This window comes from Acidovorax cavernicola (assembly GCF_003581445.1).
On sequence record NZ_QXMN01000007.1, the window covers coordinates 1 to 57,038 of the forward strand.

Annotated in this window: 50 protein-coding genes (1 of these 50 running past the window's edge); 23 read left to right on the forward strand and 27 right to left on the reverse strand. The window is 69.0% G+C overall.

Features of this window, described 5'->3' with window-relative positions; genetic code table 11:
- Window positions 1–1,688 (forward strand): long-chain-fatty-acid--CoA ligase (locus D3H34_RS08445; protein ID WP_205736695.1); only part of this gene is annotated, 1,688 nt, incomplete at its 5' end.
- Window positions 1,689–1,691: 3 nt separating this feature from the next.
- On the opposite strand, the gene D3H34_RS08450 is transcribed toward D3H34_RS08445, so the two are convergent.
- From D3H34_RS08450 to ssb, 7 genes are all read right to left on the reverse strand, one after another.
- On the reverse strand, window positions 1,692–2,684 hold the full coding sequence (locus D3H34_RS08450) for an LLM class flavin-dependent oxidoreductase (RefSeq protein ID WP_119553006.1): 993 nt from the start codon (window positions 2,682–2,684) through the stop codon (window positions 1,692–1,694).
- A gap of 44 nt (window positions 2,685–2,728) precedes the next feature.
- The gene (locus tag D3H34_RS08455) at window positions 2,729–4,393 is read right to left on the reverse strand and encodes an FxLYD domain-containing protein (RefSeq protein WP_119553007.1); all 1,665 of its coding nucleotides are present in this window, start codon (window positions 4,391–4,393) and stop codon (window positions 2,729–2,731) included.
- Window positions 4,394–4,412: 19 nt separating this feature from the next.
- On the reverse strand, window positions 4,413–5,018 hold the full coding sequence (locus D3H34_RS08460; protein WP_119553008.1) for a hypothetical protein: 606 nt from the start codon (window positions 5,016–5,018) through the stop codon (window positions 4,413–4,415).
- A gap of 17 nt (window positions 5,019–5,035) precedes the next feature.
- Window positions 5,036–6,871 (reverse strand): VanW family protein, encoded by a 1,836-nt coding sequence (locus D3H34_RS08465; RefSeq protein ID WP_119553009.1) that lies wholly within the window; start codon window positions 6,869–6,871, stop codon window positions 5,036–5,038.
- Window positions 6,844–7,449, reverse strand: coding sequence for a DUF6891 domain-containing protein (locus D3H34_RS08470; RefSeq protein WP_119553010.1), 606 nt, complete (start codon window positions 7,447–7,449; stop codon window positions 6,844–6,846). The genes D3H34_RS08465 and D3H34_RS08470 overlap by 28 nt, the downstream gene beginning before the upstream one ends.
- Before the next feature lie 297 nt (window positions 7,450–7,746).
- Entirely contained in the window at window positions 7,747–8,127 is a 381-nt protein-coding gene (locus tag D3H34_RS08475) for a helicase SNF2 (RefSeq protein ID WP_119553143.1), read from the reverse strand.
- Window positions 8,128–8,420: 293 nt separating this feature from the next.
- Window positions 8,421–8,966 carry a single-stranded DNA-binding protein gene (gene ssb, locus D3H34_RS08480; protein WP_119553011.1) on the reverse strand — a complete coding sequence of 182 codons (546 nt, stop codon included), beginning with the start codon at window positions 8,964–8,966 and terminating at the stop codon, window positions 8,421–8,423.
- A 108-nt stretch (window positions 8,967–9,074) separates the two neighbouring features.
- On the opposite strand from ssb, the gene D3H34_RS08485 reads away from it, so the two are divergent.
- The 3 genes from D3H34_RS08485 to D3H34_RS08495 all read left to right on the forward strand — a co-directional run bounded on the left by D3H34_RS08485 (window position 9,075) and on the right by D3H34_RS08495 (window position 14,513).
- Entirely contained in the window at window positions 9,075–10,430 is a 1,356-nt protein-coding gene (locus tag D3H34_RS08485) for a chloride channel protein (RefSeq protein ID WP_119553012.1), read from the forward strand.
- Window positions 10,431–10,569: 139 nt separating this feature from the next.
- Entirely contained in the window at window positions 10,570–13,572 is a 3,003-nt protein-coding gene (gene uvrA / locus D3H34_RS08490) for an excinuclease ABC subunit UvrA (RefSeq protein ID WP_286185565.1), read from the forward strand.
- A 47-nt stretch (window positions 13,573–13,619) separates the two neighbouring features.
- Entirely contained in the window at window positions 13,620–14,513 is an 894-nt protein-coding gene (locus D3H34_RS08495; protein ID WP_119553014.1) for a DMT family transporter, read from the forward strand.
- 2 nt (window positions 14,514–14,515) lie between these two features.
- Here D3H34_RS08495 and D3H34_RS08500 read toward each other — a convergent pair whose 3' ends face one another.
- From D3H34_RS08500 to D3H34_RS08510, 3 genes are read right to left on the reverse strand one after another with little or no spacing between them, the layout of a single operon-like run.
- Entirely contained in the window at window positions 14,516–15,286 is a 771-nt protein-coding gene (locus D3H34_RS08500; RefSeq protein ID WP_119553015.1) for a GntR family transcriptional regulator, read from the reverse strand.
- Between the two features lies 1 nt (window position 15,287).
- Complete coding sequence (locus tag D3H34_RS08505) at window positions 15,288–17,057, reverse strand: glycerol-3-phosphate dehydrogenase/oxidase (RefSeq protein WP_119553016.1); 1,770 nt, start codon at window positions 17,055–17,057, stop codon at window positions 15,288–15,290.
- Window positions 17,054–18,541 (reverse strand): FGGY family carbohydrate kinase, encoded by a 1,488-nt coding sequence (locus D3H34_RS08510; RefSeq protein ID WP_119553017.1) that lies wholly within the window; start codon window positions 18,539–18,541, stop codon window positions 17,054–17,056. The genes D3H34_RS08505 and D3H34_RS08510 overlap by 4 nt, the downstream gene beginning before the upstream one ends.
- A 180-nt stretch (window positions 18,542–18,721) precedes the next feature.
- Between D3H34_RS08510 and D3H34_RS08515 the strand changes: the two genes are divergently transcribed.
- From D3H34_RS08515 to D3H34_RS08570, 12 genes are all read left to right on the forward strand, one after another.
- Window positions 18,722–19,768: a substrate-binding domain-containing protein gene (locus D3H34_RS08515; protein ID WP_119553018.1), complete on the forward strand. Its 1,047-nt coding sequence runs from the start codon at window positions 18,722–18,724 to the stop codon at window positions 19,766–19,768.
- Complete coding sequence (locus D3H34_RS08520) at window positions 19,765–21,300, forward strand: sugar ABC transporter ATP-binding protein (RefSeq protein ID WP_119553019.1); 1,536 nt, start codon at window positions 19,765–19,767, stop codon at window positions 21,298–21,300. The genes D3H34_RS08515 and D3H34_RS08520 overlap by 4 nt, the downstream gene beginning before the upstream one ends.
- Window positions 21,297–22,340 (forward strand): ABC transporter permease, encoded by a 1,044-nt coding sequence (locus tag D3H34_RS08525; protein ID WP_119553020.1) that lies wholly within the window; start codon window positions 21,297–21,299, stop codon window positions 22,338–22,340. Before D3H34_RS08520 ends, D3H34_RS08525 begins: the two co-directional genes overlap by 4 nt.
- A 14-nt stretch (window positions 22,341–22,354) precedes the next feature.
- On the forward strand, window positions 22,355–23,335 hold the full coding sequence (locus D3H34_RS08530; protein WP_119553021.1) for an aldo/keto reductase: 981 nt from the start codon (window positions 22,355–22,357) through the stop codon (window positions 23,333–23,335).
- A gap of 49 nt (window positions 23,336–23,384) precedes the next feature.
- Entirely contained in the window at window positions 23,385–24,236 is an 852-nt protein-coding gene (locus D3H34_RS08535; protein WP_119553022.1) for a class I fructose-bisphosphate aldolase, read from the forward strand.
- A gap of 192 nt (window positions 24,237–24,428) precedes the next feature.
- Complete coding sequence (locus tag D3H34_RS08540) at window positions 24,429–29,138, forward strand: Ig-like domain-containing protein (RefSeq protein ID WP_119553023.1); 4,710 nt, start codon at window positions 24,429–24,431, stop codon at window positions 29,136–29,138.
- A 162-nt stretch (window positions 29,139–29,300) separates the two neighbouring features.
- On the forward strand, window positions 29,301–29,540 hold the full coding sequence (gene atpE, locus D3H34_RS08545; protein ID WP_119553024.1) for a F0F1 ATP synthase subunit C: 240 nt from the start codon (window positions 29,301–29,303) through the stop codon (window positions 29,538–29,540).
- A gap of 123 nt (window positions 29,541–29,663) precedes the next feature.
- Window positions 29,664–30,857 (forward strand): ABC transporter substrate-binding protein, encoded by a 1,194-nt coding sequence (locus D3H34_RS08550; protein ID WP_119553025.1) that lies wholly within the window; start codon window positions 29,664–29,666, stop codon window positions 30,855–30,857.
- 16 nt (window positions 30,858–30,873) lie between these two features.
- Window positions 30,874–31,794, forward strand: a complete 921-nt coding sequence (locus D3H34_RS08555) for a branched-chain amino acid ABC transporter permease (protein ID WP_119553026.1) — start codon at window positions 30,874–30,876, stop codon at window positions 31,792–31,794.
- The gene (locus tag D3H34_RS08560) at window positions 31,791–32,780 is read left to right on the forward strand and encodes a branched-chain amino acid ABC transporter permease (protein WP_119553027.1); all 990 of its coding nucleotides are present in this window, start codon (window positions 31,791–31,793) and stop codon (window positions 32,778–32,780) included. The genes D3H34_RS08555 and D3H34_RS08560 overlap by 4 nt, the downstream gene beginning before the upstream one ends.
- A complete protein-coding gene (locus D3H34_RS08565; RefSeq protein ID WP_119553028.1) occupies window positions 32,777–33,532 on the forward strand; it encodes an ABC transporter ATP-binding protein in 756 nt (251 codons plus the stop codon). The genes D3H34_RS08560 and D3H34_RS08565 overlap by 4 nt, the downstream gene beginning before the upstream one ends.
- Complete coding sequence (locus D3H34_RS08570) at window positions 33,529–34,257, forward strand: ABC transporter ATP-binding protein (protein WP_119553029.1); 729 nt, start codon at window positions 33,529–33,531, stop codon at window positions 34,255–34,257. The genes D3H34_RS08565 and D3H34_RS08570 overlap by 4 nt, the downstream gene beginning before the upstream one ends.
- Here the strand turns inward: D3H34_RS08570 and D3H34_RS08575 are convergent.
- From D3H34_RS08575 to gtdA, 12 genes are all read right to left on the reverse strand, one after another.
- Entirely contained in the window at window positions 34,242–34,850 is a 609-nt protein-coding gene (locus D3H34_RS08575) for a class I SAM-dependent methyltransferase (protein WP_286185538.1), read from the reverse strand. The genes D3H34_RS08570 and D3H34_RS08575 overlap by 16 nt on opposite strands.
- 136 nt (window positions 34,851–34,986) lie before the next feature.
- Complete coding sequence (locus D3H34_RS08580) at window positions 34,987–36,444, reverse strand: SulP family inorganic anion transporter (RefSeq protein ID WP_119553031.1); 1,458 nt, start codon at window positions 36,442–36,444, stop codon at window positions 34,987–34,989.
- 234 nt (window positions 36,445–36,678) lie between these two features.
- Entirely contained in the window at window positions 36,679–37,383 is a 705-nt protein-coding gene (locus tag D3H34_RS08590) for an SDR family oxidoreductase (RefSeq protein WP_119553033.1), read from the reverse strand.
- 71 nt (window positions 37,384–37,454) lie between these two features.
- Entirely contained in the window at window positions 37,455–38,063 is a 609-nt protein-coding gene (locus tag D3H34_RS08595; RefSeq protein ID WP_119553034.1) for a glutathione S-transferase, read from the reverse strand.
- A 40-nt stretch (window positions 38,064–38,103) separates the two neighbouring features.
- A complete protein-coding gene (locus D3H34_RS08600) occupies window positions 38,104–39,018 on the reverse strand; it encodes an acyl-CoA thioesterase (protein ID WP_119553035.1) in 915 nt (304 codons plus the stop codon).
- Between the two features lie 95 nt (window positions 39,019–39,113).
- Window positions 39,114–39,806 (reverse strand): hypothetical protein, encoded by a 693-nt coding sequence (locus D3H34_RS08605; RefSeq protein WP_119553036.1) that lies wholly within the window; start codon window positions 39,804–39,806, stop codon window positions 39,114–39,116.
- 61 nt (window positions 39,807–39,867) lie between these two features.
- Window positions 39,868–41,223 (reverse strand): FAD-dependent oxidoreductase, encoded by a 1,356-nt coding sequence (locus D3H34_RS08610; RefSeq protein WP_119553037.1) that lies wholly within the window; start codon window positions 41,221–41,223, stop codon window positions 39,868–39,870.
- Window positions 41,223–42,203 carry a Bug family tripartite tricarboxylate transporter substrate binding protein gene (locus tag D3H34_RS08615; RefSeq protein ID WP_119553144.1) on the reverse strand — a complete coding sequence of 327 codons (981 nt, stop codon included), beginning with the start codon at window positions 42,201–42,203 and terminating at the stop codon, window positions 41,223–41,225. Before D3H34_RS08615 ends, D3H34_RS08610 begins: the two co-directional genes overlap by 1 nt.
- Window positions 42,204–42,376: 173 nt before the next feature.
- Window positions 42,377–43,354 carry a Bug family tripartite tricarboxylate transporter substrate binding protein gene (locus D3H34_RS08625; RefSeq protein ID WP_119553038.1) on the reverse strand — a complete coding sequence of 326 codons (978 nt, stop codon included), beginning with the start codon at window positions 43,352–43,354 and terminating at the stop codon, window positions 42,377–42,379.
- A gap of 59 nt (window positions 43,355–43,413) precedes the next feature.
- Complete coding sequence (locus D3H34_RS08630) at window positions 43,414–44,628, reverse strand: 3-hydroxybenzoate 6-monooxygenase (RefSeq protein ID WP_119553039.1); 1,215 nt, start codon at window positions 44,626–44,628, stop codon at window positions 43,414–43,416.
- 25 nt (window positions 44,629–44,653) lie between these two features.
- A complete protein-coding gene (locus D3H34_RS08635; RefSeq protein WP_119553040.1) occupies window positions 44,654–45,358 on the reverse strand; it encodes a fumarylacetoacetate hydrolase family protein in 705 nt (234 codons plus the stop codon).
- A 69-nt stretch (window positions 45,359–45,427) separates the two neighbouring features.
- Window positions 45,428–46,510, reverse strand: coding sequence for a gentisate 1,2-dioxygenase (gene gtdA / locus D3H34_RS08640; protein ID WP_119553041.1), 1,083 nt, complete (start codon window positions 46,508–46,510; stop codon window positions 45,428–45,430).
- 121 nt (window positions 46,511–46,631) lie between these two features.
- Here gtdA and D3H34_RS08645 point away from each other — a divergent pair, with 121 nt between their 5' ends.
- From D3H34_RS08645 to D3H34_RS08670, 6 genes are all read left to right on the forward strand, one after another.
- Window positions 46,632–47,528: a LysR family transcriptional regulator gene (locus tag D3H34_RS08645; RefSeq protein WP_119553042.1), complete on the forward strand. Its 897-nt coding sequence runs from the start codon at window positions 46,632–46,634 to the stop codon at window positions 47,526–47,528.
- 83 nt (window positions 47,529–47,611) lie between these two features.
- On the forward strand, window positions 47,612–48,061 hold the full coding sequence (locus tag D3H34_RS08650) for an acyl-CoA thioesterase (RefSeq protein ID WP_119553043.1): 450 nt from the start codon (window positions 47,612–47,614) through the stop codon (window positions 48,059–48,061).
- Between the two features lie 87 nt (window positions 48,062–48,148).
- Window positions 48,149–48,625 (forward strand): phasin family protein, encoded by a 477-nt coding sequence (locus tag D3H34_RS08655; protein WP_119553044.1) that lies wholly within the window; start codon window positions 48,149–48,151, stop codon window positions 48,623–48,625.
- Window positions 48,626–48,752: 127 nt separating this feature from the next.
- A complete protein-coding gene (locus D3H34_RS08660; protein WP_119553045.1) occupies window positions 48,753–49,460 on the forward strand; it encodes a TetR/AcrR family transcriptional regulator in 708 nt (235 codons plus the stop codon).
- Window positions 49,461–49,467: 7 nt separating this feature from the next.
- Window positions 49,468–50,313 (forward strand): tetratricopeptide repeat protein, encoded by an 846-nt coding sequence (locus tag D3H34_RS08665; RefSeq protein ID WP_205736696.1) that lies wholly within the window; start codon window positions 49,468–49,470, stop codon window positions 50,311–50,313.
- A gap of 78 nt (window positions 50,314–50,391) precedes the next feature.
- On the forward strand, window positions 50,392–50,649 hold the full coding sequence (locus tag D3H34_RS08670) for an acyl-CoA-binding protein (RefSeq protein WP_119553046.1): 258 nt from the start codon (window positions 50,392–50,394) through the stop codon (window positions 50,647–50,649).
- A gap of 13 nt (window positions 50,650–50,662) precedes the next feature.
- Here the strand turns inward: D3H34_RS08670 and D3H34_RS08675 are convergent, their stop codons facing one another.
- Genes D3H34_RS08675 through D3H34_RS08690 form a run of 4 tightly spaced genes read right to left on the reverse strand, consistent with a single transcriptional unit; the run spans window position 50,663 to window position 55,432 of the window.
- On the reverse strand, window positions 50,663–51,904 hold the full coding sequence (locus D3H34_RS08675; protein WP_119553047.1) for a CaiB/BaiF CoA transferase family protein: 1,242 nt from the start codon (window positions 51,902–51,904) through the stop codon (window positions 50,663–50,665).
- A gap of 30 nt (window positions 51,905–51,934) precedes the next feature.
- Window positions 51,935–52,249: a polyhydroxyalkanoic acid system family protein gene (locus tag D3H34_RS08680; protein ID WP_119553048.1), complete on the reverse strand. Its 315-nt coding sequence runs from the start codon at window positions 52,247–52,249 to the stop codon at window positions 51,935–51,937.
- On the reverse strand, window positions 52,242–53,375 hold the full coding sequence (locus D3H34_RS08685) for an aminopeptidase (protein WP_119553049.1): 1,134 nt from the start codon (window positions 53,373–53,375) through the stop codon (window positions 52,242–52,244). Before D3H34_RS08685 ends, D3H34_RS08680 begins: the two co-directional genes overlap by 8 nt.
- Window positions 53,372–55,432, reverse strand: coding sequence for a molybdopterin-containing oxidoreductase family protein (locus D3H34_RS08690; RefSeq protein ID WP_119553050.1), 2,061 nt, complete (start codon window positions 55,430–55,432; stop codon window positions 53,372–53,374). The genes D3H34_RS08685 and D3H34_RS08690 overlap by 4 nt, the downstream gene beginning before the upstream one ends.
- A 58-nt stretch (window positions 55,433–55,490) precedes the next feature.
- On the opposite strand from D3H34_RS08690, the gene D3H34_RS08695 reads away from it, so the two are divergent.
- The gene (locus D3H34_RS08695; RefSeq protein ID WP_119553146.1) at window positions 55,491–56,624 is read left to right on the forward strand and encodes an ABC transporter substrate-binding protein; all 1,134 of its coding nucleotides are present in this window, start codon (window positions 55,491–55,493) and stop codon (window positions 56,622–56,624) included.
- Window positions 56,625–56,729: 105 nt separating this feature from the next.
- Here the strand turns inward: D3H34_RS08695 and D3H34_RS08700 are convergent, their stop codons facing one another.
- Window positions 56,730–57,038, reverse strand: the final stretch of a protein-coding gene (locus tag D3H34_RS08700) for a M14 family metallopeptidase (RefSeq protein WP_119553051.1). The gene runs 786 nt beyond the window's last position; 309 of the gene's 1,095 nt are visible here — the last part of the coding sequence; its start codon lies beyond the right edge, outside the window — the gene reads right to left on this strand; it ends in the stop codon at window positions 56,730–56,732.

The following is a 57,038-nucleotide window of genomic DNA, read 5'->3' on the forward strand; positions in this document are numbered from 1 at the left end:
CCCCCTGGACGCGCAACTACCCGCCCGGCATGCGCTGGGACGCTGAACTGCCGGTCAAGCCCGTGCAGCAGATGCTCGACGAGGCGGTCGCGCGCTGGCCCGATCACTCGGCCGTCGAGTTCATGGGCCAGTCCCTGAGCTACCGCCAGCTCGGCGAGGCGGTCGACCGCGCCGCCAAGGGCCTGCAGGACCTGGGCGTGAAGCCGGGCGTGCACGTCGGCCTCTACCTGCCGAACACGCCGCACTACCCGATCGCCTTCTTCGCCGTGCTCAAGGCCGGCGGCACGGTGGTGAACTATTCGCCGCTGGACGCCGAGCGCGTGCTGGCCCACAAGATCGAGGACAGCCGCACCGACATCCTCGTCACGCTCGACCTCGTGAACCTCTACCCGCTGATGGCGCGCCTGCTCGACAGCTCGCGCCTGAAGACGCTGGTGGTCGGCAGCCTCGGCGACTACGGCGCGGCAGGCGACAAGGTGCAGGCGCAACTGCAGGCCGCGGGCCAGGTCGCACCCGTGCCCACCGATGCGCGCCATGTGCGCTTCACCGACCTGCTCAAGAGCGAAGGCACGCACCAGACCTACCCGCTGGGCGACCTCGCCGAAGAGATCGTGGTGCTGCAGTACACGGGCGGCACCACAGGCCTACCCAAGGGCGCGATGCTCACGCACGCCAACCTCACATCGGCTTCGGCGCAGTACTACGAATCGACGCGCGGCGAGCCGCCGATCCTCGACGAAGGCAAGGAGCGCTTCCTGGTCGTGCTGCCGCTGTTCCACATCTTCGCGCTGAGCGCCGCGATGCTGCTGGGCGTGCGCCTGGGCGCGGCGCTGGTGCTGCACACGCGCTTCGATGTCGACGCGGTGATGAACGAACTCGCGGCCAGCAGGATCAGCGTGTTCCCCGGCGTGCCGACCATGTACACCGCCATCCTTTCGCACCCCAAGGCCAAGGAGATGGACCTGCGCTCGCTGAAGTTCTGCGGCTCGGGCGGCGCGCCGCTGCCCGTGGAAGTCGAGCAGCGCTTCTTCGAGCTCACCGGCTGCCACCTCAACGAAGGCTGGGGCATGACCGAGACCTCGCCCGTGGGCACCTTCACGCCCGCGCGCGGCGTGCGCAAGGCGGGCTCGTGCGGCATGCCGCTGCCGCGCGTGCACATCAAGCTCGTGAACCTCGACGACCCGACGAAGGACGTGACCGCGTTCGGTGAACCGGGCGAGCTGTGCGTCAAGGGACCGAACGTGATGAAGGGCTACTGGAACAACCCCAAGGCCACCGCCGAGTCGATGACGGCCGATGGCTACTTCCGCAGCGGCGACGTCGCGAAGATGGACGCCGACGGCTACCTCTACATCGTCGATCGCACCAAGGACATGCTGCTGTGCGGCGGCTACAACGTCTATCCGCGCGTGCTCGAAGAGGCGGTGTACGAACACCCGTCGGTGGCCGAGGTCTGCGTGATCGGCGTGCCCGACGAGTACCGCGGCCAGTCGCCCAAGGCCTTCGTGAAGCTCAAGGACGGCGCGGACGAACTCACGCTCGACACGCTCAAGAGCTTCCTGAAGAACCGCCTGGGCAAGCACGAGATGATCGGCGCGCTCGAAATCCGCGCCGAGCTGCCCAAGACCGCCGTGGGCAAGCTCTCGAAGAAGGACCTCGTGGACGAGGAAGCCCGCAAGCGGGCGTGATCCTCAGGCCTTCTTCTGACCGAAGGCTTCGGCCAGCAGTTCGTACGAGCGCAGCCGGGCGGCGTGGTCGAACACCTGCGAAGTGATCATGAGTTCGTCGGCGCCGGTGCGCGCCACGAATGCTTCCACGCCCTGTTTCACCGTCTCGACCGAGCCCACGGCCGAGCACGACAGCACCGAGTCGAGCAGCGCGTTCTCCGCCGGCCCGACCTTCTGGCGATAGCCTTCCACCGGCGGTGGCAGGCGCCCGGGACGGCCGCTGCGCAGGTTCACGAAGGCCTGCTGCCACGAGGTGGCGCGGAACTCGGCCTCGGCGTCGGTGTCAGCCGCGAACACGTTGAAGCCCAGCATCACGTAGGGCTTGCTCAACTGGGCCGAGGGCTTGAAGGTCTCGCGGTAGATCTGGATGGCCTGCATGATCTGCTGCGGCGCGAAGTGCGAGGCGAAGGCGTACGGCAGCCCCAGGTGCGCCGCGAGCTGCGCGCCGAAGGTGCTCGACCCGAGGATCCACACCGGCACCTCGAGCCCCGCGCCCGGCACGGCGCGCACCGCCTGCTGCGGGCTCTTCGACATGAAGTCCATCAGCTCCATCACGTCCTGCGGGAACTGGTCGGCGTCCGACTCCAGGTTGCGACGCAGGGCGCGCGCGGTGCGCTGGTCGGAGCCGGGCGCGCGGCCCAGACCGAGGTCGACACGCCCCGGGTACAGCGACTCCAGCGTGCCGAACTGTTCGGCGATCACCAGCGGCGAGTGGTTGGGCAGCATCACGCCGCCGGCGCCGATGCGGATGGCGGACGTGCCCGCGCCCACGTACGACAGCAGCACCGCCGTGGCCGCGCTCGCAATGCCCGGCATGCCATGGTGCTCGGCCAGCCAGTAACGCGTGTAGCCCAACTTCTCGCCGTGCTGCGCCAGCGACAGCGAGTTGCGGAACGACTGCGCGGCATCGCTGCCTTCGGTGATCGGGGAGAGGTCGAGGATCGAAAGCGGAATCATGGCGCGATCATGGCGCGAACCGCCCCATGCCGTCACGCACGGGGCTATTCGGTTTGGTATAGCGTCCCGACGCTCGCGAAATCGCGGCCATGCTGCGTCACGTGGACCTGGAAGGGCACGCTCTCGCCCGGTGCGATGGCCGGCAGGTTGTCGATCATCTTGAAGCCGGTCAACTGGTCGTTGCGGTCGCGCAGGCTGACCCACAGGCGCACCTTGGCCGCGATGGCCGTGCCGGGGTTCTTCACCGTGCCCGTGACCTCCACGCTCTTGTAGCTGAAGCGCTGGCTGAAGTTGAGCAGCACGCTGCCGGTGCCAGCCTTCGTGCCCGTCACCTGCACCTCCAGCGGCTTGCGCGGACCGGGCAACGCGGCGCGGCGCATCGGCTTCCATTCGACACGGGTCTGCGTGATGCGGTCCACGGCCCTCGGCTCGAGCAGGATCGGAAAACGCTCGCCCGGGTACAGGTAGGCCAGCTCGTCGATGCGCGTGGAGCCGTCGGCCGTGCTGCCGTTGAAGCGCGAGATCACGGCGCCGGGCGTGATCGCCACGGCGTCGGAGCTGCGGTTCACCAGCTCGGTCATGAAGAGCGGCCGCTGGATCGTGCTGCGCCCTGCCACCAGCGGCAGAAGCTCGAGCTGCCGCAGGTCGAAGCGCTCGCTGTCGTCGGCCAGCAGGTCTTCGGTGCTCAGCCGCAGGTCGGTGTGGAAGACCTCCGGCGCACCGGTCGTGCGGATCACGCGGTCGGCGCTCAGTACCGCCGTGCGCGACCCCGAAGGCGTGACGGTGCGATAGCCGATGCGGTAGTCCCAGGCCGCGATGGCGGCGCCGCGGCCGAAGCGGTCGATGTTGAAGTCCACCGCGGTGCGCCCGCCCGGCTCCAGCGTCGAGCCCGTCGCATGGCCCCGGCCAGCACCGATCACCTGGCCGGCGTCGTCGTACAGCGTGACCAGCGCCTCGATGCTGCCCAGCGCCGGCGCACCAGCGGCGCCCGCATGCACGAGGCGGCCGGCCAGGCGCACGCGCTCGCCCTGCTGCACCAGCCGCACGCGCGAGAACGCAAGGCGCGGCCCCTCGGCGGCGCTGCGCGGCTCGGACAGTTTCTCGACCGTCACGTCCTGCCGCGTCACGTTCTTGCCCGAGGGCAGGTCGACCAGCACGGGCGCAGATTCGCCCGGCATCAGCACGTCGATCGGCAGGGACTCGCTGCGTTCATTCAGCCGCGTGTCGCCGTCGTGGAACACCACCTGCAGGCTCGCCCGTTCGAGCGGCCGGCCGGTCTCGTTGCGCGCCAGCACCAGCAACTTCGGCCGCTCGCCGACCAGCACCTGGCGCGGCTCGGAGAGCTTCAGGCCGTCCGTGGGGATGGTGCGATCGACGATCGCGCGTGCCACCGTGGGCGCGTTGTTCCGCTTGCCCGACCCGAACAGCAGCATCGCGACCTGGATGGCCAGTGCCACGCCGACGAAGCCGATCACGACGAAGCCGATCGTGCGCAGCATCTGCTTCTGGCGCAGCGCCTGTTCAGCCGCGATCTGCTGGCCGGCGTGGTGCTTGACCTGCTGCAGCACGCGCTCGAGGCGGTCGGACACGTCGTCTTCCACCAGCGACATCGAGCCGCAGTGCGAGCAGGTGTATTCATTCAGGCCGGTGCGGCGCAGCGAACTGCTGCCGCACTCGCCGCATTTGAGGGTCTGCAGGTCGATGCTCATATCTCTTTTCTCTTGTCCCTTACCAGCCGAACACGTCGACGATGCTTTCGGCCGCCGAGGCGCTGCCCAGCAACGGCACGAGGCGTTCGACCAGGCGCGCGCGATGCAGCGGATCGACCTCGCAGTCGTCCTCGTTGGTGAAGATGGCGTCGCCTGCTTCGTCCCACACCTGGCCGATGGTGCCCAGGCAGGCGGCCATTTCGAAGATGTCGGCGAAGAGCGGCTCGTCTTCCTCCCATGTGCCCGTGCCGTGCATCGCGAACTGGATCGCGCCGGTGCGCAGGTCGAAGATGAACGGGTCGGCGCCCTGGTCGGCCACCACGAGCCAATGGTCAGGCCAGTCGGCGATGCGCTCGCCCGTGATGCCGTGCCAGCGGTAGCCGGCCTGCAACTGCCACAGGCGCGAAAGCGCAGGAATGCTGAACGGGTTGCCGGTGGTCGGCACGGTGAGCCCCGCGTAGCCCACGCGTTCGTTGACCCATTCGCCGAGCGGCCCGACCTGTTCATAGAAGGTGGCGATGGCGGCGGGCAACGCCAGTTCGCCGTGCCAGTGCTCCGCGGCGGATTGCGGCGCCAGCGCGCCATGGGAAGCCAGGGCCGCGCGGGCCTGTTCGATCGATGCCACGTGTGTTCTCTCTCTGTTCAGGCGGTGCGCACGGCCTGCTGCAATGCGGTGCGCAGCGCGTCGATGTCGCCAGGCGCGATCTCGCACACGCCCGGCAAACCGCCAAGGCCGCACGCCGTCGACGCCACGACGGGCACGCCGGCCGCCACGGCGCGCAGCACCGCGCGCGGCGCATGCTCGACGTGCGCGGGCAGCACGACGACTGCGGCACGGGCCAGCCAGTCGCCTTGCCAGTTCATGTGTTGCATGTGTTCGATGCCCTGCCAGAGCCGCGCGTCGTCCGACGGCGAACCCAGCACGCACAGGCGGCACGGCCAGCCTTGCAGTGCGGCCGCCAGTTCGCGCGCGCCCTTGCGCGCCAGCGCGCTCGCGGCGAAGACGACGAGCGGCGGTTGATCGTGCTCGCTGTGCGTGGCCTTCGCTGCCTTCATCTGAGGCAGCGTCCAATCGAGCCGCTGCAGCGTGGCCTGCGGCGCGCACATCGCCATCGCGCGCGCCACCTCGGCATGCGGCGTCACGACGACCGCCGCGCGCGCGAGCGCCAGCGCTTCGTCGCGCACCAGCGACGTATCGGCACGGAAGTCGCACAAGGAGGCATCGCCGGGCCAGCGCTGCGATGCGGCATCGAGCCGCTGTTCGATGTCGGTCATTGGCAGCGCACCGGCCAGCACGGTGATGCGGCGCCCGTCGAGCGCACCGATGCGCTGCAGGTGCGGCAACAGCGATTGCTCGACCACCAGCTGCGTGTGTGCGGGTTCCAGCCGCGCGGCAAGGGCCTGCGCAAGCCAGCGCTGACCGTCGATCAGGCTGGCCTGCCGCCGGCCCGCGTGCCGTGCCCAGAGCCGCTGCCACACGGCACGCCGCAGGCTGGCGGTCCACGCGGTGGTCACCGCCCCCTTCGTCGCGGGCTCGCGATGCCACCCCGCCGCAGGCACGCGCCAGAACGCGAGCCGCAGCGGCGCGGGCTGCATGCGTTGCGCCTGCGGATGCATTTCGCGCAGGTAGCGCGCGAACTCCGGCGTCCAGCCATCGACGAACACGGCCGTGCGTCCCTCGGCGCCGACGTCGATCGACGGGCGATGGCGAAAGCACGTGGTCTCTTCGCAGCTCAGGCAGCCGCGCGCCAGCGGCAACGCGGGCGCGGCGTCGTCGTTCGTGCGCCGTAACGTGAGGGGTGCGGCCAGCACCGCAACCGCCCGCGGAGCGCGCGCGCGAATGCGCACCACGAGTTCCGAGTCAGTCACCGCTACCTCGAGCCGCCATGCATGAGAAGCGCGCAGCTTCACGTCGACGTAGTTCCAGAACACTGTCGCATCGACGGCGTCGCTGTCCGGTGTGTCCGCCTGCTCGATGCGCGCCGTGTGCCCGTGGCGCTCGACCAGCTCGAACCCCGCGCGGACGGCCACGGTGGCGAGCGCATTCGACAGCTGGCACAGCCCGCCGGCCAGCGTCGGCACCACGCAACCGCCGCGCACCTCGCGTCCGAGCACGAAGCCGCGCCCCGCGCCCGGTCGGCCCAGCTGGCGCCAGAAGCTCATCACCTCGCCGCCCGGCACCTCGATGGCGTCGAAGGCAGGTCGTGCCACGCGCAGGTTCTGCACCTTGCCGGCCACCAGCGGAAATTCATCGGCCCGGCCGTCGGACCACAAGGGGGTGCGGTACTGCGCGAGCACCGGCGCATCGGCCAGTGCGTGAGCGCCGCCTGGCCAGCGCCGGGCCGTCGGCCGCAGGGTTTCGCGCAGGGCGTGGGCCGTGGCGAGCAGCCGCGAGCGCAGCCAGAAGTCGATCGCGTCGATGCGGCGCGGCGGCTGCCAGGCCTGCACGCTCACGCGGCCGGGCCTCGCTTGCGCCACTGCCCGAGGTCGGCCTCGATGCGTTCGTTGATGTTGCCGCTCCATTGCGCACCGAAGCCGGCGTCGCGCAGCAGCTCGACGATGCGGCGGCCCACCGTGACGGTGTTGGCCTCGCGCTGTGCGATCTCGGGGATCATGCCGCCGCTGAACGCAAGGTACAGGCGCCCGGTGCGCACCGCGCCGTCGAGGTCCTGCGAGTGATAGAAGCAGCAGCCGCGGATGCCGGACTCGAGCCGCCCGGCCGCGCGCCATTGTTCGCGCACGTCGTCATGCCCGTCGGACAGCGTGTTGCCGGCGCGGTGCAGGGCAATGATCTTTTCGCCGCGCAGTTGCGCGAACACGGCTTCGAGCCGGTCGTACTCGGTCTGCGCGGGCCACTGCGCTTCGGCGGCGCGCTTGGCGGCGCAGGCCCGCGCAGTCTCGGCCTTGATCCAGGCGCGGTCCTCGGCGGTGAGCTCGTCCGGATCGAGGTACTCGTCGGTGATCATCCAGCCGATGTCGGCATCGGGATGGAAGCCGCTCCACACCAGATCGTGGATGCGTCCGCGCGTGTCTTCGGGGTCGAGAGTGAGGGCCATGCGTAGTGGGTCGTCGCTTGGTCGGCGACGGATCGTGCTTTCGTTTTGTGCGGTCGGAACGACGCTCGATTCTCGCGTGTCCGCACCACCGCGATGCGTTAATGCGAAAGCATGCGCTTGGCGGCCATCCCTTCCGCGCCCAAATCATGAGGGATGCGCAAGGCCAAGGCAATGTGACTTTCGGCCAAGATTTCACGGTCATCGCCCATTAAAAAAGCCGACCCTGCGTTGGCAGGGCCGGCTTTTCATGAAGACCTGGAACGTTCGCCGATCCCATCGGCGAAGCATTCGGACCGCTTACAGCGGCAGGGCGTCGCCGTGGGCGGCAGCGCGGGCTGCAGCACGAACCGCAGCGCGGTCGACGGTGCTGGCGACGATCGGAGCCACGCCCGACGAAGCGCCTTCGGCATACGGGTCGGCGCTGTGCGCGGCGGCCACGGCTTCAGCGCGGACGGTAGCGCGGCTGGTGTTCGAGACGATCACCTGCGCGGGGCCTGCGTTGGCACCGGTGGCGTAGGGGTTGGCGCTGTGCGCGGCCACGACGGCTTGGGCGGCGACATCGGCGCGGCTGGCGGCCGAGGTCAGGCGATGTACGCCTTCGTAGGTTTCAGCGTGGGCGGCGCCGGCAACGGCCATCAGGGCAACAGCAACGGCGGAGAGGAGCTTCGAGGCGGTCATCTGGATTTCTTCCTTCTTCAATTCAAGTTCTTGCTTGGGTTGTCGAACCGGTCTTGGGTTGAAGGCTGGTCCGTGAGATGAATTGTGCGCCTCGATCTAGGTAAAAACCCGTAGCAAAACGAACCACGGTGTTCACAGATTCGAAACAATTGAAGGAAAGCGGGTGCGCAGGGGCGCTCTGCATGAGGGGACAAAAACAAAACGCGCGCCCCCTGGTCGGGAACGCGCGTTTCTGTTGAATCGCACGACGGGCCGCGCGTCCGCCCCGAAGGAGGCGGCTGCGGCTCGCTGGATCAGAACGGAATGTCGTCGTCCATGTCGTCGAAGCCCGACGACGACTTGGCTGGTGCCTGACGCGGCGCCGGTGCCGGAGCACGCGGTGCTGCAGCCGGGGCACGCGGGGCGTAGCCGCCACCGCCGCCGCCGCCACCTTGCGAGTAGCTACCACCACCGCCGCCGTAGCCGCCGTCGTCGTCGCTCGGACCCGACGGGCCACCCTGGCCCTGGCGGCTGCCCAGCATCTGCATCTGGTCGGCGCGGATTTCGGTGGTGTATTTTTCGATGCCGTCCTTGTCGGTCCACTTGCGCGTGCGCAGCGAGCCTTCGACATACACCTGCGAGCCCTTGCGCAGGTACTGGCCGGCGATTTCTGCCAGGCGGCCGTTGAACACGATGCGGTGCCACTCGGTGGCTTCGCGCATTTCGCCGCTTTGCTTGTCTTTCCAGCGATCGGTGGTGGCCACGGTGACGTTCGCGACCTGATCGCCGCTCGGGAAGGTCCGCATTTCGGGGTCGCGCCCCAGGTTGCCGACGACGATGACTTTATTGACCGATGCCATATGCACTGCCCCTGATAAGTAGATGAAGGAGGAGGTTGAGAGGAACCCTCCATTGTGCCCCAAGGCGGTCGGCCGGATGCCCCGCGGATGCCAGAATGGGCCTTGCCGATGAACCGCGAACCTGACTTTTTCGAGCATCTGCGCGCCGAGCTGCGCGGCGGTCGCGCCTGGCTCGACCGCGCCGTCGTGCTGGGCTATGCCATCGCGGCCGGCCTCTTCGTGGTGGGGTTCACCTTCGCCAGCGACTGGGTCTTCGGCCAATTCCACCGCTTCTACAGTGCCTGGCCCTGGGCCGTGTTGCTGACCACGCCGCTTCTCGCGGCCGGCATCGTCTGGGTCACGCTGCGCTTCTTCCCCGGCGCGGGCGGCTCGGGCATTCCGCAGATCAAGGCGGCGCTGCACCCGGCCCTGCCGCCGGAGCGCCGCTTCGCCTTCGCCTCGCTGCGGCTGACGGTCGCAAAGATCGGACTGGGCGTTGCCGGCTTCGCGGCCGGGCTGTCGATCGGGCGCGAGGGCCCTTCGGTGCAGGTGGCGGCCGGGGTCATGCAGCATGCGCGGCGCTGGCTCTCGCCCGGCACCACCATCGATGGCCGTGCGCTCCTGGTGGCCGGCGGGGCCGCCGGCATCGCCGCCGCCTTCAACGCACCGCTGGCGGGTGTGGTGTTCGCCATCGAAGAGCTGTCGGGCCGGCTCGAGGCACGCGCCAGCGGGTTGATCATCACGGCCATCGTGCTGGCCGGCCTGGTGGCGGTCTCGGCCTTCGGCAACACCAGCTATTTCGGAGTGATCCGCGTGCCGCGCCTGGGCTGGGACGCCCTCTGGCCCGGCCTGCTGGTCACGCTGCTGAGCGGCGCGGCCGGCGGACTGTTCGCGCGGCTGCTGATCGCCTCGCTGACCGGTGCCCCGGGACGCTTCAATCGCTGGCGGGCGCGCTATCCGGTGCGGTTCGCGGCCTGCGGCGGGCTGGCCGTGGCCGTCATCGGGCTGGTGACGGGCGGCGTCACCTTCGGTGCGGGCTCCGAGGCGGTCAAGCAGATGCTGCAGGGCCACGACCAGCTCACGCCGCTGTACACCGTGCTCAAGTTCGTGGCCACCTGGCTCACGGCCTGGTGCGGCGTGCCGGGCGGCATCTTCGCGCCCTCGCTGTCGATCGGCGCGGGCATCGGCGACGCGGTCGCCCAATTGGCCAGCAGCGACCTCGGGCCGGCGCTCATCGCGATGGGCATGGCGGGCTTCCTGGCCGCGGTGACGCAGGCGCCGCTCACCGCCTTCATCATCGTCATGGAAATGGTCGACGGCCATTCGATGGTGCTCAGCCTGATGGCTGCGGCCCTGCTGGCCAGCCTGATCTCGCGGATGATCAGCCGCCCGCTGTACGACACGCTGGCCGAGCACATGGTCGGGCGGGCCATCGGCGCCGACAAGCCGGTACAGCCACCGCCGGTGACCTCCGCCTCGCCATGAAATCCGCGGCGATCTATCATGTCCGGTTGCCCTCGGACGATCGCCCCCTTTGAACTCCAAAGCCATTGAACAAGCCGCCGCCGCAGCCCGCGAGGACGCAGCGGACCGGGACCGCGAACGCGACGCCTACCTGGGCGCGGTGCTCGCCCAGCAGCGCATCAGCATCCGCGGCGCGCGCACCCACAACCTGAAGAACGTCGACCTCGACATTCCGCGCAACAAGCTGGTGGTGATCACCGGTTTGTCGGGCTCGGGCAAGTCGAGCCTGGCGTTCGACACGCTGTATGCCGAGGGCCAGCGGCGCTACGTGGAAAGCCTCTCGGCCTATGCGCGGCAGTTCCTGCAGCTCATGGACAAACCCGATGTCGACGTGATCGAGGGCCTGTCGCCCGCGATCAGCATCGAGCAGAAGGCCACCAGCCACAACCCGCGCTCCACCGTGGGCACGGTGACCGAGATCCACGACTACCTGCGCCTGCTGTACGCGCGCGCCGGCACGCCCTTCTGCCCCGACCACCACCTGCCGCTGCAGGCACAGACGGTCTCGCAGATGGTCGATGCCACGCTGGCCCTGCCCGACGAGCCGCGCCTGATGATCCTGGCGCCCGTGGCGCGCGAGAAGAAGGGCGAGTTCGTCGAGCTGTTCACCGAGATGCAGGCCGCCGGCTACGTGCGCTTCCGCGTCGACGGGCAAACGTACGAATACAACGACCTGCCCAAGCTCAAGAAGACCGAGAAGCACGACATCGACGTCGTCATCGACCGCCTGCGCGCGCGCCCCGACATGCAGCAGCGCCTGGCCGAGAGCTTCGAGGCCGCGCTGCGACTGGCCGAAGGCCGCGCCATCGCGCTGGAGCTGGGCGCCGAGGGTGCACCCGACAAGGAACACCTGTTCAACGCCAAATTCGCCTGTCCGATCTGCCACTACTCGCTGTCGGAACTCGAACCTCGCCTGTTCTCGTTCAACTCCCCCGTGGGCGCCTGCCCGAGCTGCGACGGCCTGGGCCACCGCGAAGTGTTCGACCCGGTGCGCGTGGTGGCGTTTCCGTCGCTGTCGATCGCCAGCGGCGCGATCAAGGGCTGGGACCGCCGCAACGGCTACTACTTCAGCATGGTCGAGAGCGTCGCCAAGCACTACAAGTTCGACGTCGACGCGCCCTTCGAATCGCTGCCGGCCTCGGTGCAGCAGACGCTGCTGCACGGCTCTGGCGGCGAAGAGATCAAGTTCAACTACACCATGGAATCGGGCAACTTCGCGGGCAAGAAGCTCACGAAGAAGCACCCCTTCGAGGGGATCATCCCGAACATGACGCGGCGCTACCGCGAGACCGATTCGGTGATGGTGCGCGAAGACCTCGCGCGCTTTCGCAACCAGCAGCCCTGCCCCGATTGCGGCGGCTCGCGGCTGCGGCGCGAGGCGCGCAACGTGTTCCTGGTGGACGACGCGGGCCACGTCGGCGCCGATGGCGGCGAGCCCCCGCGCATGGCGATCTTCGAACTGAGCCGCCTCACGCTGCGCGATGCCTTCGCGTGGTTCAACACGCTGAAGCTGCGCGGCGCCAAGGCCGACATTGCCGACAAGGTGGTGCGCGAGATCGGCCTGCGCCTGAAATTCCTCAACGACGTGGGCCTGAACTACCTGAGCCTGGACCGCAGCGCCGAGACGCTCTCGGGCGGCGAGGCGCAGCGCATCCGGCTGGCGTCGCAGATCGGCTCGGGTCTCACGGGTGTGATGTACGTGCTCGACGAGCCCAGCATCGGCCTGCACCAGCGCGACAACGACCGGCTCATCGGCACGCTGAAGCATCTGCGCGACATCGGCAACAGCGTGATCGTGGTCGAGCACGACGAGGACATGATCCACGCCGCCGACCACGTGATCGACATGGGCCCCGGCGCCGGCGTGCACGGCGGGCGCGTGATGGCGCAGGGCAGCTACGCCGAGGTGTCGGCCAACCCCGAGTCGCTCACCGGCCAGTACCTCTCGGGCGTGAAGAAGATCGAGGTGCCGAAGCATCGCACCGCGTGGCTGCCGGCCGTGAAGAAGCCGGCCTTCAACGAAGGCAAGAAGCCCTCGCGCTTCCCACAGAGCCCCGCGGCCGAACGCCGCGCGGCGCGCGAGGCGGCGCACCTGGCCACCCAGACCGACCTGCAGGAAATCCGCGTCGTCGGCGCCACCGGCAACAACCTGAAGAACGTGAGCGTGGCCTTCCCCGTCGGCCTGCTGACCTGCGTGACGGGCGTCTCGGGCTCGGGCAAGTCGACGCTGGTGAACGACACGCTCTACACCGCCGTGGCACGCACGCTGTACCGCGCGCACGAAGAGCCGGCCGCGCACGAATCGGTGGAAGGCATCGAGTACTTCGACAAGGTCATCAACGTCGACCAGAGCCCCATCGGCCGCACGCCGCGCAGCAACCCGGCCACCTACACCGGCCTGTTCACGCCCATCCGCGAGCTGATGGCCGAGACCAACACCGCGCGCGAGCGCGGCTACGGCCCGGGCCGCTTCAGCTTCAACGTGGCCGGTGGCCGCTGCGAGGCCTGCCAGGGCGACGGCGTGGTGAAGGTCGAGATGCACTTCCTGCCCGACGTGTACGTGCCCTGCGAGGTCTGCCACGGCCAGCGCTACAACCGCGAGACGCTCGAGGTCCAGTACAAGGGCAAGAACATCGCGCAGATCCTCGAGATGACGGTCGAGGTCGCGCACGAGTTCCTGAAGGCCGTGCCGACCATCGAGCGCAAGCTGCGCACGCTGCTGGACGTGGGCCTCTCCTACATCAAGCTCGGCCAGTCGGCCACCACGCTGTCGGGCGGCGAGGCGCAGCGCGTGAAGCTCGCGCTGGAGCTGAGCAAGCGCGACACCGGCCGCACGCTGTACATCCTCGACGAGCCGACCACCGGCCTGCACTTCGCCGACATCGAACTGCTGCTGAAGGTGCTGCACCAGCTGCGCGATGCGGGCAACACCATCGTCGTGATCGAGCACAACCTGGACGTCATCAAGACGGCCGACTGGCTCATCGACATGGGCCCCGAAGGCGGCGCCGGCGGCGGCACGGTGGTGGGCGCAGGCACGCCGGAAGACATCGCGGCGAACGAGACGAGCCACACGGGCCGCTACCTCAAGCGCCTGCTGTAGCAGGCACCGCCTGCACGAATGCCCGGGCCACGCCACAATCGCGGCCCATGCCTTCCTTCACCCCGCGCCAGTTCGTTCTTCTCGTGCTCCTGACCCTCGCGTGGGGTTTCAACTGGCCGGTGATGAAGCTCGGCGTGGCCGACTACCCGCCGCTGGCCTTTCGCGCGATCTCGATCTGGCTGGGCGTGCCCGTGCTGGCGCTGGCACTGGTGGTGATGAAGGTGCCGTTCCGCGTGCCGCGCGCGGCCTGGCCCGAGCTGGTGTGGCTGGGCGCGACCAACATGTTCGTCTGGCACGCCTGCATCATCCTGGCGGTGAAGGCGCTGTCGGGCGGACGCGCCGCGATCCTGGGCTACACGATGCCGGTGTTTTCGGCGGTGATCGGCGCGATGCTGTTCTCGGCCGTGCTCACGCGCCGCGCGTGGACCGGCGTGGGTGCCTGCGCCATCGGCGTCGGACTGCTGCTGTGGCACGAGCTCACCGACTTCGCGGGCCGCCCCGGTTACGTGGCGCTCGCGCTCGTGGCCGCCGCCACCTGGGCGCTGGGCACGCAGCTGCTGCGCCATACGCGCATCGGCCTGCCGACGCTCACGCTCTCGTTCTGGATGACGCTCATGACGGCCGTGGTGATGACGGTGCTGTCGTTCCTGTTCGAGCGCGACCAGTGGCGCTCGCCGGGCGCCGTGACCTGGGGGTCGATCGCCTACAACGCGGTGCTGATCTTCGGCTTCGCGCACGCGGCATGGTTCTACCTGGCGCGCGGCCTGCCGCCGGTGGCTTCGACCCTGAGCGTAATGTTCATCCCCGTGCTCGGCGTGTTCAGCGGCGCCGTGTGGCTCGGCGAGGTCGTGCACTGGCAGGACTGGGTGGCGGTGGCGCTGATGATGGTCGCCATCGCCTCGGTGCTGCTGCCTTCACGCAGCAGCAGCGCGAAGGCCTGAACTCAGGTCGTCGTCTGCACGTGCAGGCGACTGGTCTTGCAGCGGTGCAGCGCGCGGTAGTGCTCCAGCGGCCGGCCGTTGGCGCCGTAGGCGATCGACTCGATGCGCAGCAGTGGCTCGGGCTGCGGCAGGTCGAGCAGGCGGCAGGTTTCGGCGTCGGGCAGCACGGCGTCGATCCAGCGTTCGGCGCGCACCAAGCGCACGCCGTACTGGCGGCGCAGCACGTCGTACAGCGACCGGTCGTCCAGCCGCGTGCGGTGCAGGCCCGGCGCCAGGTCGGCGGGCACGGCCGTTTCGACCAGCAGGCGCAGCTCGCCATCGACGCTGCGCAGGCGCTTGAGGCCGACCACCTGCGCGTCTTCGGCCAGGCCGAGCGCGGCGGCTTCCTGCGCGGTGGCGGTGCGCAGTTCCTGCACGAGGATCTGCGTGCGCACCGAGCGGCCCTTGCGTTCCATCTCGTCGGAGAAGCCCAGCACGGTGGAGACGAAGTCTTCGTCGCGCTCACGCGCCGACACGAAGGCGCCGCGCCCCTTGATCTTGTAGATGAGGTTGTTGCGCACCAGGTCGGCCAGCGCCTCGCGCACCACGATGCGCGAGATGCCGAACTGATCGCCCAGCTCGGCCTCGGACGGCAGCTTGGCGCCGATGGGCAGCACGCCCTGCAGGATCTGCAGGCGGATGGCGTCGCGGAACTGCGCCCACAGCGGCGCGTCGGAGTTGCGGTCGAGCGAGGTCGACGCGGTGTCGGTAGCGGTGGGGGTGGTGAGGGTCACGTTAGGTCGGGCCGAGGACGGGGCTGGCCATCAATGATGCATCGAAAGCGGAAGGCGACGGCTCGTTGGCCGCCACCGGCTGCAGGCGCACGCCGTGGCGCTCGCGCAGCGCGGCGGCGCAGGCGCTGAGTTCCTGGTGGGCGCGGACCGCATCCCAGCCGAGGGCTTCGGCGGCCACGGCGGCGATCTCGGCGAGCGCCTCGTCGGTGACCAGCCCGCGGATGGCCAGCAGCGTGCGGCGGATCACGAGGTCGTCCAGGTGCACCACGCCGGTCTCCATGCACAGGTAGGAGAGTTCGGCCGCCGAGTACTCGGGCGCGTGCTGCAGTGGCGTGTCGCCCGAGGCCGCGAGGCGCTGCGCCAGCGGCAGCGCCTTCGAGCCGTAGCGGCGCAGCAGACCCAGCGCGCGCGCGCGGCCCAAACCCGAGGTCGCCGTCATCTTGTCGACGAAGCGCTCGGTGGTGGCCGCGTCGGCGGGCAGCTCGGCGCCGCCGCCGATGGGCAGCGACTCGGTCGAGGCAGTGCGCGAGCGGCCCAGGTGGCGCAGCACGTGGTCGGTGGCCTCCTCGGCCAAGGCACGGAAGGTGGTCCACTTGCCGCCGACGAGGCCGACGATGGGCACGTCGCGCGTCGCGCTCGGCGGGTCGACCACCACCGAGTGGTCCCGCGAGATCTGCCCCGGCTTGTCGGCATCGGAACGCGCGAGCGGGCGCACGCCGACGTAGGTGTAGATCACATGGTCGCGGTCGAAGGCCATGTTCGGGAACACCTCGCGCAGCACGTCGATCAGGTAGTCGATCTCGGCCGGCTCGGTGACGATCTGGTCGGGGTCTTCCACCGGGATGTCGGTGGAGCCCACCAGCACGCGGTCGAGGAAGGGATAGACGATGCACACGCGCCCGTCCACCGCCTCGAAATAGGCCATGCGGCCTTCGAGCGCATCGCGCAGCGCCGGGTGGTCGAGCACGAGGTGCGAGCCCTTGGTGCCCATCACGCGCGGGCCGGCGCCGCCGAGCACGGCATTGCTGCGGTCCAGCCAGGCGCCGGTGGCGTTCACCACGGTGTCGGCCGTGACGCGCACCAGCGCGCCGGTGATCTCGTCGCGCAGCGTGAGGATGTTGCCCGCGCAGCCCGTCACGCGGCAGTAGTTGGCCGCGGCTGAGCGCGGCTGGTCGCGGCAGGCGTCGCCGATGAGTTCGAGGATCAGCCATTCGGGATGGCTGATCCAGGCGTCGAAGAAAGTGGCGGTCCAGCGGATGGCGGCGCGGAACAGGCGGCGGTCGTTGGTGGGCACGCGGCTGATGCGGTGGCCCGGCATCACGCGCTGGCGACGGCCCAGCAGGTCGTACAGGCGCAGGCCCGCGGCCACGGCCAGCAGGCCGCGCGTGCGTTGCGGCGGCGTGCGACCGAAGAACTTGAGCGCGCTGCTCAGCAAGCCACCGAAGAAGCTCGACAGCGGCACCACGGTCTTCAGCGGCTGCACCAGGTGCGGCGCGTTGCGCAGCAGCAGGTTGCGCTCGCGCGTGGCTTCGGCCACCAGCGAGAAGCTGCCGTTCTCCAGGTAGCGCAAGCCGCCGTGGATCATGCGCGAGGGCGCGCTGCTGGCACCGGCACCGAAGTCGCCCTTGTCGACGATGAGGCAATCGACGCGCTGCAGCGAGAGGTCGCGGAACACGCCCACGCCGTTGATGCCGGCGCCGACGATCACCGTCGAAAAATGACGCCCCTCAAGAGAGGCCGGGCGGACGAAAGGCAGTTGCCAGGCGCTCATGACGCACCGCCCGCGAGATGGTTGAAGACTGGAGACATGCGATCGATCAGTTCGTTGAATTCGGCGTTGAAATCGGCATGGGCCCGCGCGTCGCGCGCGTCGGGCTCAATGAGTTCGCAAGGCGCGCGCAGCGGGCTGGCGGGGCCGGCGTCGTCGAGGTCCTGCGACATCGCGGCATAAAGCGCGGCGCCGCGCGCGCCGGTTTCGTCGTCGGCGCAGCGCTCGACCGGGTGGCCCAGCAGCGCCGCGAGCAGACGCACGAGGCGCGCGTCGCTGGCACCGCCGCCCAGCACGCTGGAGGCCGACACGGGCAGGCCCTGCGACGCGAGGCGCGCCGTGTGACGCGCATGCAGCGCGGCCACGGCATCGACGACGGCACGCGCCATGTCGGCCGGTGTGTGGTGGCTCTTCAGCCCGACGAAGCCGGCCGTGATGCCGCCCCCGCCGTTGATGAAGGGCAGAAAGCGCAGCCCGTTCGCGCCCAGCGGCACGCCCATGGCCAGGTCGACCACGGCGCGCGCATCGGGCAGCCCGAGCGCGCCGGCCAGCCACGCGATGTTGGCCATCGACGAGGGGCTGTTCTCCATGTACAGGCGCTCGCGCGTGCGACCGAAGTTCACGAGCGCGGCGACCTCGGGCTGGGGTTCGATCACCGGGCCGATGACGGCGTTGACGCACCACGTGCCCAGCACCGACACGGCGCGGCCGCGGTCTTCGGCGCCGATGGCGGTCATCGAGGCGAGCAGGTCGATGGCCCCCATCGCCACCGGAATGCCGGCGGGCAGGCCGCACAGCGCCGCCTCTGCAGCGCGCAGCCGGCCCATGGTCTGACCGCTGGGCACCAGCGGGCCGAAAGCGCGCGGGCCGAGGCCGGCGATGCCTGCCGCCTCGAAGGCGAAGCTCGACCAGTCGCCGGTGGCCAGCGTGAGCAGGCCGGCGGTGCTGGCGTCGCTCGCGTCGGTGGCGATCTCGCCGGTCAGCAGGAAGCCGAGGTAGTCCTTGGCGAACAGCAGGCGGTGCAATTCGCCGCGCTGCACGGCGTCGGCGCCCAGCAGTTCGGCCGCGATCACCGTGGGCTGGCCGGGCCAGGGGCGGCAGCCCACGTCCGCGAACAGCCGGTCGCCATGGCGCACCGACAGCGCGAGCGCGCGGGCATCGGCGCGCTGGTCGGTGGAGGCCACGGCGCGGCCGCCCACGAGTTCGTGCTGTGCATCGAGGGCGTACAGGCCCGCGCCGTGGCCGGTGCAGCCGATGGCACACACATCGGCCGCGCGCGGGCCGAGCTGGCGTGCCACATCGCCGAGCACCTGGGTCAGCCCGGCGCGGATCGCCGCCGCATCCACCTCGCATCCGCCGCCGGGCAGCCGCGCATGCCGCAGGGGCAGGCGCGACACGGCCAGGCTGCGCCCGCTCCCCGCGTCCAGGGCCAACGACTTCAGGCTGCTCGAGCCCATGTCGATGCCGATCAGTATTTTGGTCTTCATGTCATAACAGCTTCGGCGGAAAAAAAGACTGTCACCAGTAGCGTTTCCCCTAGTTATCTAGTGAAACGGCCCGCCATTACATTCTATCCTGTCATAACAACTGTCGTGACACCACGGTCCACAGGTCCGCCATGAAACGGCGGGCCGAAAGCTCTGCCAGTCAACGTGAGGAGACAAAGAATGAGGCGTAATTTCCTGAAGTCCGCAGCCGCTGCCGGGATCGGTCTGGCCGGTGCGAGCGCGTTCGCGCAACAGCAATCCGCAGCCCCCGCAGCCGGTGCCGGCCTGCGCGGCAATGCCAGCGACGTCTACGTGATGAACGTGATGGTCTCGGGCGTCGAGTACTGGTTCCCGGTCTACGAAATGATGAAGCAGCTCGGCCGCACGCTGGGCGTTCGCACCCGCTACACCGGCACGCCGGAGTACGACGTGAACAAGCAGCTCGCATCGTTCGAGCAGGAACTGGCGCGCAAGCCCGCCGGCATCCTGCTGCACCCGATGAACCCCGATCCGTTCATCGAACCCATCAACCGCGCTGCGGCGATGGGCATCCCGGTCGTGACCTTCGCGGCCGACTCGCCGAATTCGAAGCGCACCTCGTTCATCACCTCCGACAACGACCGCGAAGGCAACCAGGCCGCCGACGCCATCGCCGCGTCGCTCAACGGCAAGGGCGAGTACGCCGTGCTCGAGAACCCGGGCCAGGACAACCACGACCGCCGCATCGCCGCGTTCGTCAATCGCATGAAGACCAAGCACCCGGGCATGAAGCTGGTCGGCCGCGCCGCCAGCAACCAGGACCCGAACAAGGCCTACCAGGCGGTGCTGAGCCTGGCGCAGGCCAACCCGAACCTGGGCGCCCTCTTCATGCCCGAGGCCAATTCGGCGCTCGGCGCGGCGCAGGCCAAGGTTGAGACCAAGAAGAACATCAAGGTGATGTGCTGCGACGTGAACGCCAAGATCCTGGACATGATCAAGTCCGGCGACGTGTTCGGTGCCATCAACCCGAACCAGGGCATGCAGGGCTACATGGGCATGATGATGCTGTTCCTGGCGAAGAACCCGGGCCTCATCGACCCCATGAACGACGCCAAGCGCAACGGCACCAACCCGATGGCCGTGCCCTTCCTGGACAACGGCCTGGCCGTGGTGAGCAAGGCCAACGCCGACGACTTCTACTGGGACAAGTACCTCGCCCGCCGTGGCACCAAGGGAATCGGCGAGTGAGCACCCCTGCCGCATTGCTTGAACTGCGCGGCATCGCGAAGCGCTTCGGCGCTTCGCGTGCGCTCTCGGGCGTGGACTTCTCGCTGCAGGCCGGCGAGATCCACGCCCTGTGCGGCGAGAACGGCGCGGGGAAGTCGACGTTGATGAACATCATCGACGGCATCCACCAGCCCGACGAAGGCACCATCGTGCTGCGCGGCGACACCGTGGTCATCGACGGCCCCGCGCACGCGATGCGCCTGGGCATCGGCCTGGTGCACCAGGAGATCGCGCTGTGCGCCGACGCCACCGTGGCCGAGAACATCTTCATGCCGGAGATCAACACCGGCAAGCAGGCGTGGATGAACTTCTCCGCGCTGAACACGCGCGCCGCCAAGGTGCTGGCGCGCCTGGGCCAGGACATCGACCCGGCCGCGTTCGTGCGCGACCTCAGCATTTCGAACCAGCAGCTGGTGGAGATCGCCAAGGCGCTCACGCTGGACTGCAAGGTGCTCATCCTCGACGAGCCCACCGCCGCCCTCACCGACAACGAATCGGCCGCGCTCTTCAAGGTGCTGCACGACCTGAAGGCACAGGGCATCGGCATCATCTACATCAGCCATCGCATGGCCGAGATCTTCACGCACTGCGACCGCGCCACCGTGCTGCGCGACGGGCGCAATGTGCACAGCGGCCCGCTGGCCGAGCTGACGCCCGACGAGCTGGTGCGCCGCATGGTCGGGCGCGACCTGGGCAACTACTACCCGCCCAAGCAATCCACGAATGCCGCTGACACCAACGCGGGCCCCGTGCTCGAAGTCGACGGCATCGCCGACGACGATCGCGTGCACGGCATTTCCTTCACGCTGAAGCGCGGCGAGATCCTCGGCATCGCCGGGCTCATGGGCGCCGGGCGCAGCGAGCTGGCCGAAACCATCTGCGGCCTGCGCCCCGCGCGGCGTGGCCAGGTGCGGCTCAACGGCAAGACGCTGGCCATCCGCAAGTACAGCGACGCGGTGCGCGAGGGCATCGCCTACCTCAGCGAAGACCGCAAGGCGGCCGGCGTGTTCCTCGATCTGCCGATCGCGCAGAACATCTCGTCGATGGCACTGCGCCGCGTCAGCTCGGCCATGGGCCTGCTGCAGCGCGCCACCGAGCACCGGCTCGCGGTGCAGCTGGGCGCCAAGCTCAACCTGAAGTCGGACGGCGTGGCGATCGAGGTGTCCAGCCTGTCGGGCGGCAACCAGCAGAAGGTGGCGATCGCCAAGCTGCTGGCCACGCAACCGGCGGTGCTGCTGATGGACGAGCCCACGCGCGGCGTGGACGTGGGCGCGAAATCCGAGATCCACCACATCCTGCGCGACCTGGCCGACCAGGGCGTGGGCGTGGTGGTGATCTCTTCCGAACTTCCCGAGATCATCGGCCTGTGCGACCGCGCACTGGTGATCCGCGAAGGGCGGCTGGCGGGCGAACTGGCCCATGACGAGATGACGGAGGAAGCCCTGCTGCGGCTGGCCTCCGGACTTTGCGAACCCGAAGAGGCAATGGCATGAACTTTCCGACCAGAATCGACGCAGGCGCTGCGGCCACGGCCACAGCCGGCTCCCTGCAACCCCGCCGAACAGGAGACGACCCCGTGAAGCAGGCCAACAAGCTCACGAGCATGCGCGAAGCCGGGCTGGTGATCATCATCCTGGCGCTGTGCGTGGCGATGAGCTTCGCATCGCCCTACTTCCTCACCTGGGACAACGTGCGCGCGATGCTGCTGTCGTTTTCCATCGAGGGCATCGTGGTGGTGGGCATGACCATCCTGCTCATCGTCGGCGGCATCGACCTGTCGGTGGGCTCGGTGGTGTGCTTCGCGATGGTGGTGACCGGCAAGCTCTTCCTCATGGGCATGGACCCATGGCTCGCGAGCCTGGTGGCCATCGGCATGTGCGGCCTCATCGGCGCGATGATCGGCGGCTGCGTCACGCGCATCGGGCTGAACCACTTCATCGCATCGCTGGCCTTCATGGTGATCGTGCGCGGCCTGTGCCTGGCGCTCACGCAGGGCACGCCGCAGTCGCTGTTCTCGTTGCCGGCCGAGTTCAAGTTCATCGGCCAGGGCACGCTGTTCGGCGTGCCGGCCGTGATCCTGATCTTCCTGGCGATCGTGATCGTGAGCGACTTCGTGTTGCGCCGCTCCACCCTGCTGCGCCGCGTGTTCTACACCGGCAGCAACGAGAAGGCCGCGCTGTACGCCGGCATCCGCGTGGGCCGCGTGAAGTTCTGGGTCACGGTGCTGTGCTCGGCTTCGGCGGGCCTGGCCGGCGTGATCTACACGGCGCGCTTCGGCGCCGCCACGCCCACCTTCGGCATGGGCATGGAACTCAACGTGATCGCGGCCGCCGTGATCGGCGGGGCCAGCCTCAAGGGCGGCTCGGGCACCGTGCTCGGCGCGGTGCTGGGCCTGGCGCTGCTGTCGGTGGTGACCAGCTCGCTGATCCTGCTGGACGTCTCGCCCTACTGGCAGGACGTGATCAAGGGCCTGATCCTGCTGGCGGCCGTGACCATCGACCACATCCTGAACACGAGAAAGACCAAGCGATGAGCAGTGCAAAGCCAATGAAGAAGACCACCCTCGGCCCCTCGGGCATCGAATGCTCGGCCATCGGCCTGGGCACCTGGGCCATGGGCGGATGGATGTGGGGCGGCGGTGACAACGCCGCCGCCGTGATCGCCATCCAGGCCTCGCTCGATGCGGGCGTGAACCTGATCGACACCGCGCCGGCCTACGGCCTGGGCCGCTCCGAGAGCATCGTCGGCACCGCGCTCAAGGGCCGCCGGCAGGACGCCGTGATCGCCACCAAGTGCGGCCTAGTGTGGCACACGCAGCAGGGCACGCACTTCTTCGACGAAGACGGCCACCCGGTGTACCGCTACCTCGGGCGCGACTCGATCTTCCACGAATGCGAAGAGAGCCTGAAGCGCCTGCAGACCGACTACATCGACCTGTACATCACGCACTGGCAGGACCACACCACGCCCGTGGCCGAGACCATGGACGCGCTGCTCGCGCTCAAGAAGCAGGGAAAGATCCGCGCCATCGGCGTGAGCAACGTGACGCCCGAGATCCTTTCCGAGTACCTGAAGCACGGCCCGGTCGATGCGGCGCAGGAGCGCTACAGCCTGATCGACCGCGAGATCGAGACCGCGCTGGCGCCGCTGTGCAGCGAGCACAACGTGGCGGTGCTGGGCTACTCGTCGCTGGCGCTGGGCCTGCTGGCCGGCCCGATCGATCCCGCGCGCGAATTCAAGGGCGACGACCAGCGCGCCACCAACCCGCGCTTCAGCGAAGCCAACCGCGCCAAGCTCAAGGCCTTCTTCGACGCGCTCGAGCCGCTGCGCACGCACCTGGGCTGCTCCTTCGGCCAGATGATGATCGCGTGGACCGTCGCGCGCGGCACCGTCTCGGTGGCGCTGTGCGGCGCGCGCGTGCGCCAGCAGGCCATTGAAAACGCGGGCGCCGGTTCGGTCGTGCTCGACGGCGAAGCCCTGCAGCTGATCGATGCCGCGGCCAAGCGCCACCTGGATGCGCTCGCCTGAGCGCGCCCGCCTTTCTTCCCATCCTTCCTCAACACGGAGTTCTTCCTTCATGTCGAAAGACAAGACCGCGCGGCTCAACCGCCTGCTGCACAACGGCCGCTGCCTGGACATCGCGCTCGACCACGGCGTGTGCAACGAGCCCACCTTCCTCGACGGCCTGGAGGACATGCCCGGCGTGATCGACAAACTCGTGGCCGCCAAGCCCGATGCGATCCAGCTGAACTACGGGCAGTCCGACCTGCTGCAGAACCGCCCCGGCCGCGAGCGCCCCGCGCTGGTGATGCGCCTGGACATGGGCAACCCCTACAACGCCACCCGCCACCGCGTGATGTGGGCGCTGCTGCAGAACCAGGACGACCCGGTGCTGCCCGCGGTGCAGATGGATGCGGCCTGCGTGGTGGTCAACCTCTTCATGCTGCCCGACGAGCCCGACCTGTTCCGCCAGTGCGTGCAGAACATCGCGCGCGTGCGCGCCGACTGCGACCGCTACGGCATGCCGCTGATGATCGAGCCGCTGGTGATGCAGGCGCCCACCGCCAACAGCCGCTACTCGGTGGACGGTGACGCCGAGAAGATCGTCACGCTCACGCGCTTGGCGCGCGAGATGGGCGCCGACATCGTCAAGGCCGACCCCACCACCGACCCCACCGACTTCCACCGCGTGGTGCAGGCCGCGCGCTGCCCCGTGCTCGTGCGCGGCGGCGGACGCGAAGACCTGCAGCAGGTGTTCGCGCGCTCGCGCGTGCTGATGGACCAGGGCGCCGTCGGCATGGTGTACGGACGCAACGTGTACCAGCACGCCAACCCCTCGGCGGTGGTGAGCGCGCTGATGGCCATGATCCACAACGATGCGAGCGCCGAAGCGGCCTGGAGCATCTACGAATCGGGTGGCGTGAAGTAACCACGCCGCACTGACGCCTCCGCGAGGAGGACCGAGAGAGCAAGAGAGAAAGAAGCTGTACGGCGGGCAACGCACGCGTTGCCCGCCGGGGGTGCGCCTGCGCGCGCACTTTGCATTCAGAGCGACCGAGCGAATCGAGTGAACCGAAGGACAAGAGGGTTCCTGCGAACTTCAAACAACCTGGAGGCGACGATGAAGATCCGGTATTTCCTGATGGCGTTGATGGTGCCGTGCGTCACATTGCTGACGCATGCGGCGATCACGGGGGTCAGTCCGATGACGACCCTCAACAACATGGCTTCAGCGGTCTCGGCGGCGGTCGCCGATCCGCTGCCCCTGCAGGGGCCGGGCCTGGGCAACCTCACCTACACCTCGGCGGAACTGTTCAAGCCGGTGTCGATGATCACCAGCCCCAACCACCCGCTCGATCCGGCGCACAGCAGCGCCTACGAGTCGCGCGAGGTGCCCGCTACGTACCCGGGCCGCAAGGACTACGGCATGAACGCCGGCATCATGGTCAACGGCTACTTTCTCACCTCCTTCGCACCCGACAGCGGCCTCGGCCCGGGCGGCTTCCTGCTGTACGACGTGTCGAACCCGCGCCAGATCAAGCTGGTCAAGAAGATCTACGAGCCTGAAGCGCGCACCAAGGAGTTCCGCGAGACGCACTCCTTCGGCACCGCGACGATCGCCGGCAAGACCTACGTGGTGCTGCCCAGCATCAACGGCGTGGAGTTCTGGGACTTCACCGACGTCAACGACATCAAGCAGGTGAAGAAGCTGGCGCTGCCCGGCGTCAACGCCGGCGACTACGAGAACGTGGCCTGGCAGCTCTGGTGGCAGGCGCCCTACCTGTACGTGGCCTCGGCGGGCCGGGGCGTGTTCATCGTCGACGCGCGCGATCCGGCCAACGCAGTCGTCGCCAACCGCGGCGCCGGCAAGCCCAACCCGGTGCCCACGGGCGAGCTGGGCAACTTCCGCGTCGGCCCGATCTTCACCATGGGCAACACCATGGTGCTGACCGCGATGGAAAGCAACGGCGGCTTCTCCAGCCTGGACATCTCGGACCCGCTCAACCCCAAGGTGCTCGACGCCATCGTCGGCACCACGCCGTTCTATTACGCCACCTGCTTCGACGGCCGCAACCTGCACGTCTCCGCCCGCAACAGCGGCGCCAAGATGTACAGCTACGACCTGAGCGACCGCACGCACTTCGTGGCGGAAGACAACCGGCTGGTCATCGACGAGCAGCTGTACTGCGCCACGCAGGACAACTACGTCATCCAGGGCGCGCAGACCCGCATCCACAAGGTCGATGTGAGCAACCCGCTGAACCACGTCGAGGTGGGCCGCGGCGGCATCCTCAGCGAGACCGATCCGAACTTCTCGCACTCCGACAACGGCCAGGTCGCGATGTTCGGCAACCTGGTGTTCGTGGGCAACGATCACGGCTCGGGCAGCGGCTTCGTCGTGCATTCGGTGGACCCCGACATCACCAAGCCCGAAGTGAAGCAGGTCTCGCCCGCCAACGGCGCGAAGCAGCAGGCGCTGACCTCGCGCATCGGCATTGGCATGACGGACAACATCCGCCCCGAGAGCGTGAATTCCAACACCTTCATCGTGCGCCCGGTGGGCGGCAACACGCTGGCGGGCACCTACAGCGTGCAGCTGGGCATCATCAACTTCTCGCCCGACGTGCCGCTGTCTCCGGGCACCAGCTATGAAGTGTTCCTGCCGGCCAACGGCGTGAAGGACTATGCGGGCAACGCGATTGCCGCCGACTACCGCTCGACCTTCAACACCGGCAACGCGACCGACATCAACCTGATGCACTACTGGCCGCTCGCGGGCAACCTCGGCGACCAGATCGGCGCCAACAACGGCACCCCGGGTTCGGACGCCTTCGAGAGCATCGGCCTGAACTTCGCCAACCGCACCGCGGGCGTGCCGCTGAAGAACGACACGGTCGCCACCGTGCTCGGCGGCACCGCATCGCTGAGCTTCTACATGAAGACCACGCAGGCCGGCGGCGCCAATTCGTGGACCGCGCCCGGCATCTTCGGGCGCGACCAGTCGGGCGGCGCGGACGACGTGTTCTGGGGCTGGCTCGACACCGCCGGGCGCATCAAGCTGTCGGTGGCCAACGACGCCGGCACCGCCTCCACCGCGGCGGTGAACGACGGCAACTGGCACCACGTGGTGCTGACGCGCGACGCGGCCTCGGGCGCGCAGGCCGTGTACGTCGACGGCGTGAAGACCACGTCGACCGGCTCCACCGGCACCAAAGGCCTGTCGAACAAGTTCAACCTGCTGGGCCAGATCCAGGGCAACACCGCACTCTTCAAGGGCTCGCTGGCGGAAGTGCGCGTCTACGGCCGCGTGCTCACCGACACCGAGGTGAACACGCTGCGCGGACAGGCCGTCATCGGCGACCCCGGCCTCGGCGGCGGACCGAAGATCGTCAACGGCCAGGTGGTGTTCAACCCCGCCACGCTGGGCAGCGCGGGCGCGCAGTTCCGCTGGAACTTCGGCAACGGCGTGCAGACGGCCTACTCGAGCCAGGCCAACTACACCTACACCTACAGCAGCCCCGGCCACTACACCGTGACGCTGACGGTGAAGGACGCCAGCGGCCGCGAGACTTTCTACACCTACAACCTCACCGTGATCGTGCCGGTCACGGCGCAGGCGCCGACGCACACCACCAACATCGCGGGCGACGCCAACTCGGTGTACTCGGTGAACCCCGACAGCGGCACGGTCGCCGCTATCGATGCACAGACCCTGGCCAAGCGCTGGGAGACGCGCGTGGGCGACGAGCCCAAGACGCTGGCCGTGGGCCCCGACGGACGCATCTGGGTCACGGTGCAGGGCGAGGACAAGCTGGTGGCGCTCAACGCGGCCGACGGTGCCGTCTCGGCCACCGTGCCGCTGGCGTACGGCAGCGGCCCGTACGGCGTGGCCTTCACGCCCAACGGCACGAAGGGCCTGCTGACGCTGGAGAGCAAATCGGTGCTGATGAGCTTCGACCCCAGCAGCGGCGCCACCACCGGCGCGGTCGCGCTGGACGGCAACCTGCGCGGCATTGCCGTCAACGCCGACTCGCAGGTGGCCTACGTCACGCGCTTCAAGTCGAAGATGACGGGCGGCCAGCTGCACAAGGTGAACCTGCAAAGCATGAGCGCCATGACGACCATCGCGCTGCCGGTGGACACCACCACGGTGGACACCGAGAGCCGCGCGCGCGGCGTGGCCAACTACCTGAGCCAGGTGGTGATCTCGCCGGACGGCACGCGGGCGGTGCTGCCTTCGAAGAAGGACAACATCGTGCGCGGCAAGTTCAGGGACGGCAACAACCTGGTGCACGACCAGACCATCCGCTCCATCCTGTCGCAGGTCAACCTGCAGACGGGCGCCGAGGTGTTCTCCGAGCAGATCGACTTCGACGACCGCGCACCGGCGCGCGCCGCGCTGTTCACGCCGGCCGGCGACTACATCTTCGTGGCGCAGATGGAAGGCAACCGCGTGGCCATCGTCGATCCGTACAGCCGCACGGTGCGCGGCGAAATCAACGCCAGCAGCGCGCCGCACGGCCTGTACCTGGACGCGACGCGCAAGCGCCTGTTCGTCAACAACTTCCTGGCGCGCTCGGTGTCGGTGCACGACGTGGCGCAGGTGCTGACGTCCGAGTCGGCGGCCCCGACCTTCCTGCAGAACGTCATGACGGTGGCGCAGGAGCCCATGTCGCCGGCCGCGCTGCGCGGCAAGCAGGTGTTCTACAACGCGTCCGACCGTCGCATGAGCAAGGACAACTACATCTCCTGCGCGAGCTGCCACGCGGACGCCGGCGACGACGGCATGGTGTGGGACTTCACCCAGCGCGGCGAAGGCCTGCGCCGCACCATCAGCCTCATGGGACGGCGCGGCATGGGCCACGGCAACGTGCACTGGACGGCCAACTTCAACGAGCTGCAGGACTTCGAGAACGACATCCGCAACGAGTTCGGCGGCACCGGCTTCCTGACGAACGCGGACTTCGCGGCCACCTCCGACCCGCTGGGCGCGCCCAAGGCCGGCAAGAGCGCGCAGCTCGACGACCTCGCGGCCTACCTGACGTCGTTGAACAAGTACATGCGCAGCCCGGCGCGCGCCGCCGACGGCAGCCTCAGCGTCGACGCGGCGCGGGGCCAGGCGCTGTTCACCTCGGCGCAGTGCGTGAGCTGCCACACCGGCGCGACCTTCCGCGACGGGCAGCGGCACGACGTGGGCACCATCCAGCTCTCGTCGGGCAAGGGCATCAACCAGCCGCTGGCGGGCGTGGGCTTCGATACCCCGACGCTGCTGGGCACCTGGAACACCGCGGCCTTCTTCCACAACGGCCAGGCGGCCACGCTGCAGGACGTGCTCGCCGGCGGCCACGGCAACGCCAGCAGCCTGCCGGCGGCCGACGTGGTGGCGATCCGCGAGTACGTGCGCTCGCTCGACAACGACCCGACGCCCACCATCACCCGCATCCGCTCGAACCTCAACCCGACGATGTGCGTGAACATCAAGGGCGTGTCGACCGCGAGCGGCGCGCTGGCGGTGCAGTGGCCCTGCGGCAATGCGAACAACGAGAAGTTCACCGTGACCAGCCTGCCCGGCGGCTACCTGCAGTTCAAGGCCGAGCACAGCGGCCTGTGCCTGGCGCAGAACGGCACCGCGACGACGAACGCGGCGGTGGTGCAGGTCGCCTGCTCGGCCGGCGACACCACGCAGTGGAGCCAGATGGGCAGCGCCCTCAAGAACCGCGCCTCGGGTTCGTGCCTGGACGTGCCGAACAGCTCGACGACGCAGGACACCGCGCTCATCACCTGGACCTGCAACGGGGGCACCAACCAGAGCTGGACGCAGATGCCGTAACCCCCTCGTCCCCGGTCGCGGGGCGCTGAAAGCCGGCCGTTTCGACGGCCGGTTTTTTTTCGTCTGGACGCTTCTGAAACATGACCTCTCGCGTCATGGATCGCACGCACCCGTTCTGGAACAGTGGGTGCATCGATTCATCAACCACCAGGAGAAAAAACCATGACCGGCTTCAACATCCTCCCGCTCGCCGTTGCCCTGCTGATCGGCATCGCCGCACTGGGTTCGTGCCTCGGCATCGCGCTGGTCGGCCAGAAGTTCCTCGAAGGCGCGACGCGCCAACCCGAGCTGGTCGACACGCTGCAGACCAAGTTCTTCCTGGTCGCGGGCGTGACCGACGGGGCCTTCATCATCGCGACCGGCATCGGCCTGTGGTTTGCAACAGCAAGTCCCTTTGGCTGAGCGCCATGAGGGGCGCGATTGGCACCATTCGTGCTAGTACCGTTGACACCAAATTGTTTATGGCTAAAGTATTTAACTATCAACAGTTCAGTTGCTTCAACCCTTCCCTAGCCGGAGAACCCGATGCGTCCCTCGTTCCTGAAATCGCCCGCGCTGCCGCGCACCCTGCTCTCGCTGCTGCTGTGCGGCGCCGCCCTCGGTGCCACGGCCGCACCGGTCAAGGTCGGGCTGGCCCTCGACATTTCGGGGCCTTTCGCGGCACTGGGCGCCGAGGCGCGTGACGGTTTCGCGCTCGGCATCAAGCAGCTGGGCGGCAAGCTCGGCGGGCAGGACGTGGAATTCGTGCAGGCCGACATGGCCGGCAGCCCCGACCAGGCCAAACAGCTGGTCGACCGCATGATCCAGCGCGACAAGATCGACATCTTCAGCGGCCCCATCGGCTCCAATGTGGCGCTGGCCGTCGGCCCGACGCTGTTCAACGCCAAGGTGCCCTACCTCTCGGCCAACGCCGGCCCGAGCCAGTTCGCGGGCGCGCAGTGCAGCCCCTATTTCTTCGGCACCGCCTACCAGAACGACCAGTTCCACGAGGCCGCCGGCAAGTTCGCGCAGGACCGCGCGTTCAAGAAGATCGTGCTGATCGCCCCCAACTACCCGGCCGGCAAGGATGCACTGGGCGGCTTCAAGCGCCAGTTCAAGGGCCAGGTGGCCGACGAGCTGTACACCAAGCTGGGCCAGATCGACTACGCCGCCGAACTCGCGCAGCTGCGCGCGGCCAAGCCCGACTCGATCTACTTCTTCCTGCCCGGCGCGATGGGCATCAACTTCATCAAGCAGTTCGTGGGCGCAGGCCTGTCGAAGGACATCACGCTCGTCACCAGCGGCTTCTCGGCCGACGAGGACGTGATCGGCGCCGTGGGCGAACCCATGCTCGGCCTGTTCAACACCTCGCACTGGGCGCACGACCTGGACAACGCCGCCAACAAGGCCTTCGTGGCTGCGTTCCGCAAGGAGTACAACGGCCGCTACCCGTCGGTGTACGCCGCGCAGGCCTACGACGCGATCCTCGCAATGGACGCCGCCGTGAAGCAGGCGGGCGGCAACGCGCAGAACCGCGAAGCCGTGGTCGCCGCACTGAAGAAAGCCAACTACGCCTCGACGCGCGGCACCTTCAAGTACGCGAACAACCACTTCCCCATCGAGAACTTCTACCTGCGCGTGATCGGCAAGGACGCGCAAGGCAAGGTGACGAACAAGCTGATCAACACCGTGCTGACGAATTACGGCGACAGCTACGCCAGCAAGTGCGCGATGAAGTGATTTCCCGCGTCTTTTCATGAGCGGAATTCTTGTCCTCGAGCAATTGCTCAACGGCATCGGCTACGGCCTGATGCTCTTTCTTCTGGCGGCGGGCCTCACGCTGGTGTTCGGCATCATGGATGTGCTGAACCTCGCGCATGGTTCGCTGTTCATGGCCGGCGCCTACGTGGCGGCCGAGGCGCACACGCGCACCGGCTCGTTCGCCGCCGCCATCGTGGTCGCGGTGCTCGTCACCGTGGTGGTGGCGCTGCTGATCGAGGTGCTGCTGATGCGCCGCCTCTACAAGCGCGACCACCTGGCGCAGGTGCTCGCCACCTTCGGCGTGATCCTGGTGGCCGACGACATCGTCAAGATGATCTGGGGCCCCTCGCCCGTGATGGCACCGACACCGGCCGCGCTCTCGGGGCCGGTCGAGCTGATGGACGGCCTGCCCTATCCCTCGTACCGGCTGGTGGTGCTCGCGGGCGGCCTGCTGATGGCGCTGGCGCTGTACGTGCTGGTGAACCACACGCGCATCGGCATGCGGGTGCGCGCGGGCGCGTCCGACCGGCCGATGGCCGAGCTGATGGGCGTGCGCGTGGGCCGCATCTTCAACGGCGTGTTCCTGCTCGGCGCGGCGCTGGCCGCCCTCGCGGGTGCGCTCATGGGCCCGATCGTCGCGGTGCAGGTGGGCATGGGCGAAGCCATCCTGATCCCGGCGCTCGTGGTGCTGGTGATCGGCGGCATCGGCTCGGTGCGCGGCGCCTTCGTGGCCGCGCTGCTGGTCGGCGTGGTCGACACCATCGGCCGCGCCTTCGTGCCGATGCTGCTGCGCGCCACGCTGCCGCCCGCCACCGCGGCCGACCTGGGACCGCTGTTCGCCGAGGTCGCGATGTACGCGCTCATGGTCATCGTTCTGATCTTCCGGCCCTCGGGCCTCTTCTCGGCCCGCGCATGAAACCCTCGTCACGCACCTTCGGCCTCGGGCTGCTTCTCGTGGCGCTCGCGGCCTTTCCGCTGGTCGCGCCGCTGTTCGGGCTCGAGTTCTACATCGGCTTCGTGCGGCGCGTGCTCATCGTCGCGCTGGCCGCCGCGAGCCTGAACTTCATCCTCGGCTTCGGCGGCATGGTGGCGCTCGGGCACGCAGGCTTCATCGGCATGGGCGCCTACACCGTGGTCGCGCTCAGCGACGCGGGCGTGATGTCGGCCTGGGTGATGTGGCCCCTGGCCGCGCTGGTGGCCGGCGTGGTCGCCGCGCTGATCGGCACGGTGGCGCTGCGCACGCGCGGCGTGTACTTCATCATGACCACGCTGGCCTTCGCGCAGATGCTGTACTTCGTCGTCGTGTCGCTGCGCAAGTACGGCGGCGACGACGGCTACACGCTGATGTCGCGTCCCACGCTGCTGCCGGGCCTGGACCTCGGCAACGAATCGACCTTCTACTGGGTGGTGCTCGTGGTGGTGGCGCTCGCGCTGTGGTGGCTGCACCGCGCCACGCAAGCGCGCTTCGGCCATGCGCTCATGGGCATCCGCGACAACGAGACGCGCATGCGCGCGCTGGGCTATCCGGTGTTCCGGCTGCAGCTCGTGGCCTTCACCGTCGCCGGCGCGATCGCCGGGCTGGCCGGGGCGCTGCTGGCCGGCGGCAACGGCTTCGTGAGCCCGGCGACCATGCACTGGACGCAGTCGGCCACGCTGGTGGTGATGGTCGTCATCGGCGGCCTCGGCCGCAGCTGGGGCGGGCCGGTGGGCGCGATCGTCTGGCTGGTGCTCGAAGAAGTGTTGAAGCAGCACACCGAGCACTGGCACATGCCGCTGGGCCTGTTGCTGATCGCCGTTGCTCTCTGGGCCCCGCGCGGCCTTGCCGCGTTGTCGACGAAACGCAGAACGGTCGCAGCAGCAGCGGCCTCCGCGGCGACTGCCGCAGGGAGCGCCAAGCCATGAGCCTTTTCAGAATCGAAGGGTTGGTCAAGCGCTTCGGCGGCCTGCTGGCGACCGACCATGTGAACCTCACAGTGGAGCGCGGTGAAGTGCATGCGCTCATCGGGCCCAACGGCGCGGGCAAGACCACGCTGGTGAACCTCATCACCGGCCTGCTGCAGGCCGATGCGGGCCGGCTGCTGCTCGACGAGCAGGACATCACCGCCTACAAGGACCACCAGCGCGTGGCCGCCGGCATGTCGCGTTGCTTCCAGGTGACGCGCGTGTTCGCGAAGGAAACGGTGCACGACAACCTGATGCTCGCGGCGCAGGCCCATGCGGGCAGCAGCCTGCGCTTCCTGGCGCCGCGCACGAACGAACGCGACCTGGTCGACCGCGCCGTCGCGCTGGCCGACCGCGTGGGCCTGGGCAGCGAGCGCCACCGCATCGCGGGCACGCTGCCGCACGGCGCGCAGCGCGCGCTCGACGTGGCGCTGGCGCTGGCCGCCGAGCCCAAGCTGCTGCTGCTCGACGAGCCGATGGCAGGCATGGGCCCCGACGAATCGGCGCGCATGGTCGACCTCATCGAATCGCTGCGCGAGTCGATGGCCATCCTGCTGATCGAGCACGACATGGACGCCGTGTTCCGCCTGGCCAACCGGCTCACGGTGCTGGTGCAGGGCAAGGTGCTGATGAGCGGCACGGCCGACGAAGTGCGGGGCCACCCCGATGTGCAAGCCGTGTACCTCGGCACCGAAGCGGAAGGACACGCATGAGCACCACGACCACTTCGACCGCGCTGCTCGAAGCCACATCCATCGAAGCCGGCTACGGCGCCAGCCAGGTGCTGTTCGGCATCGACCTGCGCGTGGGCCCCGGCGAGGTCATGGCGCTGCTGGGCCGCAACGGCATGGGCAAGAGCACGCTGCTGAAGGTGCTGACCGGCACGATCGCGCCGATGCGCGGCGGCGTGCAGTTCTGCGGCACGGCCATCGGCGGCCACCGGCCCGACGCCATCGCGCGGCGCGGCATGGCCATCGTGCCCGAGGGACGCCATGTGTTCCCCAACCTCAGCGTGGACGAGCACCTGCGCGCCTTCGCGCGGCCCCGCCCCGGCAGCGCGCCGCGCTGGACCGTGGAAGCGCTCTACAAGCTCTTTCCGCGGCTGTCGGAACGCAAGGCCAACGCGGGCAACCAGCTCTCGGGCGGCGAGCAGCAGATGCTGGCCATTGCGCGGGCGCTGTCGACGCACCCGCGCCTGCTGATCCTCGACGAAGCCACCGAAGGCCTCGCGCCGGTGATCCGCGAGGAGATCTGGCATTGCATCGCCACGCTGAAGTCCGAGGGCGAAGCGATCCTCGTGGTCGACAAGTACGTGCAGCGCCTGCTGCCGCTGGCCGACCGCCACGTGATCCTCGAACGCGGGCGCGTGGTGTGGCAGGGCGACTCGGCCGCGCTCGACGCCGACCGCTCGCTGTGGGCGCGCTACCTGGGCGTCTGAGTCGGCTGCGTTCGCTGCCGCGGACGGCACGCCAGGAAGTTGGCCCACGTCACGCGGTCGCGGCCGATCCACTGGCTGTCCCACTGCATCTGAAGGCCCGCCGTCGCCAGCGCTTCGGCGAAGCTGTCTTTCGCCCAATACACGGTCTGGTAGTCGCCCTGGGTCTCGCCTTCGCCGATGCGCATGGCCGCGAGGAAGACCCCGCCGGGCGTGAGTGCGTCGAACACCTTGCACAGCACCGGCGCGATCTGCGCGCGGTCGACATGGATCAGCACGCACATCGCCAGGATCGCGCTGTAAGGGCCGCCCAGCGCATCCGTGACGACGTTGAGCAACTCACCTTCCTTGCCGCGCTCGGCCTGCAGGTCGAGAAACGCCTGGACCGCATCGGTGCGCCTCACGACCCCGCCCAGGGATTCGACGAGATCGGCGTCCTGCCCCGTCCCGGAACCGATCTCCAGCACGGTGCCGCCGGCGGGCACGCACTGCATCATCCGGCGCAACGCATCTTCGATCTCGGGCGGCCGGTGGCCCGCCACGATCGCGTTGTAGTCGCGGGCGGAGGCTTCGTAGGACGCAATGGTGCGGTCCATGTGCCTCTGCACCGAAGCAGGAATTGTCATGCACGCCTTTCCGCTGCGTCGGGCAGCCGACGAGCGCAAAGACTAGGCCCGGGACATCGCCGGGCGCACGGGACAACTACCTAGGACCCAAGCACTACACCCCGCACTACTCGGGCGCGGCGTCGAGCCGCAGGATGAGGTCGCGGCTCGCCTGGTTGAGACCGACCACCTCCACCACGCTGCCGTGCTTGCGCAGCCGCTCGACCGCCTTGGTCAGCGCGGCCACGGCGGTGACGTCCCAGAAATGCGCCTGCGCCACGTTGATGCGCACCGGTGCGCCGTCGATCTCGCGCACGTCGAAGGCGTCGACCAGCATGTCGGCCGAGGCGAAGAACACCTGGCCCGTCACGCGGTACACGCGCGCGTCACCCTCGCCCACCTCGGCATGCACCTGCAGCAGCCGCGCCACCTTGAAGGTGAAGAACACGCCGCTGAGCATCACGCCGGTGGCCACGCCCGCGGCGAGGTTGTCGGTGGCGACGGTGACCGCCACGGTCGCGAGCATCACGGCGCTCGACATGCGCGGATGCCGCACCAGCGTGCGCAGCGAGCCCCAGTCGAAAGTCGAGGCCGACACCATCACCATGATCGCAACCAATGCCGCCACCGGCACCTGCGACACCCAGGGCTTGAGCAGCACCATGAGGATCAGCAGGAAGGCGCCGGCGAACAGTGTCGACAGCCGGCCGCGCCCGCCGTAGCGCACGTTGCTTACCGTCTGGCCGATCATTCCGCAGCCCGCGATGCCGCCGAAGCAGCTGGCCGCGACGTTGGCGATGCCCAGCCCGCTGCACTCGCGGTTCTTCGAGCTGGGCGTGTCGGTGAGGTCGTCCACCACGCTCGCGGTCATCATCGATTCGAGCAGGCCCACCATCGCGATCGCGAAGGCCGGCAGCGCGATGATGCGCAGCGTCTCTAGCGTGAGCGGCACCGACGGCAGCGCGAACGCCGGCAGGGCGTCGGGCAGCTGACCGAGGTCGGCCACGGTCTTCAGCGGCAGGCCGAGCCACTGGCCGGCCAGTGTCACCACCACGATGCACACCAGCGGCGACGGCACCGCCGTCGTCAGGCGCGGCAGCAGGTAGATCACGGCCAGCCCGAGCCCGACCATGGCCCAGGTCGCGGCGTTGGCGCCGATGAAGTGCGGCATCTGCGCCGCGAAGATCAGGATGGCCAGCGCGTTGACGAAGCCGGTGCGCACCGACGAAGACACGAAGCGCATCAACACCCCGAGCCGCAGCAGGCCGAACACGATCTGCATCGCGCCCGCGAGCACGCCCGCGGCCAGCAGGTACGGCAGGCCGTGCGCATGCACCAGCGGCGCGGCCACCAGCGCGACCGAGCCGGCCGCGGCCGACACCATCGCCGGCCGGCCACCGGTGAAGGCAATCACGAGGCCGATGACGAACGATGCGAAGAGGCCGACCGCCGGGTCCACGCCGGCCACGAAAGAAAAGGCGATGACTTCGGGAATGAGCGCGAAGGTGGCGACGGCGCCGGCCATCAGCTCGCGGGGAATGCTCGGGCACCACTCGGTGCGCAGGCGACTGTGGGAAGAAGACATGGAAAGCGGCAACGGTCCGCGGGCGCCGCAAGGGCGCCGCGATGCGGAACAGGAAAGAGAAGAAGGAGGCCGGCGTGCGACCCCCGTGCGGATGGCGACGGCCGACCACAGCCGCCGCGCTTCACGCCGTCCGCGTCAGGGAGGCGTCGGCCGCGAGCAGCCCGACTGCCGGCGGCGGATGGGGAAGCGGGGCATCCGGGAACACATGGGCGCCGATTGTAGGGAGCGGCAGGTTCAGACCGAGCGCGTGATGCCGCCGTCCACGCGCAGATTCTGCCCCGTGATGTAGCCCGCGCCTTCGGAGGCGAGAAAGCCGATGGTCGCGGCGATCTCGGCGCTGCGGCCGTAGCGGCCCATCGGGATGCGTTCGCGGAACACTTCTTTCTCGGGCAAGCTGTCGATGAAGCCGGGCAGCACGTTGTTCATGCGCACGTTGTGCTTGGCGTACTGGTCGGCGAAGAGCTTGGTGAAGGCCGCGAGCCCGGCGCGGAACACGCCCGAAGTCGGGAACACCGGGTCGGGCTCGAAGGCCGCGAAGGTCGAGATGTTGATGATCGCGCCGCCGCCCTGCTTCACCATGTGCGGCGCCACGAGGCGCGCGGGGCGCACGGCGCTCAGGAAGTAGACGTCCATGCCGCGGTGCCAGTCGTCGTCGCTGATCTCCAGGATCGGCGCGCGCGGGCCGTGGCCGGCGCTGTTCACGAGCACGTCGATACGGCCCCATTGAGAGATGACCTGGTCCACGAGACGTTGGATATCGTCGTTCGACTGGTTGGAGCCCGTGACGCCGATGCCGCCAAGTTCCTTTGCCAGCGCCTCGCCCTTGCCCGACGAGGACAGGATGGCGACGCGAAAGCCGTCGTCCGCGAGCTTGCGGGCCGCGGCGGCGCCCATGCCGCTGCCACCTGCCGTGACGATGGCGACTTTCTGTTCAGACATGCGAGGTTCCTTCCTTCGGATGAAACCCCGTAGCCTACCCCTCGATGCGCCGGTGCGCTGGATGTCGTGGTTCAGGCCACCGGCACCGTGGCCTGCATCGACGGCCGCTGGTTGAACGCCGCGAACCACTTCGCGCTGTTCGGCGCCTGGGCGCGCCAGTCCACCGAGGGAAAGCGGAAGTCCATGTAGCCCAGCGCGCAGCCGAAGGCGATGGTGCCGATGTCGACGCGCGCGCCGAACGACGGTGCCGCCGCCTCGAGCCATTCGAGGCCGGTGCGCACCTTGTCGAGCTGGCCGTCGGTCCAGTCGCTCCAGCGCAGCGCCTCGGGGCGCAGCATGGTCTCGTAGCGCGCGAGCAGCGCCGCGCCGGTCATGCCGTCGGCCAGCGAGAGCTCCGTCAGCCGCGCCCAGCGCTCGGCACCGGCGGCAGGGAACAGCTGGCCGCCGTGCATCGTGTCGAGGTACTCGCAGATCACGCGGCTGTCGAACAGCACCTGGCCGTCGTCGGTGAGGAAGGTCGGCACCTGGCCCAGCGGGTTGTTCGGGAGGATGCGGGCGTCGCGCTTCACCGGGCCGGCCGCGCTGGGCAGCTTCTCGATGCGGTCGGCCACGCCCAGTTCGTGGGCCACGACCATGCACTTGCGCACGAAGGGGGATGCGGGAGAGAAGAAGATCTTCATGGCCGGAGCGAGCGGGTGGGTTTTGAATAAAGCAGGGCGGTCAGCCCGTGATCGGCGTGCGCGCCGTGCCCGGCTTGCGGATGCGCAGCATGCCCTCTTGCGCCGTCGAGGCCACGAGGCGGCCGTCGCGCGTGTAGATGCTGCCGCGGCACAGGCCGCGCGCGCCGCCCGCGCTGGGCGAGTCGACCACGTAGAGCAGCCAGTCGTCGAAGCGGAAGTCGCGGTGGAACCACATCGCGTGGTCCAGGCTCGCGGGGCGCACCTGGCCGCTCATGAAGCTCAGGCCGTGCGGCAGCATCGCGGCGCGCAGCAGGCCGTGGTCGGAGGCGTAGGCCAGCAGCGCACGGTGCACCGTCAGGTCGTCGGGCAGCGGCGCGATGGCGCGCATCCAGATCGCGCTCTGGTTCTCGATGGGGCGCACCTCGGGTCGCATCAGGTCTTCGGGGTCGACGCGGCGGTACTCGATGCCGTGCGGCTGGATGGCCTTGGAACGCCAGGGCTCGGGCAGGCGGTCGCCGAGCGCGATGCGCTGGTCGAGCTCGCTGGTCAGTCCCTCGGGGCCGTCGACCCCGGGCATGGCGAACTGGTGCTCGACACCTTCGTCCACGGTCTGGAACGAGGCCGACATCTCGAAGATGATGCGGTCCTGCTGGCGCGCCACCACGTGGCGCGTGGTGAAGCTGCGGCCGTCGCGCACGCGGTCCACGCTGTACTCGATGGGTGCGTGCTCGCCGGGCAGCAGGAAGTAGGCGTGCATCGAATGCACCGGGCGATCGGCGCCCACCGTGAGGCTCGCGGCCCTCAGCGACTGGCCGAGCACCTGGCCGCCGAAGACGGCGGGCGTGCCGATGTCCTCGCTCTGCGCCCGGAAGCGGTCGTCGCCCAACGGTTCGAGCTGCATGAGGGAGACAAGGTCGGCGACGAGGCGGGCGGCAAGAGCGGGTTCGGGGGTCATCGGGAAGAGGAATTCAGCGCAAAAAAGCAGCCTGCAACGATAGCAAAGGCCGGGCCCGCCCGCTGTCGCGGCCCGGTCAGCGCGCCCTGCAGCGCCTACCGGAAAACGCAGAAATCGACGATGCGCGCGCGGCAGGTGTAGTCGGTGCCGCCCTGCACCACGGCCACGGGCACGCCTTCGACCAGCGGTGCGCCGTCGGCGCTGTAGGACAGCGGGGCCGGCGCGGGCGCCGTGGCGGGACCGCTGGCGGTCTCCTGCTCGACATAGCGCAGGTCGTGCGAGCGCGAGAAGTCGACCATCTCGGCCGCGCGCAGCGGCTTGGCCGCATAGCGGGTGCCGGTGACGGTGCCGAAGTAGCGCAGCGCCGTGCCGGTGCGGTCGCCGTACTTCACCTCGGCCTTGCCGAAGCCGGTCTGGACCAGGAAGGCCTGCTCCTCGGGTGTCAGGTCGGCGTCGAAAGCCAGCAGCATGTACTGGCCCTCGAGGCTCTGGTCGCGCGCCACCTTGAGTTCGCCGAGCAGGGCCGGCGTGATCTTGGCGCGGCTGTCCCAGCGCAGCATCGATGCCACGGCCGGGTCGCCGCCGAACACGTAGTGGTACTTCTCACCGGCAATGACGATCTTGCGGCCGTCCTTGCTGGCCAGGAAGCTCAGCAGCGGGTCCTTGCCGTGCACCGGCGCGCCCTCGGGCGTGCTGGCGCAACCCGCCACGAGCAGGCCAAGCGCGGCGCAGAAGAAAGCCAGCCGCACACGGCGCGCGGCGGCGGTCGACAACGAAAGGAGCTTCATCACGTGTCGTTCCGGGTTCGGGTTAGTTCATCCAGCCCCGGACTCTAGCGCCGTGTCGCCTTCAGCGGTCGAGGTCGACGCCGTCGGCCAGCAGCTTTTTCTGCAGCGTCGCCACATCGACCGCCGCGAAGCGCCCACTGCCCAGCGACGCCGCCGCCGTGCCCGCCGCCTGCCCCATCACGAAGCAGCCGCCGCTGGCGCGCGCGGCCGACTGGCCTTCGTGCGTCATCGAGGCGCAGCGTCCAGCCACCAGCAGGTTGTCGACCGTCTGCGGCACCAGCATGCGCCATGGCAGGTGGTTGTAGGCGTTGGCTTCGTCGCGCGGGAAAGCCCACTCGATGCGGCCGTCGGCGTGCATTTCCATCGGCCAGGCGTTCAGGCCGATGGTGTCGTCGAAGGTCGCGGAGCCCAGGATGTCCTCGCGGCCCAGCGCATACAGGCCCTGGATGCGCCGCGTCTCGCGGATGCCGACTTGCGGTGCGATCTCCACGATGGCCGACGGCGCGAAGCCCGGCACCTCGGCCTGCAGGAACTTGAAGTACGCGGCGATCTGGCGCCGGCCTTCGAGCTCGCCCTCGCTGAGTTCGCGCGCATCGACGCCGTTCATCGCTCGGCCTTCGGCGTTGCGGATCTGCGTGACGTTGGCGCGCCACTCGCGCGGGTCCTTGTTGGGCCGCAGGATCGCGCCTTCGCGCGGAAAGCTGTACTTGCCCGGATGCTGCTGCTCGGCGCGCGCCATGAAGCCGTTGATGGCCGAGAACTCGCCCACCGCTTCCAGCGCAGCCGGCGCGTCGACCTGGCCGATGCGGAACATGGTGGTCGGGAACAGCCCGCTGCCGTGGCCGTCGCCCACCTCGAAAGGCACGCCCGCGAAGGCGGCCACGTCGGCGTCGCCGCTGGCGTCGATGAAGGCATTGGCGCGGATCGCCTGGCGGCCCGACTTGGTCTCGACCACCAGCGCGGCGATGCGCGCACCGTCGTGCAGCACCGCCGCGGCATACGCGTGGAACAGCATCTGCACACCGGCCGCCGTGAGCAGCTGGTCGGCGGCCAGCTTGTAGGCCGAGGTGTCGTACGAGCGCACGCAGATGCGCCCGCCCATGCCGTTCTGCGGCGCGTTCATGCCGTTGAAGCCGGCGATGCGGTCGATGAGATCGTCGACCACGCCGCGCACCAGCTGCGTCATCTCGCCGCGGCGCTTGCCGTACAGGCCCGCGAAGTTGGTCACGCCGCCGGCGGTGCCCATGCCGCCGAGGAAGCCGTAGCGCTCGACCAGCAGCGTGCGCGCGCCATGGCGCGCGGCGCTCACGGCGGCAGCGATGCCGGCGGGGCCGCCGCCGACCACCACCACGTCGAAGTCGCCGAACACCGGCAGTGAGCGTGCCGGTTCGGTCAGGGTCGTCTGCTGAACGGTCATTACTGGAGCTTGATGCCTCGCGTGGAAATGATCTTGCTCATGATGGCCGCCTCTTCCTTCACGCGCGTGCGCATGCCGTCCGGCGAGGTGCCCACGGCCTGCCAGCCTTGCTCGAAGAGCTTGCGGCGCACATCGGGGTCTTTCATGACGATCTCGATCTCGCGGCTGATGCGCGCCTGTGCGGGCTTCGACAGGCTGGCCGGGCCGAGCAGCGCCACCCACACCTCGAGGTTGAAGTCCTTCACGCCGGCATCGGCCAGCGGGGCGATTTCGGGCACCAGCGCGCTGCGCCCGCCCGTGAGGCCGACGGCCTTGAGCTTGCCGGCGCGGATCTGCGGCATGGCCACGCCCGGCGGGATCAGGCCCATCTGCACCTGGTCGCCCAGCATGCCGGTGACGACCTGCGGGTTGCCCTGGTAGGGCACGTGCTCGGGCTTGAAGCCGTTCACGCGGCTCTTGAGCAATTCCATGCCCAGGTGGCCGACCGAGCCCACGCCCACCGAGCCGTAGTTCCACTTGTCACCGGCCTGGCGCGCGGCGTCGAAGAAGGCGGTGCCCGAGGGCAGGCTGTTCTGCGCCACGAGCACCAGCGGCGCGGTGGCGATCAGCGAGAGGTAGGTGAAGTCCTTCGCCGGGTCGTATGGCAGCTTGGGGTACAGCATCTTCGACGACGTGAGGTTGCCGTTGATGACGATGCCCAGCGTGTGGTCGTCGGTGGCCTTGGCCACCTGGTCGGCCGCGATGTTGCCCGAGGCACCGGCCTTGTTGTCCACCACGACCGGCTGGCCCAGCGCCTTCGACAGCGGCTCGGCGATGGTGCGCGCCGCGATGTCGGGCGTCGATCCGCCCGGGAAACCCACCAGCAGGCGGATCGGCTTGGTCGGCCAGGCGGCGGTGTTGTCAGCGTGGGCGGCGAACGGCAGTGCCGCGGTGGCGGCCAGGCCGCAGGCGATCAGGAGGGCTCTCTTGGAAGCGTGCATGGGAGAAAAGTAAACAAAAGCAAAAGACGGCCAGCTTAACTGCCTTGCATGCAACATGAAACTGGCGATTCGCCCGTGGGACACCGCAGAACCGGCTTTGCCGGGCTGCAGGTGTCGCCCCCGGCAGGGGGTTGGCGAAGCGACACGAAGTGCGCGAAGCCTGGGGGCGAACCTCAATCCAGGCTGATGTTGCCCCGGCGCACCAGCTCGCCGTAGATCTTCGACTTGGCCTCGGCATTGCGGCCGATCTCCTCGGGCGACCAGGCCAGCGGCTCGAAGGCGAAGGTGTCGAAGCGGGCGCGGATCTCGGGGTCGGCGATGACCTTGGCCACGTCGGCGTTGATCTTCGCCTTCACGGCCGCCGACACGCCCTTGGGCGCCAGCAGCGACACGAAGGAATTGACCTCCAGCGACGCCGGGCCGCCGGCCTCGGCCATGGTCGGCACGTCGGGCATCTGCGGGATGCGCTTGGGCGCGGCCACGGCGATGTAGCGCAGCTTGCCGGCCTTGTAGATGCCCTGGCTCGACGGAATGCTCGCGAAGGCCCACGGCACCTCGCCGGTGCCGACGTTCGAATACAGCTGCGAGACCTCGCGGTACGGCGCGTGGCGCATGCGGATGCCCGTGAGCGCCTCGAGTTGCTGCGCGCCCAGATGGCCCGGGCTGCCGACGCCCCACGAGCCATAGACGATGGCCTCGGGGTGCGCCTTGGCGTCGGCGATCAGGTCGCCCATGGTCTTCCACTTCGAGTCGCTGCCCACGGCCACGAAGAAGGGCGTGCGAAAGAGCGACGCCACGGGGTCGAAGTGCTGCAGCGTCACGAAGTTGCGCGACTTGTACAGGTGCGGCAGCGCGGCGATGTGCTCGCTGTCGAGTTGCAGCAGCGTGTAGCCGTCGGGCGCGGCGCGGCGCGCCTGGTCGATGGCGATGAAGCCGCCGCCGCCGGGCCGGTTGTCGACCACCACGCGCTGGTTCCAAAGGCGCGAGAGCTTGTCGGACACCAGGCGCAACACCGCGTCGGGGCCGCTGCCGGCCGCGAACGGGGTGATCAGCGTCACCGGCTTGCTCGGGTAGTCGCTGCCCTGGGCCCACGCGCCGGCGGCGGTGGCCAGGGCGAGGGTGCCCGTGATCAGTTTTCGAATGAATCGCATGGCATGTCTCCTTGGCCTGTGGCCTTGTCTTTGGTTGGAAAGGTTGAGGGGATTTCGTTTCAGCGCGACGGCGATGCGTCGCCGAGGCAGCTTTCGGGGCGCCAGGCGTAGAGCCACTCGACCGCATCGTAGAAGCGCTCGGGCGTGCGACCGGTCCACAGGCTGTTGCGCACCAGGCGCTCCACACCCTTGGCGTGGTACAGGCGCCCCATCTCGCGCACCGACAGCACGACGCGCGCACTGCGCGCGATGCGGGCCTGCTCGTAGCGCTGGAAGGCGGCGGTCATGTCGAAGTCGCAGGCCTTCACGGCCTCGCCGAGCGTCACAGCGTCTTCCAGCGCCATGCACGCGCCCTGCGCGAGGTACTGCATCATGGGATGCGCCGCGTCGCCCAGCAGCGTGGCCGGGCCGTCGCTCCATCGCTCGACCGGGTCGCGGTCGGCGGTGCTCCAGCGCCGCCAAGAGGTCGGGCGATCGAGCAGCTGGCGCGGGCGCGCATGCACGCCCTCGAAGTACGACAGCACTTCGTCCTTGCTGCCGTCGCTCACGCCCCACTCCTCCTGCTCGCGGCTGTGGAAGGTGACGACCAGGTTGTATTGCTCGCCGTGGCGCAGCGGGTAATGCACGAGGTGGCAGTTGGGGCCGGCCCAGACCACGGGCGCGTTCCAGCGCAGGTCTTCGGGCATGTCGGCCGCAGGCACCACGGCGCGGTACACCACGTGGCCCGAGACGCGCGGCGCGTCACCGATCAACTTCGCGCGCACCACCGACTTCACGCCGTCGCAGCCGACGATGGCGTCGGCCTGGAAGCGGCGGCCGTCGCGCGTGACCGCCGTCACGCCGCGCGCACCGATGTCCAGCGCCTCGACCTGCGCCGAGGTGTGGAAACGGATCAGCGGATGCTGCTTCACGGCCTCGTGGATCGCGCCATGCAGGTCGGCGCGGTGGCTCACCGCATAGGGGTTGCGAAAACGCGCGCGGAAGGCCTCGCCCACGGGCACCGAGGCCACCTCGGCGCAGTCGACCGCGTCCATCATGACCAGCCGGTCGGTGAACACCGAGCTGCGGCGCACGGCCTCGCCGACGCCCAGCGCGTCGAGCGCCGCGAAGGCATTGGGCCCGAGCTGCAGGCCGGCGCCGATCTCGCCGATGACGGCGCTCTGCTCCAGCAGGTCGATGGACACGCCCAGGCGCGCGAGCGCGAGCGCGGCGGCCATGCCGCCGATGCCGCCGCCGACGAGCAGCACGGTGGGGGGATTCTTCGAAGAAGTCATCGCGGGCTTGTGCTGATCGGGGCGCTCAGTCGATGCGCACCGTGAGCGACGGCAGGCGCTCGATGCTCACCTTGATCGTCTGGCCCGGCTTCACCGCGCCCACGCCTTCGGGCGTGCCGGTGAAGATCAGGTCGCCGGGCTGCAGCGCGAACAGCGTCGAGAGGTTGGCGATGACTTCGTTCACCGACCAGATCAGGTGCGTGATGTCGCTGTTCTGGCGCACCTGGCCATCCACCTCGAGCGTGATGGCGCCGGCGTTGATCTCGCCCACGTCGGCCAGCGTGCGCAGCGGCGCGATGGGTGCCGAGAAGTCGAAGGCCTTGCCGATCTCCCAGGGGCGGCCGGCTTCGCGCATCTTCATCTGCAGGTCGCGGCGCGTCATGTCCAGGCCCACGGCGTAGCTGTGGATGTGGCTCGCGGCCTGATCGACCGGGATGTTGCTGCCGCCCTTGCCGATGGCGACCACCAGCTCGGCTTCGTAGTGGTAGTTGCTGGTCAGCGAGGGGTACGGCACGGCGCCGGTCGCGCCTTCGGCCACCGGCACGACCGAGGCGTCGTCGTTGGGTTTGCAGAAGAAGAACGGCGGTTCGCGGTCGGGGTCGAAGCCCATCTCGCGCGCATGGGCGGCGTAGTTGCGGCCGACGCAGTAGACGCGGCGCACGGGGAACTGCTTGTCGGAGCCGACGATGGGCAGGCCGACGATGGAAGGGGGCGTGAAGACGAAGGACATGGAAGCTCCTGCCGCGTGGGGCGGCACATCAGACAGACAAGAAAAAGAAGAAGGAAGGTCGCCGGGCTGTCAGGCGTCTTCGAGGAAGGCCTCGCGCAGGATGCCCATGGCCTGCTGCACGGGGCGGTCGGAGAAGCTGAAGAGCACGCTGTCCTCGGCGGGCGACGACAGCCGCAGCGGCGCCCACGAGGGCACGACGAAGGTGTCGCGCGGACCGAAGTCGAAGCGCTGGCCGGCGATCTCGGCCGTGCCGTGGCCTTCCACCACGCTGTAGACGGTGCCGTCGGTGGCGCGGTGCGTCTTGCCGGCAAAGCCCTTGGGCAGCAATTGCAGCTGCGTCGAGATGGTCGGCATCGGCGAGCCGCCGGTCAGCGGGTTGATGTAGCGCAGCTTGTGGCCGAGCCAGGCGTCGGGCGCTTCCTGCACCTGCAGCTGAGCCAGGGCCTCGCGGCTGCGCAGGTAGGGGTAGTTGAAGATCGGCGAGGTGGACGAGGTGTGGTCGTGGCGCACCGGCACCATGTTGTGGCCGAAGCGCGCCAGGCTGTGGCCTTCGGGCCGCGCCACATGCTGCACCTTGGCGTCGTCGTTCTCGGCGAAGCCGGCGTCGAAGAAGCGCAGCATCGGAATGTCCAGGCCATCGAGCCACACGACCGGCTCGGTCACGCCGCCGATGCCTTCGTTGCCGTGGTCGTGCCAGGCCCACGAAGGCGTGATGATGAAGTCGCCCGGGTGCATCGTCGTGCGTTCGCCGCCCACGGTGGTGTAGGCGCCCTTGCCGTCCACGATGAAGCGCAGCGCCGACTGCACGTGGCGGTGCGAGGGCGCGACCTCGCCCGGCATGATGAGCTGCAGGCCCGCATAGATCGACTGCGTGATCGACGCATTGCCCGGCAGCGCCGGGTTCTCCAGCACCAGCACGCGGCGCACGGCCTCCTCGGCGGTGATGAGGTCGGCCGACTCCATCAGCAGCGGGCGGATCTCGTCGTAGCGCCACAGCGCCGGCACGCAGGGGCTCTGCGGCTCGCGCGGCACCAGGGCGTGCAGCGACTCCCACAGCGGCGAGAGGTTCAGCGGGCGGATGCGGGCGTAGTAGTCGCGGCGTTCGGCGGCATTGGCCGGTGCGGCGGCGGCGATGGAAGGGGCGGGATTCATGGGTGGTGTGTCTCCGGGTCGCGCATTGTTGAGCTCCCCCACTATTTCCTCAAGACCGAGAGCCAATACACGGAATTAGAAATTTCGATAATGGTGTCTTTCGCCTTCACCGGAACGCCCCATGTCCAAGCTCGATCTCGAATGGCTCGCCGTGTTCGACGAGGTCTACAAGACCGGCAACGTCACCAAGGCCGCCGAGCGCCTGGGCATGGCGCAGGCGGCGGCCAGCACGGCGCTGAACAAGCTGCGCGCGCACTTCGACGACCGCCTGTTCACCCGCACCGCGCAGGGCATGCAGCCCACGCCGCACGCCGAGCGCATCTACCCCAACCTGCGCGAGGCGCTGGCGCAGCTCGCGCAGGCGCAGGGCAACCGCAGCAGCTTCGAGCCGGCCCGTGCGCAGCGGCGCTTTCGCATCTGCATGACCGACATCAGCGAGGTGGTGCTGCTGCCCGGCCTGCTCGATCACCTGCGCCACGCGGCGCCGGGCGTGCACATCGAGACCGAGATCATCTCCACCCACAGCGGCCGCCGGCTGCAGGACGGTGACGTCGACCTGGCCGTGGGCTTCATGCCGCAGCTGGACGCGGGCTTCTACCAGCAGGTGCTGTTCATGCAGAACTTCGTCTGCCTGGCGGCGCAGAACCATCCGCGCATCGGCGCCAAGCTCTCGCGCAAGCGCTTCGAGGAAGAGGCGCACGCGGTGGTGTCCAGCTCGGGCACGGGGCACGCTATCGTCGACACGACCATCGCGCGCCTGGGCCTGAAGCGCAACGTGGTGGTGCGGCTGTCGAGCTTCCTGAGCGTGGCGCGCATCGTGGCCCACACCGAGCTGATCGTGGTGGTGCCGCGCATCCTGGGCAACGTGCTGGCCACGCAGGAGCCGGTGAAGGTGCTGGCCCCGCCCTTCACGCTGCCGGCCTACGCCGTCAAGCAGCACTGGCACGAGCGCTTCCATGCCGACCCGGGCAACGCCTGGCTGCGCCGCACGCTGGCGCAGCTGTTCAGTGGCAGCTGATAGCTGATTGACAGCTGGAAACCGGCCGCCCGCTCGCATAATCGCGGTCCCCCATCCACAGCCCACAGAACAAAAGGCGCCCCATGTCTTCCATCACCCTCCGGTTCCTGGCCGAACCCAGCACCGTCAACTTCGGCGGCAAGGTCCACGGCGGCACGGTCATGAAGTGGATCGACGAGGCCGGCTACGCCTGCGCCACCAGCTGGGCCAAGCGCTACTGCGTCACCGCCTTCATCGGCAGCATCCGCTTTCACCGGCCGATCATGATCGGCGACCTGGTCGAGGTCGAGGCGCGCCTGGCCTACACCGGCAAGACCAGCATGAACATCTCGGTCGAGGTGCGCAGCGGCGACATGAAGGGCGGCGTGATGGAAAAGACCACCGAATGCCTCATCGTCTTCGTCTCCGTCGATTCGCACGGCCGGCCGCTGCCGGTGGAGGCCTTCGTCCCCGCCACGCCCGGCGAAATGGCCCTGGCCGACCGGGCCAAGTCGCACCTGGACGCCAGCCGCGCAGCGGGCGGCACGCCCTGATCCTGCCCGGGGAGATAGGCGGCGCGCCCTAACCACGGGGCGCCCGGGCGGCTAGAGTCGTGCGATTGCCCCAAAGGAACACACCGCATGGCCACCTCCAAAGACGACAAGACCGACAACTCCTCCGACCGCATCAAGGACTCCGCCCAGCAGATCTGGCTGGCCGGCCTCGGCGCCTTCGCCAAGATGCAGCAGGAAGGCAGCAAGGCCTTCGAGGCGCTGGTCAAGGACGGCGCCGGCATGCAGAAGAAGACCCAGCAGGCCGCCGAAGAGACCCTGGCCCAGGCCCAGCAGCGCATGGCCGGCTTCGCCAGCGAGTTCGGCACCAAGGCCGCCGGTCAGTGGGGCAAGCTCGAGAACATCTTCGAAGACCGCGTGGCGCGCGCGCTCGAAAAGCTCGGCGTGCCCTCGGCCGCCGACGTGGCCGCGCTGCAGGCGCGCATCGAGACGCTCGAAGCCCAGCTCAAGCAGCGCGATGCCAAGACCTCGCCCGTGCGCGCCACGCGCAAGACCGCGACGGCCCCCGCGGCCAAGAAGACCCTGCGCCGCACCAAGGCCGGCTGACATCGTTCTGTAATTGCGGCACTGCACAAAAATTAAGCGCCGCAAAACATGTCCCGCACCGTTCATGGTGCAGCGCACATGCGCTAGAGTGCCCCCAGAAACCAAGAGAAACAACGGGGGCACCGACATGGCAAAGAAGGCGCCACGCCGCACTGCACAGCGCATCCTCGAAGCCGCACTGGATTTGTTCAACCGCTTCGGGGAACCGAACGTCTCCACCACGTTGGTGGCCGGCGAGCTGAACATCAGCCCCGGCAATCTCTACTACCACTACCCCGCCAAGGAAGAGCTGATCAACAAGCTCTACGAAGGCTACGAAGCCGAGCTCCACGAGCTGCTGCACGCCAGCGAAGGCGTGCACGACGTGGAGGACGCGTGGTTCTTCATGCACAGCCTGTTCGAGCTGATCTGGCGCTACCGCTTTCTCTACCGCGACCTCAACGACCTGCTGAGCAAGAACCGGCACCTGGAGACCCAGTTCCAGCTCGTGCTCAAGCACAAGGTGCGCGCCATCCGCCAGCTGATCGCGGGCCTCAGCCGCGCCGGCCACCTGGACATCGACGCGCACGAGGTCGACACGCTGGCCCAGAGCATGGTCGTGGTGCTGACCTACTGGCTCAGCTACGAGTACGTACGCAACCCGCGCCAGGCGCTGGAGCCCGCGCATGCCCAAGGCGCGCTGATGCGCGGCGGCCACCACACGCTGCACCTGCTCGCGCCCTACCTCGCACGCGACCAGCGCCGGCATCTGCTGTCGCTGAGCAATGCCTACAACGGCGAAAACGCCGCCAGCCCCTCCAGCCACGTGCCTCCGACGGTCGATATGGCGGCCTAGAACATCCATGCCCCACTCCGATTTCAAACCGCTCTCGCTGCTGTCCGCCAGCCCCGCTGCCGCCACCGGAACCGGCGCCGAACCCTGGACACCCCTGCCCTACACCGACGTGCCGCGCTACGACGCGCGCAGCCTGCTCACGCACTGGCCGCGCCTGCACGCCGGCCACGCGCTGCCGCCGCCCGCGGCCGGCGCGCCGCTGGCCGAAGGCTGGGCGCTGTACCACAGTGGCGAATTCGAACGCGCCGCCGCACTCGGCCTGCTGCACGGCCCCGACGGCCTGGCACTCGCCAACCAGGCGACCGCGATCTACGCCAACTACCTGGAGCCGCGCGAGGCCGTGCGGCTGTCCATGTTCCGGCAGGTGATCGAACGTGCCGGCGCGCAGGTCGCGGCCGAGCCCGACAACTGCCAGGCGCTCTACTGGCAGGCCTATGCGCTGGGCCGCTACAGCCAGGGCATCAGCGTGGCGCGCGCGCTGGCGCAAGGCCTGGGCACCAAGCTCAAGGGCGCGCTGGAGCACGTGATCGAACTGCAGCCGGAGCACGGCGATGCGCACCTCGCGCTGGCCGCCTTCCACGCCGAGGTGATCGACAAGGTCGGCGCGCTGGTCGGGCGCATGACGTACGGCGTGCGTGCCGAGACCTCGATCGAGCTGTTCGAGCGCGGGCTGACGCTGCACCCCCATTCGGCGGCCGGGATGATGGAGTACGCCCGTGCGCTGCTGATGCTGCACGGCGAATCGCGCACGGGCGAGGCAAACAAGCTGTACGAGAAGGCGGCGGCGCTGACGCCGGCGGATGCGCGCGAGCGGCTGGATGTCGAACTGGCGCGCGCGGGCCTCACGGACTGAATTGGTACCCCCGGGTACCAACCCATTTAAGATGCGCGGCTCGCATTTGTCTCTTTTTTCAACGAACCGCCGACCGCCATGTCCGATCTGAACGCCCTATTCGAAGCCGCCCAGGCCAACTCCAAGCTGCTGGCCGAGCGCCCCGACAACCCGACGCTGCTGAAGATCTACGCCCTGTTCAAGCAGGCGACCGAAGGCGACAACACCGCCAAGAAACCCAGCTTCAGCGACATCGTCGCGCGCGCCAAGTGGGACGCGTGGACGGCCCAGAAGGGCGCCACCGCCGATGAAGCCAAGCAGAAGTACATCGACCTGATCGAATCCCTCCGGGCCTGATCGGCCACCCCGGCTACCCGACGATCCCGCGCTCCTGCAGCGCGGCGATCTGCTCCGCACTCAAGCCGATCTCCTTCAACACCGCCTCCGTGTCCGCCCCCAGCGCCGGCGCATTGCGTCGGTGGCCGGCCGGCGTGAGCGACAGCTTGGGCACGAAGCCCGGCACGGCGAGCCCGCTGCCGTCGGGCATCTTCACCTCCTGCAGCATGCCGCGCGCGGCGTAGTGCGGGTCGGCCGCGATGTCGGCGATGGTGTAGATGCGCCCGGCCGGCACATGCGCGGCATCGAGCGCGGCCAGCACTTCCGTCACCGTGCGCTGCGCGGCCCAGTCGCCGATGGCGGCGTCGAGCATGTCGACCTGCGCCACGCGCCCCGTGTTGCCCGCCAGCGCCGGGTCGGCCGCGAGGTCGGGCCGGCCGATGCAGGCCATGAGCCGCTTGAAGATGCTGTCGCCGTTGCCCGCGACGATGGCGTAGCCGCCGTCCGCGCAGCGGTAGGCGTTGGTGGGCGCAATGCCCGGCAGCGCGCTGCCGGCCGCCTCGCGCACCGCGCCGAACGCGCCGTACTCGGGCAGGAGGCTTTCCATGCAGTTGAAGACCGCCTCGTACAGCGCGACATCGACCACCTGGCCCCGACCCTTCGGAAACTCGGCGCTCACGGTGGCGTGGCGGTGCTGCATCGCCATCAGCACGCCGATCACGCCGTGCAACGAGGCCAGCGTGTCGCCGATCGACACGCCCACGCGCACCGGCACGCGGCCCGGTTCGCCCGTGAGGTGGCGCAGCCCACCCATGGCTTCGGCCACCACGCCGAAGCCGGGGCGGTCGCGGTAGGGGCCGGTCTGGCCGTAACCGCTGATGCGCAGCATCACGAGCGCGGGGTTGGCGGCCAGCAACTCGTCGGGCCCCAGGCCCCAGCCTTCCATCGCGCCGGGGCGAAAGTTCTCGACCAGCACATCGGCCTCGGCCGCGAGCTGGCGCACGATGGCCTGGGCCTCGGGTTCGCGCAGGTCCAGCGCCAGCGAGCGCTTGTTGCGCGACTGCACCTGCCACCAGACGGAGGTGCCGTCCTTCAGCAGCCGCCAGGTGCGCAGCGGATCGCCCGCGCCGGGCGGCTCGATCTTGACCACGTCGGCGCCGAAGTCGGCCAGCGTGCGCGCCGCGAACGGACCGGCGATCAGTTGCCCGAGTTCGACGACCTTGAGGCCGGCCAGCGGGCCTGCGGCGGGAGAAGGAGAAGAAGAGCTTTGCGTCATGGCGCCGAGTGTGCCCCGGCGCCGCCCGGTTCAGGCGAAGCGGCTGCCGCCCTGCGGCGCCTCGAGCAACTCATCGAGGTTGCGCGCGATCTTCTGTTCGATCTGGCCGCCGAAGCTGCTGAACAGGAAGCCCAGCGTCGCCTCGATCCGGAAGGTGTCGTCCGTGATTTCGAACGTGCCGTCGATGCCCGCGCGGCTGAACTGCGCGACGTCGCCGTCGGCGCCTTCGGTGTAGGTGCATTCGAGGCCGTAGTCCTGCTCGACCTGCTGCACCCATTGGCGCGCGACTTCGCGGGCGCCGGCCATGCCCAGCGTGTGGTTGCGTTCGATGTGGATGTCAGACACCGTGATCTCCGTTGTTGTGCGTGTGCTCGGTGCGATCGAGCCTGGTGTGCAGGATGCCGGTGGCCGCCTGCAGCGCGCTGCGGCGCTCGGCGTCGGTCGGCAGCGCGGCGATGCGCCGGACCTCAGTGTAAAAGCGCGGCCAGTCGCGGCCCTGGCGCTCGAAGAGCTGCTCGAAGCTGGGCACCAGGTCGTCGTAGGCGCCCTGCGCACCGAAGGCCGCGTTGTTGGCACGCGCCACCCAGCCGTCGTAGGCGTTCTGGCGCGGGCCGGTCCAGGCCGTCTTCAGCGTGGCGTAGCGGTTGCGGAAGTCGGCCATGGCGGCCTGCTTCAGGGCCTCGACCTTCGTCCAGTCTTTCGCCTTGGCCTCGGGCGATTCGTACACCTGCGTGAGCGCGCGTCGCGTGTTCAGGGCGAGCGCGCGAAAGTCCTGCCGCTGCGCGTCGAACTGCGCGTACTCGCGACGCGCCGCCTCCCCGGCTTCGCGCTGCAGCCACATCGCACCGCCGATGCGTTCGACCGCGGTGGCGTACGACTCGTTGAACACGGTGTCGCCCGACACGTAGAGCACCTGGTGCGCCAGCTCGTGGAACACGATGCGCGCCAGCTCGCCCTCGGGGTAGCCGATGAAGGTGGACAGCAGCGGATCGCCGCCGGCCCAGTTCATCCAGCCGAGCGTGGAATACGCCGGCACGGGGTACACCGCCACTTCGAGGCCGTGGGTCTTCTGCACCTCGGCTTCGGCCTTGGCGGCGGCTTCGTCGTAGTAGCCGCGGTAGCCCACGCAGCCGGCCACCGGGAAGCACCAGCTCTTGAGCGTGAGCGAGTACGGCGGCGCGGCGACCACGTTCCACACGGCGGCGGCGCGGTGCAGGTCGGCGTACGAGGTGTAGCTGCGGTTGTCGGGCAGGCCGAGTTCGCTGGACGCGAAACGGCGGATGCGCTGCGCGAGTTCGAGCTTGGCCTTCAGCGCCGCCGAGGTTGACGGGTCGGCCAGCCAGTCGGGCACGGGCTTGGCCGCGCGCAGGATGCCCAGGTGGCCGTTGGCCGATTGCCAGTAGTAGCCGAGGTCGGCGCAGCCCGTGAGGCCGAGCGTGCCGGCCAGGGCCAACGCGGCCAGCCCCCTCACGCGCGCTCGACCTGCACCAGGCAGTCGTAGAAGGTCGGGCCCCGGCCGATGTCGGTCAGGCGCTGGCTGGTCAGCTCGTTGACGTTGGTGCCGTCCATGCCGAGTTTGCGCCACCAGATGCCCATGCCGTGCACCACACCGCGGCGTGCGCGGCGCGACACCTCGGCGCGGCAGCGGTGCTCGCCGCGCTGGTTGAACACGCGCACCGTGGCGCCGTCCTCGATGCCGCGCGCGGCGGCGTCGTCGGCGTGGATCTCCAGCAGCGGCTCGACCTCGATGGCGCGCAGGCTCGTCACGTTGACGAAGGTCGAGTTGAGGAAGTTGCGCGCGGGCGGCGAGATCATGGCCAGCGGAAACTCGGTCGAGCTGCCGGCCGGCTCCCAGTTGGGCACGTGGTCGGGCAGGCCGTCGATGCCCATGGCCTGCAGGCGATCGCTGAAGAATTCGCAGCGGCCCGAGGGCGTGGGGAATTTGCCTGCCGCGAACGGCGCCTCGGCCAGTTTCAGGCTGGTGAAGCCCTGCGCGCGCAGTTGCTCGAAGTCGATCGCGTTGTCGGCGAAGGCCGTACGGCACAGCGACTCGTCGCTCTCGGCAAAGCAGGGCTCGTCGAAGCCCATGCGGCGCGCCAGCTCGCGGAACACCCAGGCGTTGCTGCGGGCCTCGCCGCGCGGCGCGACGGCCGGCTGGTTCAGCAGCACGTCGGTGTGGCCGTAGCTGCAGTGGATGTCCCAGTGTTCGAGCTGCGTGGTGGCCGGCAGCAGGTAGTCGGCGTAGTCGGCGGTGTCGGTGCGGAACTGCTCCAGCACCACCGTGAAGAGATCTTCGCGCGCGAAGCCCGCCGCCACCTTGGCCGACTCGGGCGCCACCGCGACCGGGTTGCTGTTGTAGACCACCACGGCTTTCACCGGCTTGGCGGTGCCGAGCAGCGCATCGCCGATGGTGCTCATGTTGATGATGCGCGGCTTGCGCCCGGCCAGCAGGTCGGGGCGCTGCAGCGCGGCGCGGTCGACCGGGTAGTGGCCCGAGCTGCTGAGCAGCAAGCCGCCCGCGCGGTCGCGCCAGGCGCCGACCAGCGCCGGCAGGCAGGCGATGGCGCGCGCCGCGTTGCCGCCGCCGCGCACGCGCTGCATGCCGTAGTTCAGGCGGATCGCAGCCGGCTTCGTGGTGCCGTAGGCCTTGGCGAGGGAGACGATCTGTTCCTCGGGAATGCCGCAGACCTCGGCCGCGCGCGACGGCGGCCACTGCAGCGCGCGTTCGCGCAGCTGTTCCCAGCCCAGCGTGTGGTTCGCGATGTAGTCGTGGTCGAGCCAGTCGTGCACGATGAGCTCGTGCATGAGGGCCAACGCCAGCGCGGCGTCGGTGCCGGGCAGCAGCGCGATGTGCTCGTCGCACTTGTCGGCGGTTTCGGTCTTGCGCGGGTCGATGCACACCAGCCGCGCGCCGGCGCGCTTGGCGGCCTGGGCGTGGCGCCAGAAGTGCAGGTTGCTGGCGATGGAGTTGCTGCCCCAGATCAGGATCAGCTTGGCTTCGGCGAAGAACTCGATGCGCATGCCGACCTTGGCGCCCAGCGTGTAGACCATCGCTTCGCCGCCCGCCATCGAGCAGATGGTGCGGTCCAGCAGCGAGGCGCCGAGCTTGTGGAAGAAGCGCCGGTCCATCGATTCGCCCTGCACGAGGCCCATGGTGCCCGCATAGCTGTAGGGGAGAATTGCTTCCGGCTCGGCCTGCAATCCCCGAAGATGCGCGGCGATGTCGTCCAATGCCGTCTCCCACGAGACGGGCTCGAAGCGGCCGCTGCCCTTGGGGCCGACGCGCTTCAGGGGCTGCACCAGCCGCTCGGCATGGTCATTGCGTTCGATGTACCGGGACACCTTCGTGCACAGCACGCCGCCGGTGTGCGAGTGGGCGGAGTTGCCCTGCAGCTTCACCGCCACGCCGTCCTTGACGGTGGTGACGAGGGCGCAGGTGTCGGGGCAATCGTGCGGGCAGGCGCCGAGCACTGTGGAGGGTGCGGTGGCGTCTGGCGTGTCGGGGAGGGAATCCGTTGCGTGGGCCATCGGACAAGTCTAGTTTGAGTATCAACACACAGAGAAGAGGGAGGATTTCACCATGACGATGCATCTGAATCGCAGGCATTTTTCGATCGCCACGGCCGCCGCCGCGACGCTGGGCGGCTTCGGCATCGCCCGGGCGCAAAGCGACACGCCGCTGGTGCTGGGCCAGTCGGCACCCTTCACGGGGCCGGCCGCCCAACTGGGCATCCAGTTCCACCAGGGCGCCAAGCTGTTCCTGGACCAGTACAACGCCCAGCCGGGCCAGCGCGACGTGGTCATCAAGAACCTCGACGACGGCTACGAGCCCGACCGTTGCGCGGCCAATACGCAGAAGCTCATCGGCGAAGACGTGTTCGCGCTCTTCGGCTACATCGGCACGCCGACCAGCCTGGCCGCACTGCCGCTGGCGGTGAAGGACAAGGTGCCGTTCATCGCGCCGTTCACGGGCGCGATGTCGCTGCGCGAGCCTTTTCACCGCAACGTGTTCCATCTGCGCGCTTCGTACAACGACGAGACGGCATTGATGGTGAAACAGCTCACCCACCTGGGCATGAAGAAGATCGCGGTCTTCTACCAGAACGATGCCTACGGCAAGGCCGGGCTCGACGGCGTGACACTGGCCCTGGCCCAGCAGGAACTCAAGCCCGTGGCGCTGGCCACGGTGGAGCGCAACTCGGCCGACGTGGCCGCGGCGGTGAAGACGATCATGGCGAGCCAGCCGGCCGCGGTGGTCCAGGTCGGCGCCTACAAGGCCTGTGCGGCGTTCATCCGCGAGATGCGCAAGGCGGGCTACGGCGGCGTGTTCTTCAACCTCTCGTTCGTGGGCACGCAGGCGCTGGCGGACGAGCTGGGCAAGGAGGCCGCAGGCGTGATGGTCACGCAGGTGGTGCCGTCGCCCTACAACCCGGCCAACACCCTGGCGCGCGAGTTCACCGAGGCGGTGCGCAAGGCGGGCGGCAACGCGAGCGCCAATTTCTCGAGCATGGAAGGCTACCTGGCCGCCAAGGTGCTGACCGAGGGGCTGCGCCGCGCGCCGGGCGGCAAGGGCACGCGCGACGGGTTGATCGCGGGGCTGGAAAGCATCGAGCGCCAGCAGTTCGGCGGCTTCGAGGTGTCGTTCTCGCCGAAGAGCCATGTGGCTTCACGGTTTGTCGAGCTGTCGATGCTGACGGCGGACGGGCGGGTCAGGACCTGAAGTTCTTTCGTGGGATACCGCGGAACCGGCTTTGCCGGGCCGCAGGTATTGCCCCCTTGAGGGGGTTGGCGCAGCGACACGAAGTGCGCGAAGCCTGGGGGTGGGTCAACCTGCCAAGCCGTCCACGGCCTGGAACATCGCCTGCCGTGCCTGGCTCACGATCTGGCCGCGCCAGGCGTCGGTATCCGTATAGAACGCCTCCACCATGCGCGCGCGAATGCCGTCGGCCAGGTCGGCCGGCGCGTCCGGGTGCTTGTGCAGCCAGTGGTCGGCGCGCAGGGCGCCGGTCACTTCGAGCATGGGCAGCGTGCCGTATTCGAGCGCGATGCCGGTGTACTCGGCCTGCGGGCACTCCTCGTACACGGCATCCCACATCAGCCCGCGCAGCAGCGCCGAGGTCGAGGAACCGTCGTA

What these genes read in the sequence shown, in the direction of transcription:
- D3H34_RS08450 (WP_119553006.1), bottom strand. Translation starts at nt 2,684, where the DNA reads ATGATTCCGCTTTCGATCCTCGACCTCTCCCCGATCACCGAAGGCAGC.
- D3H34_RS08455 (WP_119553007.1), bottom strand. Translation starts at nt 4,393, where the DNA reads ATGAGCATCGACCTGCAGACCCTCAAATGCGGCGAGTGCGGCAGCAGT.
- D3H34_RS08470 (WP_119553010.1), bottom strand. Translation starts at nt 7,449, where the DNA reads ATGGCCCTCACTCTCGACCCCGAAGACACGCGCGGACGCATCCACGAT.
- D3H34_RS08475 (WP_119553143.1), bottom strand. Translation starts at nt 8,127, where the DNA reads ATGACCGCCTCGAAGCTCCTCTCCGCCGTTGCTGTTGCCCTGATGGCC.
- ssb (WP_119553011.1), bottom strand. Translation starts at nt 8,966, where the DNA reads ATGGCATCGGTCAATAAAGTCATCGTCGTCGGCAACCTGGGGCGCGAC.
- D3H34_RS08485 (WP_119553012.1), top strand. Translation starts at nt 9,075, where the DNA reads ATGAACCGCGAACCTGACTTTTTCGAGCATCTGCGCGCCGAGCTGCGC.
- D3H34_RS08495 (WP_119553014.1), top strand. Translation starts at nt 13,620, where the DNA reads ATGCCTTCCTTCACCCCGCGCCAGTTCGTTCTTCTCGTGCTCCTGACC.
- D3H34_RS08505 (WP_119553016.1), bottom strand. Translation starts at nt 17,057, where the DNA reads ATGAGCGCCTGGCAACTGCCTTTCGTCCGCCCGGCCTCTCTTGAGGGG.
- D3H34_RS08510 (WP_119553017.1), bottom strand. Translation starts at nt 18,541, where the DNA reads ATGAAGACCAAAATACTGATCGGCATCGACATGGGCTCGAGCAGCCTG.
- D3H34_RS08515 (WP_119553018.1), top strand. Translation starts at nt 18,722, where the DNA reads ATGAGGCGTAATTTCCTGAAGTCCGCAGCCGCTGCCGGGATCGGTCTG.
- D3H34_RS08525 (WP_119553020.1), top strand. Translation starts at nt 21,297, where the DNA reads ATGAACTTTCCGACCAGAATCGACGCAGGCGCTGCGGCCACGGCCACA.
- D3H34_RS08530 (WP_119553021.1), top strand. Translation starts at nt 22,355, where the DNA reads ATGAAGAAGACCACCCTCGGCCCCTCGGGCATCGAATGCTCGGCCATC.
- D3H34_RS08535 (WP_119553022.1), top strand. Translation starts at nt 23,385, where the DNA reads ATGTCGAAAGACAAGACCGCGCGGCTCAACCGCCTGCTGCACAACGGC.
- D3H34_RS08540 (WP_119553023.1), top strand. Translation starts at nt 24,429, where the DNA reads ATGAAGATCCGGTATTTCCTGATGGCGTTGATGGTGCCGTGCGTCACA.
- atpE (WP_119553024.1), top strand. Translation starts at nt 29,301, where the DNA reads ATGACCGGCTTCAACATCCTCCCGCTCGCCGTTGCCCTGCTGATCGGC.
- D3H34_RS08550 (WP_119553025.1), top strand. Translation starts at nt 29,664, where the DNA reads ATGCGTCCCTCGTTCCTGAAATCGCCCGCGCTGCCGCGCACCCTGCTC.
- D3H34_RS08555 (WP_119553026.1), top strand. Translation starts at nt 30,874, where the DNA reads ATGAGCGGAATTCTTGTCCTCGAGCAATTGCTCAACGGCATCGGCTAC.
- D3H34_RS08560 (WP_119553027.1), top strand. Translation starts at nt 31,791, where the DNA reads ATGAAACCCTCGTCACGCACCTTCGGCCTCGGGCTGCTTCTCGTGGCG.
- D3H34_RS08565 (WP_119553028.1), top strand. Translation starts at nt 32,777, where the DNA reads ATGAGCCTTTTCAGAATCGAAGGGTTGGTCAAGCGCTTCGGCGGCCTG.
- D3H34_RS08570 (WP_119553029.1), top strand. Translation starts at nt 33,529, where the DNA reads ATGAGCACCACGACCACTTCGACCGCGCTGCTCGAAGCCACATCCATC.
- D3H34_RS08575 (WP_286185538.1), bottom strand. Translation starts at nt 34,850, where the DNA reads ATGGACCGCACCATTGCGTCCTACGAAGCCTCCGCCCGCGACTACAAC.
- D3H34_RS08580 (WP_119553031.1), bottom strand. Translation starts at nt 36,444, where the DNA reads ATGTCTTCTTCCCACAGTCGCCTGCGCACCGAGTGGTGCCCGAGCATT.
- D3H34_RS08590 (WP_119553033.1), bottom strand. Translation starts at nt 37,383, where the DNA reads ATGTCTGAACAGAAAGTCGCCATCGTCACGGCAGGTGGCAGCGGCATG.
- D3H34_RS08595 (WP_119553034.1), bottom strand. Translation starts at nt 38,063, where the DNA reads ATGAAGATCTTCTTCTCTCCCGCATCCCCCTTCGTGCGCAAGTGCATG.
- D3H34_RS08600 (WP_119553035.1), bottom strand. Translation starts at nt 39,018, where the DNA reads ATGACCCCCGAACCCGCTCTTGCCGCCCGCCTCGTCGCCGACCTTGTC.
- D3H34_RS08605 (WP_119553036.1), bottom strand. Translation starts at nt 39,806, where the DNA reads ATGAAGCTCCTTTCGTTGTCGACCGCCGCCGCGCGCCGTGTGCGGCTG.
- D3H34_RS08610 (WP_119553037.1), bottom strand. Translation starts at nt 41,223, where the DNA reads ATGACCGTTCAGCAGACGACCCTGACCGAACCGGCACGCTCACTGCCG.
- D3H34_RS08615 (WP_119553144.1), bottom strand. Translation starts at nt 42,203, where the DNA reads ATGCACGCTTCCAAGAGAGCCCTCCTGATCGCCTGCGGCCTGGCCGCC.
- D3H34_RS08625 (WP_119553038.1), bottom strand. Translation starts at nt 43,354, where the DNA reads ATGCGATTCATTCGAAAACTGATCACGGGCACCCTCGCCCTGGCCACC.
- D3H34_RS08630 (WP_119553039.1), bottom strand. Translation starts at nt 44,628, where the DNA reads ATGACTTCTTCGAAGAATCCCCCCACCGTGCTGCTCGTCGGCGGCGGC.
- D3H34_RS08635 (WP_119553040.1), bottom strand. Translation starts at nt 45,358, where the DNA reads ATGTCCTTCGTCTTCACGCCCCCTTCCATCGTCGGCCTGCCCATCGTC.
- gtdA (WP_119553041.1), bottom strand. Translation starts at nt 46,510, where the DNA reads ATGAATCCCGCCCCTTCCATCGCCGCCGCCGCACCGGCCAATGCCGCC.
- D3H34_RS08645 (WP_119553042.1), top strand. Translation starts at nt 46,632, where the DNA reads ATGTCCAAGCTCGATCTCGAATGGCTCGCCGTGTTCGACGAGGTCTAC.
- D3H34_RS08650 (WP_119553043.1), top strand. Translation starts at nt 47,612, where the DNA reads ATGTCTTCCATCACCCTCCGGTTCCTGGCCGAACCCAGCACCGTCAAC.
- D3H34_RS08655 (WP_119553044.1), top strand. Translation starts at nt 48,149, where the DNA reads ATGGCCACCTCCAAAGACGACAAGACCGACAACTCCTCCGACCGCATC.
- D3H34_RS08660 (WP_119553045.1), top strand. Translation starts at nt 48,753, where the DNA reads ATGGCAAAGAAGGCGCCACGCCGCACTGCACAGCGCATCCTCGAAGCC.
- D3H34_RS08665 (WP_205736696.1), top strand. Translation starts at nt 49,468, where the DNA reads ATGCCCCACTCCGATTTCAAACCGCTCTCGCTGCTGTCCGCCAGCCCC.
- D3H34_RS08670 (WP_119553046.1), top strand. Translation starts at nt 50,392, where the DNA reads ATGTCCGATCTGAACGCCCTATTCGAAGCCGCCCAGGCCAACTCCAAG.
- D3H34_RS08675 (WP_119553047.1), bottom strand. Translation starts at nt 51,904, where the DNA reads ATGACGCAAAGCTCTTCTTCTCCTTCTCCCGCCGCAGGCCCGCTGGCC.
- D3H34_RS08690 (WP_119553050.1), bottom strand. Translation starts at nt 55,432, where the DNA reads ATGGCCCACGCAACGGATTCCCTCCCCGACACGCCAGACGCCACCGCA.
- D3H34_RS08695 (WP_119553146.1), top strand. Translation starts at nt 55,491, where the DNA reads ATGCATCTGAATCGCAGGCATTTTTCGATCGCCACGGCCGCCGCCGCG.